Raw genomic sequence first — 49,724 nt, 5'->3', positions numbered from 1 at the left:
GGGGTGGAGCAGCCCGGTAGCTCGTCAGGCTCATAACCTGAAGGCCGCAGGTTCAAATCCTGCCCCCGCAACCAAAAGTCCCTGTGATCGCATCAAGCCCCCTCGTGGGGATTTTTGCGTTGTTGGCTGCCGGATTGATCAGCACGGCCCATGATATCTTCCAAGATCGCCTGCTCTTTGAGAAACTCGGACGACGCGGCAACTTTCGAACCGTGCAGCGACGGCTCGCACACTCTCGCCGCTCAAAATCGCGGCAACAACACGTTTACGAAGATCATTTGATATCGGTGCGGTCATTTGATACTAGCCTCCGTCCAGCCAGCGTGAGTGAATCACAACAAAGCTGATTTTGGAATCCAAGCCGATTCAGAAAAACGAGGAAACGCTCTAATTGGTGCGCTGATACTGGCATCGCGTTAGGCGATTAACGTCTTAAGTCTGCATATTTACAAAATCAAAGGGGGAGTTTTGGTAATTCATTACAGCGTGACGCCCTGATGACAGATTTTTGCGTCGCTGTTGGAGAGCTAAGCGATAACATTGAGTATCCGTACAGATTATTGTCCCCCCTGGCCGGACGCCTAGTGAAATCCAATTTACGGACGAGGCCTAAAAATATATAGAAAACATTCGCTTAGAGATTTTTTGCTGTTTTTATAGCTATCGCTATCATCGTATGTTTGAAGTTTGATTTAGTGATGATTTGCATCAATCGATAACGAATTTTCGCTAAATATTTGCCCTCCCTTGTGGTCCCATCAGATTTGCAAAGTTTCACCTTTGCCATAACCACTAAAAGGGGAATAAAAATGCTATTAAAATTATTGACCTGTACGATCATCGCGGTCTCGGTTTTCGCAAATACGGCGCCTGCGTCGGAAAACAAGCCTTTGAGTGTGGGTATGACGACTTGGGTCGGATACGGCCTTTTGCACCTTGCTGATCAGAAAGGCCTCTTCAAAAAGAACAATGTAGATGTGTCGCTCATGACGGTGCAGGACAAGCCTTCTACCGCGGCGGCGATCGCTACGGGCAGGCTCGACGGATGGTCCACAACGGTGGATACTTTCATTTTTTACAACGCCCAACAGCTCGGCATTAAGCAGGTATTGGCTGTAGATTTCTCAAAAGGTGGCGAAGGGATCGTTGCTGCAAACGGGATCAAATCCTTTGAGGATCTCAAGGGAAAGACATTGGGTGCTGAAGAAGGGTCGAGCACTTATTTCTTTCTCCTGAATCTGCTCGCTGACCACAAGATGTCTCCTAAAGACGTTAAGTTGCAGTCTATGCGCGCAGGTGATGCCGGGGCTGCCTTTGCAGCGGGGCGTCTTGATGCTGCTGCGACTTGGGATCCCTGGCTGTCAAAAGCTAAAGAGCGCGGCGGCCACGTGCTAGCCAGCTCCGCAGACAAACCGGGACTGATTGTGGATACTGTTGCCTTTCGGACGGATGTTATCGAAAAGCGACCAGACGACATCAAAAATTTCATAAAGGCTTACTTCGAAGCTTATGATTACTGGAAAGCGTCGCCCGATGACGCGAATGCCATCATGGCAAAGGCTTTGGGCATAAGCGATGAAGAATTCCGAGCATCTCTTTCCGGCCTTGAGTTCGTGTCACGAGAGGAAAACGAGAAATACATCGGATCTGTAAGTTCGCTTGGGATGATAAAAGACGTTACCCAGCGCGGCATCGAGTTCTACATGAAGGCAGGGTTGCTTAAAGCTTCTTTTGAGGCCAGCAACGTCGTTGACGCCAAACCCTTAGCTGCGGCATTAGAAAAGTGAGGCGTCTGATGGTTGTGGAAACGTTAAAAAATCAATTCAGGACCCAGAGCCGACAAACATCTAGGCTTTATGGCAACAATCATCGGCCAACGCGCCTCTTCGCAATCCGCAAGCCTCTTCCCAAGCCAACTTCCCTCCTTCTTTCCATATTGTTTTTCTGCATGCTCCTGGCGATTTGGGCGATTGTGTCGGCCTCGGGTCTCGTGAGTGATTTTTTCCTCCCTGGGCCGTATCAAGTGGGAGAAGCGGGGTGGGCGCTTTATGTCAATAAAGGGTTTCTTGGTGATATCGCGATAAGCATATATCGCGTACTCGTTGGTTTCAGCTTTGCAGCGATCATAGCTGTGCCGCTCGGATTGATGATGGGATCGGTTCAATTCTTCCGGTCTCTGCTTGAGCCCTGCATTGCATTTACCCGCTATATGCCCGCGACCGCTTTCATTCCCTTGCTCGTATTGTGGCTCGGGATCGATGATGGGCAGAAATTTTCCGTAATCTTCGTTGGCACTTTCTTCACTCTGACGTTGATGGTGATGGTCAGCACACTGGCAGTGCCCGTTGCATTGATCGAGGCTGCAATTATGCTCGGTGCGACACCGATGCAGATCATCGTCAAGGTGATACTTCAAAGCGCAAAGCCGGCGATTTTCAACGATTTACGGATCGTTCTCGGTTGGGCTTGGACTTACATCGTGATTGCTGAAATCGTCGCGGCATCAAGTGGTGTCGGTTACATCATTTTGAACGCGTCGCGCTTTATGGACACAGCAACGATTTTCGTGGGGATCATCTCGATTGGCGTCATCGGACTTGTGAGCGATATGATCTTTAATTTCGCGGGTCGATACCTGTTCCCTTACCTGCAACGTGGGCGGTCATGAGAAAAAGATGTCTAATATAATCAAAATTCACAATGTATCGAAGACCTTCGGTGAAGGAAATGCCACCGTTACCGCACTTGATAATGTCAGTCTTGATATTAAGAATGGAGAATTTGTGGTCTTCCTTGGCCCTTCCGGTTGCGGAAAATCCACGCTGCTGCGGATCATGGCGGGTCTGACGAACGCATCGAATGGCAGCATTGTTATCGAGGGTCGTCCTTTGGATGGGCGAGATCGGTCGGTTGGAATGGTTTTCCAGTCCTACACCTCATTCCCCTGGCTTAACGTCGAGGACAACATCGCGTTCGGTCTGGACTTGGCGGGATCAGATAAGGATACCCGCCGCGACAAGGTCGATCGTATGCTGCAACGTGTATCACTCTCGAAGTTCGCCAAGGTATATCCTTCGCAGCTTTCAGGTGGGATGCAGCAACGAGTAGCAATTGCCAGAGCATTGGCGATCGATCCGAGAATTTTGTTAATGGACGAGCCCTTCGGAGCGCTCGATGCTTTAACTCGCGTGGAAATGCAGACCTTTCTCCTCGATTTGAGGTCGCAGGACCGAAAGACGGTCGTATTCGTCACCCACGATATCGATGAAGCTATGTTGCTCGCTGATCGAATTGTCGTGTTCTCACCTCACCCCGGTCGCATTGCGGAGATCATAGATGTCGACATTTCACATCCGCGAACAATCGAGGATACTGAGCGTGAAGACTTTACGCGGCTCCGCCATAAGCTGCGACAATTGCTCTTCTCGATGACAAGAGCAGCGGCTTGATCGACGCTACACATTCACTAGTGCGTTTGCCATGACACGCGCCAGAGCCTTCGCTGCAAGGCTCGGCTGCTTTCGTGAGTACTTGATGCTCAGTGTCGTTAGGGGCAAGGCCGGTAGCATGCCCAAATGATCCAGAACGCGAACACCATTGGTCGCGTCTCCCTCTGTTACGACCGAAATCGCAAGACCTGCACGCACAACCGAAAGAACGCCTTCCAGGCTTGTGCATGAGAATTTGCATTTCCAGGGAATATGTTGAGCATCCAGAGCCGCCGCAGCAGCTTTGCGATAAGCGCATCCTCCATTGACGCCAGCAAAGGGTATGACGCCATCCGATGGAGGTGATCAGTTCGGACCTGCAATCCAGACGATCCGCTCCGTTCTCAGCACCTCACCTGTACTTCCCCCGACCTCCCGAACCAGAGCGAGATCCAGATTGCGGTCCTCCAGGTCACGGAGATGATTGGCACCGAGACCAGCGCGCATTTCCACACCGACACCTGGTTTGTCTGCCATGAACCCTCCGAGCGCGTCGGTGATAAGCCCAAAAAGATAATAATCGTCCGGAACCCCGATCACCACAGTTCCACTTAAAAGCTGAGGTTTAAAGCTCTGTTCCAGTTCATCAACGCATTGCAATACTCGAGCGGCGTGGTGGATCAATTCCCTACCGTCGGCTGTTAGTCGGCAATTCCGGGTGGTTCGTTCGAACAGCTGCTTGCCCAGATGGTCTTCCAGCCTGGCAATCTGATGACTCACTGTAGATTGGGTAATATTGAGCCGCGTGGCCGCCGCAGAGAAACTCTTGGTATCGGAAACAGTCAAAAAACAGCGTAGCAGTGATGTGTCCATAGAAGCTCAACTTATTTATTCAAGTTGCCGATTATTCTATGAGATATTATCGCTTCTTTGAATGAAATGTAACAGCCATTCTTGAGGAATAACGAGAGGATGGCCCATGCAGATAACAAATTTACGACAAGACTTCACTCCGCTCGGACACTTCGATCCAATTGCATTTCTTCAAGCAGTCGTCGCGATAGATAGCTGCGATCCCCCGGGCGGCGAGCTTGATGTCGCCATGCGTGTTCACGAACAGCTGTTATCACTTGGTGTCGAGTCTGAGTTGGAAGAGTTTCTTCCAGGACGGGCCAATGTTCTGGGACGTATTCGCGGGTCAGGGGAAAAGCCGAGTTTCGTTTTTTCCGCTCATATGGATACGGTACCTGTGGGTCATCTGCCATGGCAGCATGATCCTTTTTCTGCGGCTATTTCAGATGGGCGCCTATATGGACGTGGCTCGTCGGACATGAAAAGCGCATTGGCTGCGATGATCGCAGCGGCAGAACGTCTTTTAGAACGGAAGACCCAGCTTAAAGGCGATGTAATTTTTGCTTTCACAGCTGGCGAAAGCGCAAACCTTCTCGGAGCGCGGCGTTTCGTCGAGCGTGGCTTACAGCGCGAGATAGGCGCTTTTTTATGTGGTGAGCCAAGCAGCCTCGATGTCGTCATCGTGGAAAAGGCGGCCTTGTGGCTGAGAGCAACCGCGACCGGTCGCCTCGGGCATGTGTCCGGTGACGCTGGCATAAATGCGATCTCCAGTATCAACGAGTTCTTGTCTAGACTCGCTACATTGGAACTGGATTATACCGCACATCCGCTCCTCGACGCGCCGACCATTCGGGTAGGGCGTATCGAGGGTGGTTCCGCCGTAAACCTGACGCCTGACCATTGCTTTGCTGATTTCGACGTTCGTTTGCTGCCTAACATGGATCATCTTGATGTCATCAAGATTATAAACGGGCAGGCGCCAGAGAATGTCTGCATCAGTTTACTCGATTTCAAGCCCGCGGTGGAAAGCAGGCCGGACGACGCCTTCATTCGTCTATGCAGTGACGTTTGTACTTGTCATATGGGGCGGGTGCCTGCGCTGAAAGGCGTATCTTATTATAGCGACGCGACAGTTCTGCTGGAAGGCTTGGATGTGCCATTCGCAATTGTCGGGCCGGGTGAGCTTGGACTCAGTGGTCAACCCGACGAATCGGTTTCCATCGGTAACGTCCTGCTGGCCGCGAGCATCTATGCCGACGTTGCGGAGGCTTGGCTGTCATGCTGATGAGAACCTCATCTCGCCCGCGCATCGGCATAACGCCTGACATCAACGACGTCGCCGCGCCCGAAACCGAATATGAAGTCCGCCGGAACTATGCAGATGCGATATGGCGTTGCGGCGGGCTCCCACTCGTCCTCCCCTATGTCGATGAGGCTGCAGCCTATCTTGCGAGCATTGACGGTTTGCTTGTCACTGGCGGCATGTTCGACATTGATCCCGCGCTATATGGTCAGGTGCCGAAGCAGTCGTATTCGATGAAGCCCGAACGCACGGAATGCGAAAAGTCGCTCATAGATGGAGCGCTTGAGGCCGGGTTGCCAGTGCTTGGGGTTTGTAATGGAATGCAACTCCTGGCCGTCTGCCTTGGCGGGCAATTGGTGCAAGACATTTCACGGGAAATTCCCGCTGCGCTTGAGCATAAACCAGACCAACGTGCAGACATTGTTCAGCACGATATCACGATTGCACGGCAATCACGCTGTCTGCCTTCACTCAGACCTGGTCGTTATTCAGTTAATAGTGTCCACCACCAAGCGGTTCAACCTTCTCTGCGATATCATACTGTCGCCATTGCAGATGACGGTGTGATCGAAGCCATTGAGGCAACCGAGCATGATTTCGCGGTCGGGGTACAGTGGCATCCCGAATATGGAGCAGGGCCGGCCGATGGTCTGATCTTTAAGGAACTCATAAACGCCGCGCGGGCGTATTCGCTCGGCCGGTCGGGGGTGCTTCATGTTTGATACGCCCGAGAACCGCCTACTCGCTTTAGGTCTCAAATTGCCCGCCATTTTGAAGCCCGCCGGTAATCTACTGGGGTTTAAGATCGATAACGGACAGGTCTTCGTATCTGGGCAACTGCCGCTCGAGGATGGTCGACCCCGCTATTTAGGCAAAGTCGGCGCAACGATCTCGACTGAGGATGCTGTGGAGGCAGCCGCACTCGCTGCTCTGAATGTTGTCGCGCAATTGTCTTTGGCAACAGGGGGAGACTTATCGAAGGTGACAGATATCATCAAAGTGTCAGGCTTTGTGAACTGTACGCCCGATTTCATAGATGTATCTGCTGTCATCAACGGTGCATCGGACCTTCTTGTCTCCGTATTTGGTGATCGGGGACGACACGCCCGCTTCGCCATTGGCGTTACGTCTTTACCGCGGGGTGTGTCGGTGGAAATCGAAGCGATAGCCCGCCTGTCGAAAGCGGAGTGATCGCATGCGTGAGATATTCGTAATGGGGGCGGGGGTCGTCGGCATGACGTCCGCTTATGCTCTCGCGCAGCAAGGATACTCGGTTACGGTCATTGATGCAGGACATGGGCCTGCAGAGGGTGGGGCAAGCTTTGGCAATGGCGCTCAATTAAGCTATTCTTATACCGATGCACTTGCCTCTCCGTCTCTGGTGCGAAACCTTCCAAAATATCTGATGGGGCTTGATCCTGCATTCCGTTTACGCCCTGCTTTTTCACCGGGATTTTGGATTTGGGCCGCGGCCTTCCTCGCCAATGCGACTAGGGTCAAATTTGAAAAGAACACCATCGAGGTTTTAAAGCTTGCGCTTGAGAGCCGCAACGCGCTCACGAATATAAGTGGAGAGTTGGATTTCGCTCATCGCAACGCGGGTAAGCTCACCCTTTACTCCAGTCCGGAGGCGATCCGTGAAGCCGAGGCGCTCAGTCGGCTTAAAAATACTTTCGGTCTTGAGCAGGTAATCCTGTCTTCAGAAGAAGCATTAAAGCGAGAACCCGCGCTCGCGGGATATGGGCATTCTTTTGCCGGCGCATTGTGGTCCCCTTTTGACGAGGCGGGAGACTCCCGGCGCTTCTGCGAGCAACTGAAAATTATGCTGGAGCGTCAGTTTGGCGTGAGGTTCGAGTTCAATACCACAATTAAAGCTTTGATACAGCTGGATGGACGGCTCGTTGCGATACGCACCGACAAGGGTGATCGTGCATGTCGTCACGCTGTGCTCTCGCTTGGCATTTGGAGTAGGGACATCGCTAAGACAGCTGGCTTGGCGCTTCCAATATGGCCGATGCAGGGCTATTCGTTGACCGTTCCTGCCACTTCAGCGGCACCAGCTGCCAGCATCACCGACAGCGCTCGAAAAATGGTATTCTGCCGTATCGGAGATCAGGTGCGCATTGCAGGGCTTGCCGACATTGGCTCAAAAAAAGCACGGTTCAATCAATCGCGCTTTGATCAATTGTTTGACGCCGCAAAGACGGCATTTCCAGAGGCCGGTGATTATCGATCAAATGTCCATGCATGGACTGGCTTCAGACCGATAACGCCGAATAGCCGACCCATTATCGGACCCAGCAAAATCGAAGGATTGTTCTTAAACTGCGGGCACGGCTCCCTCGGCTGGACGCTTTCGATGGGAAGTGCATCTCGTCTAGCTTCACTCGTGAATAATGTATCTCGCTGACATCTGAGGGGATTCAGGGGAACTGTCAGTCTCTACCAATAAAGTCTACAATATAAGACGCAATGATTTCGCTAATCATTTCAATCTTCATCGGAACGAAAATTTGCTATCCCTCTGAAACTCGTTGGCTAATGTTCGCGGTGGATTAAGGTTGCGGACGGTTCAGCCCCCTTCAAGGCTATCTTGAGAGTGGCCCAGGGTAGTGGCCAGATTTGCCTTTACTCTGGGTGTCGAGGCAGCGACGCAAAGTCAAATTCACCACCCCCCTTCTGGGGACATCTGCGAAATCTGAGCGGCACAGCCAGAATGGATTACACTAAATCCGCATTGGCAATGGGGACGGCCCGGGGTTCACCGGGCCTCTATCTTCTTCTGTGCTGGGCCTCAGTGGCAACCGCCACTCTTCGTTTCTTCCTTCGTCGCACAGCAATTTGCCGTGCGATTGTCCTTGCTATGGCCTCTCCGCTCAGCAGGCAGGTCCATTGCGATGTTAGCGTCGAAGAAGCCGTTCGGCTTCAGCGTGAAACCCGCGTATTCGATTGGCATGATTGGGAAATCCTCCGGCTTGCAAACATGGGTGTGGCCGAAGGAATGCCAGAGCACGAGGTCGGCATTCTCGATGTTTCGGTTCTGCTGAACATAGTTTGGCAGGCCATCACCGCCAGCATGGACGTTGGGATAGTCGCCGGAAGCATATTTTTCGCTCGGATCGAAGGCCGTCACCCAGATGTGCTTCTTGGCAAAGCCGCCGCGCTGGGCAACAGTTGAGCCTTGCTGCGCCAGCATTAGTGGGCTCGGCATGACCACCATCTTGTACCCCGGCGCCTTGCCGACGGAATTCTTGACGTTGGGGTTCTGAACCTTCCAATAGCGACCGGTCTCGCCACTGGCTATGGCCGGTGAATCCAGCTCGCGCTTCAGCACCTTGGTCTTCGTGTCGAAGACATTGCCATAGGGGTTGTCGTCACCCCAGGGACGGGGCACGAATTCATGTTCGGTTACGGTATTGCCGCCGCCGTCGACATCCATGTGCAAGCGGGCATTGAAGAAGTGCTGGTGTGTCGGGCCGCCGAGATTGTCGTCGACCATACCGCCCCATTGATAGGTTTCGCCGGGGGCGACTGCCGACGTCTGGATGATGCCGGTGAGCTTGGCTTCGAGTTGGATCGTCCCATCCTGGTAGAGATACCAGTAGAAGCCGTAGTCGTAATTGCCGACCGTGGCGAAGAAGGAGATGACGAGGCGGCGCGAGCGGCGGACTTCGAAGATGCCATTGCGAAATTCGTAGTGCTTCCACAGAATGCCGAAATCCTCCTCATGCATGCAGATGGCGTTTTTCATCACCATCGGCTGGCCGAAATCATCGGCAGAGGGCACGTCGAAATAGTGGATGTGGCCGAGGCAGTCGCAGCCCAGTTCCAGGCAGTTGGCCAGGCGCCCGAGACCATATTCGCCGGCGTCGAAGGCGCTTTTCCAGAAATGGTTGGCGGTCGGATCGGCATAAGGCACGACCATTTCCGTCACCGAGGCACGGAAGACGATCGGGCGGATCTTGCCGCCATCCTTGATGCCGAGTTCATGTAGAACGAGCCCTTCGCGCGGGGTGAAGCCGACGCGGAAGGACCAGTTCTGCCAGTCGACCTTCCAGCCATCGACGGTGAAGCTCGGACCTTCCGGCTGGAGGATGTCGAGTGGCTTAAGGCCCTGGCGTTTTTCCGGAAAGGCTTCCTGGCCGTAATTGCGCTTCTTCTTCGGCACCGGAATGATGCGGCCGTCATCGACCAGATCAACCACCTCGTTCTTCACCAGGTCGACCACGGCGACTACGCCCTCGATCGGGTGAGAATAGCCGTTGTCTCTAACGTCCCCGCGCCAGTAGGAAACGGCGCGGACGATACGCTGGCCCTTTTCGAACTCCAGTCCGAAATAACCGGATGAGAAGGGGTCGATCTGGACGAGCGGGATATCCCCGTCGGTAATGCCGCGCTTCTTCACCGCTTCAATCCAGCGCGGGTCCGCCTTCACCGTCGCCTCGACGGTTTCGAATTCGCACAGCATGACCGGCGGCTGCCCGTAGGGCAGTTCGTCATGGGCCAGGCGTTTGTGGTCAACGACGTGTTTGACCGTCAGGTCAACGATGCTCTCAAATGCCGCCCCGCTGGAGATGTCGAGCGATAGGACGAAGGCGAGACGCGCCAGCGGCTTGCCAGTCCGGAAACCCGCCAGATCCGCCTTGGTCGGTTCTTCCAGGCGGATGATTGGGAAGCGGATGGTGTCGGAGAGTGGCTTTTCGTCTTTGAGGATGGCGACGGCTTCCGCGATTTCGGACAGGCTCAATGGGTCAAGCGGGTGGAACAGGGTGTCGGCGATGGCGTCCATGGAACGGTCCTTTGGCAATCTTGAGGGTTTTGGGGTGGCGCCGGAATCGGGCGCCAACCGTGTGATGTCAGCCGCGGCCGGCGCAAATCTCGCTCTCGATGACAGGCATGCCGTGGATGCAGAAGACACTGCAGAAAGCATGCGCCTCGGCGGCGAGCAGAATGGTCGCGGCGGTAAGGGCGGCAAGCGTTGCGACGAGCAGGCGGTCGGTCGGGCGAAGGGTGTCGAGCGCGGTCATTCGAAGGCCTTTCCCAGCGAGGCGTAGAGTTCCGGCTTTGCCTTCCTGATCCGCATGGCGAAGGCCGCACCGATGAGGCCGACGAGCACAACCAGATAGGGGAATGCTTTGACGATCAGGCTTTCGGAACCGGACAGCAGCGACAGGTTGACGATGACAAGTCCGAGTGCACCGATAAGACCGATCAGCCCAACTGCCGGGGCGATCAACGTGGTCCAGACGCCGTGGGTTGTCTTCACCTTGCGGAAAAACAGGATGATGGCGACGGAGACCAAGGCCTGCACGGCGAGGATGCCGATGACCGCGAGCGCCGACATCCAGGAGAAGACCACCGTATAGGGATCGGCACCAGCAAGGACGAAGAACAAGAGGATGACGGCGGCAGTCGCGCTCTGGACCATCCCGGCGACATAGGGCGAACCGTGCCTCGGATGCACCTTGCCGAGCAGCTTGAAGGCAAGGCCTTCACGGCCAAGCGCGAAGAAATAGCGATTGAGCGTGTTGTGGAAGGAAAGGATGCAGGCAAACAGGCTGGTGATGAGCAGAATATTCATCACCTGCGAAGCCCAGGGACCGAGAATGGTGTCGGTGGCGGCAAAATAAAAGCCTTCCAGACCGGCCGCCGCCGTAGCCTGTACGGTCGTGGGGCCGTAGAACTGGACGATTGCCCAGGTCGAGAAGGCATAAAAGACGGTGATCAAAAGCACGGCGAGGTAAGTGGCGCGAGGAATGGTCTTTTCCGGGTTTTCGGCTTCCTCACCAAAGATCGCTGTCGCCTCGAAGCCGATATAGGAGCCCACGACGAAGACCAGAGACACGCCGAGACCCGGCGCAAAAACGGTGGCTGGCGAAAACGAAGTGAAACCGAAACCTTCCGGACCACCGCCGGAGAGCACGATGCCGATATCGAGAAGCAGCAGGATGGCGATCTCAGCGATCATGCAAATGCCAAGGATGGCGCCGGAAAAGGCGATGTTGCGCTGGCCGCAGACATGCACGATCACGAGCGCTGCAAAGGACCAGACCCACCACGGCAACTCCAAGATCGGCGTCATGGCGCCCGACATGAAGACGCCGAACAGGCCGTAGACGGCAATCTGCACCGCGAAATAGGTGACGAGCGCCATCAGCGCACCGCCGACACCGGCTGGCTTGCCGATGCCATGGGTGATGTAGGTGTAGAAGGCGCCAGCACCACCGACATGGCGGCTCATGGCGGTGAAGCCGACCGAGAATAGCATGTAGAGAATGCCGGCCAGCACAAAGGCGCCGGGCACGCCAGCCCCGTTGCCGAAGGCGAAAGCGGCTGGAGTCGCGCCGACTACGGCGGTCAGCGGAGCGGCCGCGGCCACGACAAAAAAGACGATATGGGCAAGCCCGACGGAATTCTTCGCCAGGCGGTTGGTGGGACCATCCGCAACGGATTGTAATGTCATGGGAACCCCTCATTTGTTTGATTTTCATCAACAGGGTAGGCGCGACATCTTGGCCCCGAAATTGCAAGTCATGCCAATGAATCGATATTTTGCGCCAAGGAACGGGCTTCGGGAGCTGAAAATGGCATCTGCACCGCAATTGACCAGCCGAGTGCCTACAATTGCATCCATTCGGGCCTCCGTGCTCGCCTCGCTCGTCGAACAAATCGATCGCCGCAGCGGCAAGACCGACCTTTTGCTTGCATCACACGGCATTTTGCGTAGCCAGCTTGAAGACTCTTACGCGAAGATCCCGATGGCACGTTACGTCGCGATCTTCGAAGAAGCCGCCCTGATCACCGAAGAACCCTCACTCGGCGCCCGGCTCGGCACGCTGTTCAAGCCGAGCGACATCGGCCCGATCGGGGTGCTGTTTTCGATCTCCGGCACGATCCGGGTCGGCTTTGAGCGTCTGGCGAAATACGTCAACACCGTGCAGGGTGCAACGAGTTCCGGGGTCTTCGAGGAAGGCGGCAATTTGGTCTGGAGCTACCGACTGGAAGATGCCCGGATGTGGCCGAGGAGGCAGGACAGCGAGTTTTCTGTTGTCGCTTCCTGCCAACTCGTCCGCTCGTGCTTCGCCAGGAGCTGGAAGCCGCTAGAGGTGCATTTCGAACATCTTCCGCCCCGGGATATTTCCGTGCTGGAGCGTATCTTCCGCTGCCCGCTGAAATTCGGCGAATCCGCAAACCGCGTCATCGTGGCGGGTGGCGATGCCGCCCGCCTCTACCGGCAGGAGGATCCCGCACTTTCGGCAGTGCTCGAACGGCACGTGGCAGAACTGGTCGGCAAGACCGTGCCGTCGGATAGTATCAGCGAGCGGGTGCGGACGCTGATCGGCATATATCTCGGTCACAAGCCGATCACACTACCGGCGATTGCCGCCGAGCTCCGGATTTCAGTGCGCACTTTGCAGAGGCGGCTTGCCGAGGAGGAGACCTCACTTAGAGAACTGGTTCTGGAAACAAGGGCGGCCATTACCGGCACGCTGCTTGAGGCTGACGTGCAGAGGGCGCGGATCGCCGAGGTTCTGGGATATGCTGATTCAACCGTTTTGTGGCGGGCGCGCAAGTCCTGGGAGCGGCACCTTGGCCGAAAGAATGGCTAGGGCCATCGGGGGCACGGGTCGAAGGTTCGCATCTCTTGGAGAGCTTAACCACTCGGGCGATACGATCGCTCAACTGGTGCAGACAAGATCAATGACCTCCCTGATTACGGCTGCGGTGACCGCAACCTGGAGGGCCGTCCGCCGACCCTGCATTTGACAGCAACAGTCCGCGCCGCCAGATGTTATAGGTCAAGGCGTGCTGCTATGAAATCAATGAATACGCGCACACGAGCAGGGGTATTTGCGCCACCGACAAACACCGCGTGAATCAACTCCACATCGCCAGGATTGAACTCTTCCAGTATTGGCAAGAGCCTGCCGGCGGCGATGTCCTCAGTGACGCTGAAGGCACCGACCCGAGCGATGCCGACGCCAGCGGCAGCAAGCTGGCCAAGCGTCTCACCATTGTTCGCCTCGATGCTGCCTCTCACCGATAGTGTGATGTCGTGTCCGTCGCAGCGGAAAGGCCAGACCGGCTCAGCGCGGCGAAAGTTGAAGTTGAGGCAATTGTGCCGGTACAGATCATCAGGTGCCGTCGGCATGCCGTGGCGTGCAAGATACTGCGGCGCTGCGACGATTATTCGTCGATTTTCGCCTAGCTTGCGTGCGGTCAGCAGACTGTCGGCGAGCGGGCCAAACCGTATCGCAACATCCGCCTGCCCAGCCGCGACATCAACGACCGCGTCGGTCAGTGCGATATCGATGAGGATATGTGGGTAGAGCGCAGCGAATTCATCGAGAAGCGGCACGACGCATAGTCGCCCATGCGACAAGGCTGCGCTAATCCGCAGCCGCCCGCGGGGTGCGCCCTGATCGGCAATTTGCTGCTCGGCGTCGTCGAGATCGGCGAGGATGCGGCGTGCGGTTTGCAGATAGGCCTGGCCTTCAGCTGTCAGTATCAGGGCGCGGGTCGAGCGCAGCAACAGCCTGACACCAAGCCTGGCCTCTATCCGATCGATCGACCGCGCAACTGCCGACGGTGTCAGGCCGAGGGCACGTCCGGCAGCAGAAAAACTGCCCTCTCGCATCACCGCTACAAAAATCTCAAGTGCCCTTGCCCTATCACCACCCATGACCACCTTTGCGTCCAAATCAAAAATCCTTCGCGTTCGTAACGGCTACCGGGGCATTCTTCGACTGTTTATCTGTGAACTCATATAACAATCGGAGTGAAGAGACATGGAATATCGGCAACTGGGTTCATCAGGATTGCGCGTACCGGTGCTTAGCTTCGGCACCGGAACTTTCGGCGGCACTGGGCCGCTTTTTGGTGCTTGGGGCCAGAGCGACGAGACAGAAGCGCGGCGGCTAGTCGATATCTGCCTCGAGGCCGGCGTCACCCTATTCGACACCGCTGATGTCTATTCGAACGGCGCGTCAGAGGCGGTGCTGGGCGCGGCGATCAAGGGACGTCGCGACCAGGTGCTGATCTCGACCAAAACAGGTCTGCCGATGGGTGGCGGGCCACAGGACTGGGGCGCATCGCGCGCCCGGCTGATCCGCGCGGTCGAAGATGCGCTGCGGCGGCTCGGAACCGATCATATCGACCTGCTTCAACTCCACGCCTTCGATGCTTCCACACCGACCGAGGAGTTGATGGGCACGCTCGATATGCTCGTTGCCGCTGGCAAGGTTCGGTACACCGGTGTTTCCAATTATCCGGGCTGGCAGCTTATGAAAGCGCAAGCGCTCGCTGACCGCAATGGCTGGCCGCGTCTTGTCGCGCATCAGGTCTATTACTCACTGATCGGCCGCGCCTACGAGGCGGACCTGATGCCTTTGGCAGCAGATCAGGGCATTGGCGCGCTGGTGTGGAGCCCGCTTGGCTGGGGCCGACTGACGGGGAAAATCGGGCGCGACCGGCCGATTCCCGAGGGAAGCCGTCTTCATGAGACCGAGCAGTTCGCGCCACCGGTTGAGGCTGAGTATCTCTACCGCGTGATAGACGCACTGGAGGCAATCGCTGCCGAGACCGAACGAAGCGTGCCGCAGGTTGCGATCAACTGGCTGCTTCGTCGGCCGACCGTCGCTTCTGTCATCATCGGCGCGCGCAATGAAGCGCAGTTGCGTGACAATCTCGGCGCAGTCGGTTGGGCCTTGTCGGCTGACCAGATCGCCGTGCTCGATGCGGCCAGCACGGTGCTGCCCCCTTATCCCCATACCCCCTACCGCCAGCAGGAAGGGTTTGCCCGCCTGCATCCAGCGCTGGTTTGAGGAGTAGGTCGATGAAACTCAATTTTGGCCTTCTCGCGCTATCGGTCGGCGCATTCGGCATTGGCGTGACTGAATTCGCGCCCATGGGACTGCTCCCCGTCATCGCGGAAGACTTGGGCGTGTCTATCCCGACCGCCGGGCTGCTCATCAGCGCCTATGCCCTCGGTGTGGTGGTAGGAGCACCGCTGATGACATTAACGACAGCACGCGTGCCGAGGAGAACGCTCCTGATCGTGCTTGCTGGTATCTTTACGTTGGGCAACCTGCTGGCGGCGATCTCGAACAGTTACGGCATGCTGCTGGGCGCCCGCATCCTGACCTCGTTGAACCACGGTGCATTTTTCGGCGTTGGAGCGATCGTGGCAACCAGCCTCGTTCCAGCGGAACGGCGTGCCGGGGCGGTGGCGGCGATGTTCATGGGACTGACAATCGCCAATGTCGTCGGCGTACCGCTTGCGACCTGGGCCGGCGATTATTTTGGCTGGCGCGCATCGTTCTGGGGCATCGCAGCGCTGGGTGTGGCGACCATGGCGGCGCTTCGACTGACATTGCCCACGCTCCCGGCAAGGCCCGATGGCAATGCAATGGCGGAACTGCGCGTCATGAAGCGCAGGCAGGTCCTTAGCGCGTTGGGTCTAACCGTTGTGGGGGCGAGCGCGATGTTCACCGTCTTTACCTACATTACCCCAATCCTGCGCGACGTAACTCAAGCTTCGCTCGGCTTCGTTACCGCGATGCTGGTCACCTATGGCGTGGGGTTGACCGTAGGCAACTGGCTGGGCGGGCGTTATGCCGATCGCTCTGTTGATCGCACGCTGATCGTTACCCTGGCGTCACTGACCGTGATCCTCGCTGTGTTTGCGCTGTTAATGCCCTTCAAGATGCCGACCGCTGTTCTGATATTCCTATGGGGCGTCGCGAGCTTCGCGTTAGTGCCGCCGCTTCAGGTGCGGATCATGAACGCAGCTTCGGATGCGCCGAACCTCGCCTCGGCGATGAACATCGGCGCCTTCAACTTGGGCAATGCAATCGGTGCTGTGCTGGGCGGCGGGGTCATCGCGACTGGATTTGGCTATCCTGCCGTTGCCGTGGCGGGAGCGATGGCCGCTGCAATGGGTTTGTTTGCAATGCTTCTTACTTTGCGCGGGGACGCGGAAAGCAGTGGTCGCCAGTCTTGTGAAACGTCGGAGGTCACGGTGGACATTCATCAAGCGTAGAAGCTAAAAAACGGACTTCTCCAGTGATTTGGGCAATTTTAGCCATCTCTCAGAGCAATTTAAGCTGAGCCGTAGCAACAGGCCGTCACCCACGATGATCTTCAATTGCCAAAGATACCTGCGTAGAACGGCTGACGCTGATCCGGATTTACGAGGAGCTTCGGGTGCTAGGTTACGACGGCAGCTACGATACGATCCGGTCTACTCGCCTCCGCTCTTGACAGTGAGATCGCGGCACTTCAGCAGGCGCGCAACAGAGTGTCGGACGGTGATATCAGAGCATTTTCCACCTGCCTTCGAGACAGTAGAAAAGTCTTCGTCTTAGGCTGCGGCCATTTCGCGGCTTTGTCATCGCTGATCACGCTACGTCTCAACCGCTCAGGTTATGAGGCAGTCGATCTGGCTGGCAACACGCTGCATCTCGCCGAGATACTCTCGACGATGACCGAAAAGGACGCCGTTTGGTTACACGCCTTCCGAAGAGCGACAACGCTTCTGCAGGACGTGCGCGATGTCGCCGCTTAGCGAGGCGCAACCACACTTGCTGTGACAGACGTCGGAGGGACGCGCATTGATCCACCACCGGAACATCATATCCTGGTATCTAGGAGAAATCCCGGTGAATCGCAGTCGCTTGTCGTTCCGATGACCATCGCAAACGCAGTTATTCTGGACCTTGCATCCATTGATAACGGACGGTCGATCAGATCACTCAGCGAGTTCAAGCCTTTCAGAGCGTCAACGCGTTTCATCGGGAGTTGAAGGCCAGTAATACTGAGAAAATTTATCATCACGACTGCTTTGCGCCAACAGAAGACATTGCGGCAATGAAAGAATAGCTTTAACTCGCGATGTACAGAGTGAACCAGGAGGACGATTTTGAGAGACACTCTCGTTTATGTCGCTGGACCGTTCATCGTTCTGTTTATCATTTTTTTGGCAACGAGCCCCTTTGCTTTGATCTTTCACGCTATTATCGCTTTCACCAAGCGGAGGATCGGTGGTGTCGCAGCCACCGCCTTGTACGGCGCTGAAGTGATTGGGGTATATCTTTGGTTCAGATGGATTATCGACCCAATTAATGCAGGCTTCGATGCCGACCTTTATGATGGCCCTGTTGGCTTCGGGGCGGGGATGTTTGGGGGCTTCATCATGTTCTTTGCCGGAATGCTGGTGATACTTAACGGCATTGGCCTGTGTCGACTCCCGAAAGGCCCCGCAATGCCGATGAAATGGAAGTAATTGTCAGCTTTGGGTCAAAAGAAGCCATTTGGTCCTGATCTTTTCGTGCTATTGACGTCGACGTGCTGAGACTAGCACCGACCCTCGGTAACCGCATCCGGGGTCTACACCAGGAAAGATAAAGCGTTGGCCCGCAAGAATAGAGATGAGCTGGCTTCATGGGACGAGCCTAAGCCAGAGCCCGTGATCTGTCTAATGTGCGAGCGCGTCATTCCGGAAGATCAGAGGGACGAGCATCATCTCATTCCCAAAAGCAAGGGTGGAAAGAATACTGTGTGCCTGCACCGTATCTGCCACGACCAGATACATTCGATCTTCACCGATGCCCAACTCGCCAAGACGTTTTCCACAATCGAGGCCATCCTAGAACACCCTGCGGCACAGACATTCGTCACCTGGGTCAGGAACAAGCCTCCGGGGTTTTCGGATACTGCAAAGGAATCACGGAAGTCATTCCGTCGGGGCCGCTAACCGTAACAGGCGAGAGTTCCGGTTGGAAGCGAATGGCGCCGTTGCGGCAAAGCGCCCAATAAAGCGGACATTGACGTCTACACCAAGCGATTTTGATGTCGAGGCTCGCCGATGAAAGCGCCAGGTGTTGTCGCGGTCACCTGCCTGAACGCGCAGGAAAACGCAGCCGTGCTTGAGAAGCCTGCGTCGCTCGCCACGTCGGCGATTGCCTTGCCCAGCGCAAGCTGCTCCATGGCTTTTACGATCCGCGCGCGTTGTCTCCAGGCTTTGAGCGTCATTCCCGTCTCCATCGGAAACAGACGGCTTGCCGTACGAACCGAGGTTGCGGCTCGCGATGCCAACTCGTTCACGTCCAAGCGATTGCGATGATCGCCAAGAGCGATCTCAGCTACCCGCTTTGCGACAGGGTTACCGGGCATCGGAAGGTAGGTCGGCGCATCTGACACTGCGCTCAATTCAAGCAGTATCAGCCTCACCACAAGTTCTGCTTTAACCGACGACGCATCGTGTTCGACGGCTGCAGAAAGCAGGGAGTGCAGTAACGGTGTGACCTTGGATGCGAAGGCGCGATCCGGGAAATCTGAAGGGGCCCAGGCTGCGATGGCTGACGGTTGCCACTGCACCATCCAAAGCTCAGCATCCGTTATGATATCCAGGCGATGGGGAACACCTGCCGGAATCCATGCCGTAAGCTGAGGAGGCACAAGCCAGACACCTTCGTCAGTATGAAGCTGGATCATACCAGACGCAGCATAGGTGAGTTGCGCCTCATCATGACTATGTAACGGCAAGGCGGAACCGCGCGGTTTGCTCATGCGATGGATATTGAAAAGTGGGTGCATATGGAGTGGCCTGTCTGCGATGCGGATTGGCATCACATCGAGAAACTACACGTATATGAGAGAGCAGGTCAATATTCGGGAGACGTGACGATGAGAGCTGTTGTTATCCGGGAGTACGGGTCCAATGATGTGGTGGAGATCGCTGAGGTCGATCGGCCAGAGCCGGGGGTCGGCGAAGTCTTGGTGAAGGTTCACGCAGCAGGCGTGAACCCGATTGACTGGAAAATTCGTGGGGGCATGGGCCAGCGCATGGGGTTGACCCTGCCGATCCGCCTCGGAGGCGAACTTGTCGGCACGATCGAGAAGGTTGGTGCTGGCGTCGAGAACTTTCAATTGGGTGAGACCGTCTTCGGCATGGTTCAGACCGGTGCTTTTGCAGAATATGCGGTTGCCAAAGCAATCAATGTCGTGCGTACGCCTCATAATATCGACGTCATCCACGCAGCAGCCCTTCCACTGGCAGGCTCCACTGCGTGGCAGGCGCTTTTTGATGAAGCAGGACTTTCCGCCGGACAACGTCTTCTCATCACGAACAGTTCGGGCGGGGTCGGTTCTCTTGCCGTGCAGTTCGCCAAGGCAATAGGTGCGCATGTCACAGCGGTAGCTTCTGGACGTAACGAAGACTTCGTTCGTTCCCTCGGTGCTGACGAGTTCATCGACTACACGACCCGACCCTTTGAAGACGCCGCATACGAAATCGATGTCGTGCTCGACACGATGGGCGGAGAAACATTTCAGCGCGCTTTCAAAACGCTCAAGAAGGGCGGTTTCATGGTTACGGTCGTGGCCTTCCCCAACGACGAAGCCGAGCGCTATGGGGTCAGCGTAAAGCGATCTTTCACCGTTCCAAGCGCGCGTAACCTGGCCTCGATTGCGGAACTGGTCGAGGCTGGCAAAGTGGTAGCACATGTCGATACGGTTCTGCCGTTGGCAGAGATCAGGCAGGCGCTTACGCTATCTGAGGCTGGTCGCGCCCGTGGGAAGATCGTTCTCACAGCCACAGAATGATCTACGCCATTCTCCAGTTCGATTCTGTCTGCTGATGACCATACGGCACGATCGCGCCAGTAGCGACCAATATAGCGACCGCGGTTTAATAACCCGCGGTCGCGTTCAGTAACGTCCGAAGCATGCTGGACTATTTGGAGAGTCGCCGTGACGCACAGCTAGTCTCTGGCTACCCACATAAAAAACGTCTCCCGGTGGTCTGCCGCTCTGACCGCCTCAAGGTAACGCGGTTTCCAAACGTCACCAATGAACCTCTCCATCGTCGTCGGCAATTTCGGACGATCCTCGTGCTCACCATGAAACTTCACGATGCCATTGTTCAAAGCGTTAGCACTCAGGGTATCGTCCTGCCATTTCTCCGGCGTCCCGAACCGCGCCAGAAATTCAGCTTTCACATCTTCCCGGGTCGTCTCGATGTATCGGTACTCCACCGGCTTGCCGATTTCCTTGCCGATCATCGCGGCCAGTTCGTTCATCGAAACATCTTCCGAGCCGACTTCGAGATAGACGCGGTGTCGGCCCGTCGGATTGGTCAGTTCCTTCGCCGCCAGCCACGCGATGTCATCGGTCGCTACCCAGGGCATTTTTAATTCAGGTTTGCAGAACCAGGCAATTCGACCGTATTTGGCAACCGGCCCCGTCCAAGCAGCCACGTCTTCCATGAACCATGCGGCGCGCAGGTGGATCAAATCGATATTGCGCAGTTCGTTGAGCTTTTGGTCCAGATAGTGGAAGCACTCGAAATGACCCGTTTTCCCCTTCACGTCGGAGCCCATGGCCGTGAGGCTTACGGCCAGTTTGACGGAGGATTTTTCGAGCGCATCGACAAAGCGCTGGGCAACAGCGGGATAGTGTCCCTCGATGTTGTTCCAATCCGTTTTCACCATCAGGAACGCGGCATCCGCACCCTGGAAAAATTGGTCAAGGTCTCCCGTTCCCGTGTCAAAGCTTCCCAGAAATGGCTCTGCTCCGAGTTCGACCAGTGCATCAAGCGCTGGGCCGCCTCTCGATAAAGCTCTGACCTGATGCCCGGCGCCTAGCAGGATCCGGGTCAACTTGGCGCCAACGCGTCCCGTTGCGCCAACGACAGAAATTCGCATGATAGTCTCCCTTCAGCTATTGATGAGCCGATAGTAGACTGTTGCAGTCCGCACGAATTTAGAGATAATGCCAAATGATCTCAAAATCGGGCCAATCCGCACAACCGCGTTCCTGCTTCGACGACTTTGATCCTGACTGGTCAGATCGTCCTGCCGTCGCTGTCCGCCTCGACTTCAGCGACTATGAGGCTGAGGTGCCCCAACACCAGCACAAGGAAGGGCAGCTCATCTTGGCCCTCCACGGGGCCGTCACCTGCAGGACGGAGAATGGCATCTGGATTGTTCCGCCAGACTGTGGAGTCTGGATACCCGGCGGTATGCCACACAGCAACCAGGTCACGTCCAACGCACGCCTGTCCTATCTGTTTGTTCAACCCGAAGCGGCCAAGCTGCCACAGGAGTGCTGCACTCTGTCGGTTTCACCGATGCTCCGCGAGATGATCCTCCGACTAGCAGATGTGCCGGTCAGTTCTGCTCCGGACGATCATATCGACCGTATGGTGCGGGTCTTGTTGGATGAACTCGCACAAATGCCGATACAGGGGTTGGACTTGCCCGCATCCAGCCATCCCAAAATCGCCGCGATCACCGCTGCCATGATGGCAGAGCCGAGCGACCGTCGCACCCTGGTCGATTGGGCGGCACACGTCGCCATGAGTGAGCGATCCCTAAAGCGGCTGATGGTCCAGGAAACGGGACTGACGTTTGGCAGGTGGCGGCGGCAACTGCACTTGGTCATCGCGCTGCGCGAACTGGCCAGCGGCGCGACTGTTCAGAGCGTTTCGAGCGACCTTGGATATGAATCGCCTACCGCTTTTATCGTCATGTTTAAAAAGGCGTTGGGCAAAACACCAGCGCGCTACTTCGCGAGTTGAGTTGTCGGATAATCAACGCGCGATCAGGCCCCCGTAACCAAATCTTACCAAATCACCGAGAATGAAGAGAAAAAGCTGCCTCAAACGGGCAGCGTCCGCGCTCGGACGCGAAACATAATGCCGACCGTGTGGATTGTAGGCTGGCGATCCGAAATGCTCAGGCGCCATCCAACAACTCGACCTACCGAAGCTTCGCCTTCGAAGAAGCGCTCGAAAACAGAGCCTCGCACTTCATTCAGTCCTGCGCTGTAAAGCGCAACATAATACCCCTGTTCAACGCTAAAAGATGATTGTCATTATCTTGTTTTTTCGCAGGCCAGCGGATATACCGCGCCTGCAATTCTATGGCTCTTTGCCGATACAACAGAACTGGAAGTTTTCCGTGAGCGTTTTGAAGCCTTTTTTGACCATTTCTAGTATTATGGCTGTTCTCGGCCTGAGCGTCGCTCCTGCCTTGGCAGCGCCGACACAATATCCGCTGACGCTTGAAAACTGCGGCGCGACGGTTGTTTTTCCGAAGGCTCCTGAGCGTGCTGTTGGTCTTGGGCAGAACAGCGCGGAAATCATGTTGATGCTTGGTCTCGAAGACAAGATGGTTGGCACGGCTTTTTGGCCGAGCAAGGTTTTGCCTGAACTGGCGCAGGCCAATGCCAAGGTCAAGCTTCTGACTGTCGAGTTCCCGACTTTCGAATCCATTCTAGCGCAGAACCCGGATTTCGTGGCTGCGGCTTTGCCGACTTTGATTGGCCCGACGAGCAAGGTTGCCAAGCGCGAGGATTTCGAGAAAGTTGGCGTGCCGGCCTATCTTTCGCCCAGCACCTGCCTCAGCACTGATAAGGTCAAAAACGAATATGGCAGCCGTGACCAGCTGTGGAACATGGATTTGCTCTACAAGGAAATCGACGAGCTTTCGCAGATTTTCGATGTTGCAGATCGTGGTCAGGCACTGATTGCCGATTTCAAGAAGCGTGAAGCCGCGCTGCGCTCCAGCGTTTCCAAGGATGGCAAGACATTTTCCTATGTCTTCTGGTTCTCCAGCCAGTCGCCTAGCGCTGACGCCTATCTCGGTGGCAAAAACGCTGCCTCTGGCTTCATTGCCGATCTGCTCGGCGGCAAGAACGCCATCACCGCTGAAGCGGAATGGCCGACGCTGGGCTGGGAAGGCATCATCGCTGCCAATCCCGATGTCATCGTCGTGGCGAGCCTCGACCGTAACCGCTGGGAACTGGACAAGCCGGAAGCCAAGATCAAGTTCTTGAACACCGATCCGGCGGTCAGCCAGATGCCTGCCGTCAAGAACAAGGCCATCGTCGTGATGGATGGCCAGGCAATGAACCCCACTGTCCGCACCCTGTACGGTGCAGAGCAGGTTGCTGAACAGCTCAAGGCACTCGGCCTGTTGAAGTGATCGAGACGCGCCATCCTTTCCAACGGTTGGCCACTCTGGGCGGTCTCCTTTTGGCCTCCCTTGCGGCCATCGGCCTTGTGGTTGGTGTCAGTGTCGGAATCGGCGATCTGCCGATTCCGCTCGCGACTACCTTTACATCAGTGACCAACCGTCTGGGCTGGACGGCGGTGGAACTGAACCGCATCCACGAAACGGTCATCTGGGATTATCGTCTCAGCCGCGCGCTGGTCGCTGCCTTTTGCGGGGCAGGGCTGGCGATTTCTGGTGCGATCATGCAGTCGCTGCTGCGCAACCCGTTGGCTGAGCCTTATGTGCTCGGCATTTCGGCTGGCGCCTCATCCGGCGCGGTTGCGATCGTCATTCTCGGCATTGGCTCAGGGGCGGTTTCGCTTTCGGCTGGCGCGTTTGCCGGTGCCTTTGCTGCCTTTCTTTTCGTCGCACTGTTGTCCAATGGAACGAGGGGCGGGGCTGATCGCACCATTCTTGCCGGCGTTGCAGCCTCGCAGCTCTTCAATGCCGCAACGTCTTACATCGTTACCACCTCGGGCAACGCGCAGCAGGCGCGTGATGTGATGTTCTGGTTGCTCGGCAGTTTTGGCGGTGTGCGTTGGCCGGAATTCATGCTGGTTTCAGTCGTGGTCGGTTTTTGTCTGGTCGCCTGCCTCTGCTATGCGCGGGTGCTGGATGCGTTTGCTTTCGGTGATGAGGCTGCTTCCTCGCTTGGTGTCAATGTCGGTCGCGCGCGCATTCTTCTCTTTGCCCTGACAGCTATGATGACTGCTACCATCGTCAGCATGGTCGGCTCGATTGGTTTCGTCGGCCTCGTTGTGCCGCATGCGGCGCGTTTCGTCGTCGGGCCGCTCCATATCCGGCTGTTGCCAGCCTGCGCGGTGGTTGGGGCGATTTTCATGGTGCTTGCAGATATTGCCGCACGCATTCTCGTTCCGCAGCAGGTGCTGCCGATTGGTGTGGTCACGGCGCTTGTCGGTGTGCCCTTCTTCTCCGTCATTCTCTACCGGTTCCAGAAGTCATCATGAGCATTCGGGCGGATAACCTTACTTGGAAGATTGGCCGGAAGACCGTGCTCGACGGCGTGTCTTTTGCTGCTGAGCCGGGCAAAATGCTGGGATTACTGGGGCCGAATGGCTCTGGCAAGACCTCGCTTCTGCGGCTTATCGCCGGGTTGAAGCAGCCGCATTCGGGCAGCATCACGCTTGAAGGCCAAAACCTCACCGCAATCGGGCGACGGTCCATCGCCCAGCGTGTCGCCTTCATCGAGCAGCATGCGACGACGAACTCCAATCTGCGCGTTGTGGATGTTGTGAAGCTGGGTCGGTTTCCGCATCGCTCTATGTTTTCCGGCTGGACACGTGCCGATAGCGACGCGGTGGAAGAAGCGCTGGAGCGGGCCGGAATGGTGGCCAAGCGCGATGAGCGTTGGCAAAACCTCTCCGGCGGTGAAAAGCAGCGGGCGCATATTGCCCGCGCGCTTGCGCAGACGCCAAAAGAACTCATTCTGGACGAGCCGACCAACCATCTCGACATCCAGCATCAGATCAGCCTCATGCGCCTCGTTTGTAGTTTGCCGATCACAAGCATCATTGCGCTCCACGATCTCAACCATGCAGCAATGTTCTGCGACACGCTGATCGTCCTGCAGGAAGGCAAGATCGTCGCATCAGGCACACCGGAAGCGGTTCTGACGCAGGAACTGTTGAAAGACGTGTTCTGCGTCGACGCGCGGGTGGAAACATCGCCGCACCACGCCCGGCCGCATATTCATTATCTGGGTTGAGTGCTGCGAAGCATGGCAGCCGATGCGAGGCATTCCGTCGCGCATAGGAAATAAACCAGTCTGACGATGGCGCTGCCCGTGGTTTTTCGGCTAAGATCAATCAGCCAAACAGACTGGACAGCATTTTGGACTCCAAGATCAGCATATCCGACCGGCGGGAAAGCTTGCGGGATCAACAGATTTCGAGCGAGTTGGACGAAATCCACCAGCGAACCTTCGAGTATTTCTGGCTCGGCAGTCATCCTGCATCCGGCTTGGCCAGAGACCGTATGCGCTCCGATGGAACGTCCATCAACGAGATCGCTTCGATTTCGGGTACCGGCTTTGCCTTCATGGCCATTATCGTCGGTGTCGAGCGGCAGTGGATTACGCGGGATCAGGCGCTCCAGCGTGTTACGACCATGGTTCAGACGTTGAGCGGCGTCAAAAGGTTTCACGGAGCGTTTTCCCATTTTCTCCACGCGGAAACGCGTGAGGTCATCCCCTTTGGCCCGAAGGATGACGGCGGCGATCTGGTGGAAACCAGCTTTCTGTTGCAGGGGCTGATCTGCGCGCGAGAATATTTCTCGCGGCCCACCTTGGCAGAAACGCGGTTTCGCAGCCTCGCTCACGATATCATCACCAGTGTCGAATGGCGCTGGTACACTCGTAGAACCGATGGACCGCTGTGGTGGCACTGGAGCCCGAAATTCCGCTGGTGTTTCGACATTGCCGTCAGCGGATGGAACGAGGCGTTGGTCTGTTATGTGCTGGCTGCTGGCGCAGAAAACCATTTCATTGAACCTGCCAATTATCATCAGGGCTGGGCACGCTCCGGGGCGATGATCAACGGCAACACCTATCTTGGCACCTTCCTGCCGCTGGGAGAGCCCTATGGCGGGCCGTTGTTCCTGTCGCAATATTCCTTTTGCGGACTTGATCCACGCGGTCTGTCCGACCGCTACTGCAATTACGACGAACAGGTCAAAGCCCACACGCGCATCAATTACGATTATGGTCGCTCCAAATATCCGGATCAGGATTTCTGGGGCATGACGGCAAGCGATGGACCTAGCGGTTATGAGGTCCACTCTCCCACGCAGGATGATGGTGTGATCTCGCCCACCGCCGCTCTATCGAGTTTTCCGGTTCTACCGGAAGAGGCGACGAAAGCCGCACGCGCTTTTCTCAATTACAAGAATGGAGCGCTCGTCGGGCGATATGGCTTTGTCGATGCCTTCTCGCCCGCGACTGGCTGGGTTGCCGATACGCATCTGGCCATTGACCAGGGACCGGTGGTCGCGATGATGGAAAACCATCGCTCCGGCATTTTGTGGGCCCTGTTCATGAACGCGCCGGAGGTCCAGCGCGGCCTTGATCGGCTTGAATTCAAGCGAGACAGCCAGCAGGTCTGATGCCGCTTAATCCCGCGGCATGCCTTCCGGACGTGCCATGCGCCTTTGTGCACCGATACGGAAGGGCGCATTCATGGCGCCATAGCCATTATATTGCCCACGCCGCTCCACTATTTCGAAGAAGAAACCTTCGCCGAAGGTCTGGCTGTAAATCTGGAAATATTCGCCATTGTCATCGCGGTCATAGAGAATGCTGGAATCGCGCAGCGCATCCGAAAATTCTGGCTCGAGGCCGAAGCGCGCCTCCAGATCGTCATAATAGTTCCGCGAAATCGGCAGTGCCTGAAAGCCGCAGGCGTGCAGCTGTTTTGCCGTCGCAAAAATATCGTCGGTGGAAAATGCGATGTGCTGGATGCTGGTGCCGAAACCTTCCGCCAGAAACTTGCCGGCAAAGGTTTTGCGGTTGTCTGCACCGTTCATGGTCAGGCGGAAGTCCGGCTTTGGCAGGCTTTCGATGGCCTGGCTGCGCACGAGCCCGCCCGGCTCCACCACATCAACCATCGGCGTGCGACGCATCGAGAAGATCGAGGTGTAGAACAAAAGCCAGGTCAGCATCTCGTCATAGCGCGTGGTCTGGGCCAGATGGTCGATCCGTGTCAGTCCCGCATTGCCAGTGTTTTCCGGCGCCAGCGGCACGAATTCCTGCTCCCAGATGGAAGACAGGGCAGGGGAGTTGTCGAGGAAGTAGATGACACCGTTGCCGACACCCTGAATGGCCGGGATGGATGCCTCGCCACTTTTGCGAGGCTCAAAGAAGGTCGGGGCGCCCAGCGCTGCCGCGCGCTCCAAGGCTGCTGCCGCATCATCGACCTTGAGGCCGAAGGCATAGGCGTTGGTGCCGTGCACGGAATAAGAAGCACCGGCGAAACTGTCGCCCGTGCTATCCGTGTTGATGACAATGCGGATGTCGCCCTGCGTATAAAGCTCCACTTCGCGATTGCAGTGGCGGGCGGATTTGCTGAAGCCCAGCGTGGCAAGCAGTCTTTCGAGCCCGGCTTTTTCAGTAGCGCCCGTCGTGAACTCCACAAATTCGACGCTCGTCGTTTCCACAGGGTTGGGCATTTCCGGAACCGCGATTTTGATGTCAGGCTCCAGACGCTGCACCTTGTCCATGAGGTTGATCAGCGAGCGGTGGCCGTCTTCCGCCAGCAGGCGGGCGGAGCCGCCACGGAACTGGTCGTTGAAAATCTCCAGAGACAGCGGACCGGAATAGCCCGTAGCGGCAACCGCGCGCATGAAATCCACCACCGGCAGATCGCCTTCGCCCGGCATGTTACGGAAATGGCGGCTCCAGTAGAGCAAGTCCATGTCGAACAGAGGCGCATCGGCCAATTGCACGATGAAAATCTTATCGCCAGGAATGGAGCGGATCGAGTTCGGATCGATCTTGCGCGACAGCGTGTGGAAACTGTCGAGAATAATGCCGACATTGCTGTGATCGGCGCGACGCACCACTTCCCAGGCATCGCGATGGTCACTGATGTGGCGGCCCCAGGCGAGAGCTTCGTAACCAACGCGCAGGCCGTGTTTGGCGGCACGTTCGCCAAGTTCGTGGAAATCATTGGCGGCGCGATCAATGCCGCCAAGCGAAATTTGCGAAACATTCGAGCAGATCAGCATGAGATCAGTGCCGAGTTCACCCATGATATCGAACTTGCGCTCGGCCCGTTCGAATGCGCGCTGCCGGTGCTGATCCGGCATGCCTTCAAAATCCCGGAACGGCTGGAAGAGCGTTATTTCCAGCCCGTGATCGCGCACCATGGCACGAACCTCGCGGGGGGAGGCATCATAGGTCAGAAAATCATTCTCGAAGATTTCAACGCCCGAGAAGCCTGCCTTGGCAATGGCTGCCAGCTTTTCGGGAAACTCTCCGCTGATGGAAACTGTTGCGATGGAAGTCCGCATTGGCAGCTTTTGCTGCTCCGTGCCAGAGATGACCATATTGCCTTCCTTTCCGGTGTTATGTACTGATTGGTTAATAAAGACGGTTTCAGTTTGGGATGGGCTGACCGATTATGGGTGGACGATGACAAAAGCCGCGACTTCGAACCCGCCGGGCGCAACGCGCCAGGCAAAGCGCGACCCTGAAGGTGTTCGACGCGATATTCTCTCGGTTGCGATGGACGAGTTTTCGCAAAATGGCCTGTCCGGCGCGCGGATCGATGAGATCGCAGCGCGCACGCGCACATCCAAGCGCATGATTTATTACTATTATGGAGACAAGGAAGGCCTCTATCAACAGGTGCTTGAAGAAGCCTATGCCAAGGTGCGTGGTGGTGAAAGCGATCTGGAGCTGGACGGCATGGAGCCGCGCGCCGCGTTGGAAAAGCTCTGTCGTTTCACCTTCGATCACCATCGCCGGAATCCGGCTTTCATCCGCATGGTCATGATCGAGAACGTCCACCATGGCCGGCACATGCAGGCGTCCGAAACTATCCGCCAGCTGAACCGCCCGGCCATCGAGGCGCTGGAAAGCGTGCTTGCGCGCGGCCAGAAACAGGGACTGTTTCGCACGGGTATCGAAGCGCTGGAACTGCACTGGCAGATCAGTGCGCTGTCCTTCTTCAATGTCTCGAATGCCGCCAGCTTTTCGTTCATTTTCGGCAACAGCCTGTTTACGGAAGACGGGCAGGAAGCCTTGTCGAAGCATGTCGCGGACATGGTGTTGCGCTATGTGCTTCGGTTCGATCATGAGGGCGCTACCAAAACCGCCGGTTCGTGAAACGCGTCATGCGATAGCCTCGCGCTCGCACAGTTCCTTGAAATGCGCACTCATGCGGGCAGGGTCAGGTTCCTGGCCGGAAAACAGCCGGAACGCTCCGACGGCCTGAAACACCGCCATGCCGCCGCCCGGCAATGTCTCGCAACCCTTTTCGGCAGCTGCTGCGAGGAGTGCCGTGATCAGCGGCATATAGACGATATCGGCAACCCAATGACGGCTTTCAAGCAAGGCCGCAGGCACAGGCATGCCGGGATGCGCTGGCATGCCGACGGGTGTTGCATGGATCAGGCCATCCGCATGGGGAAGAGACAAAGCTGGGTCATCGACGGCAAACGCCCGGATGCCGTCGAAGCGCTCATTCAGCTTTTCCGCCAGTTGCTCAGCGCGCTTGATGTCCTGATCGAAAATATCGAGACGGCCGATCTCGAGCTTCAGGGCGGCATGGGCAACGGCCACGCCCGCACCGCCCGCACCGATCAACAGCGCTCGGTCGCGCTTGGCATTCGGAAGCCCGCGCTTGAAGCTCTCGTAAAAACCGTACCAGTCGGTATTGTGACCCGTGCGCTTTCCATCTTGAAAGACCACCGTGTTCACGGCACCCAGCATGCGCGCGTCATCAGACAGTTCGTGCAGATGGGAAATGACCTGCTGTTTAAATGGATGGGTGACATTGACGCCCGCAAACCCCCTGCCTTCAGCCTCGTCAAGAAGCTCTGGCAAAGCACTTTCCGGCACATGTCTGGTGTGTATGTCGATCAACTCATAAGAATAGTCGATACCATGTGCCGCGCCTTCCCTGATGTGCATGGCAGGCGTCTTGGAAAGCTGGATATCGGCACCAATCAGGCCGACCTTCAATGATGTTTTGTCTGTCATGGCTGGGCATTACTCATCGGACGGGAGTGACGAAAGGCATCGCAATTTTTGGAGAAAAAACGCCCATCAATGATGGGCGAGGATTTCACCGAGGAACGTGCGTGTTCGCTGATGTTTGGGGTCGCGGAAGAATTCTTCCGGTGGGGCTTCCTCGATGATCTCGCCGGATGCCATGAACACGACGCGGTCGGCAACCTGTCGGGCAAAGCCCATTTCATGCGTCACGCAGATCATGGTCATGCCGTCGCGGGCAAGGCCAATCATCGTATCTAGCACTTCCTTGACCATTTCCGGGTCAAGCGCCGAAGTCGGTTCGTCGAACAGCATGGCTTTCGGTTCCATGCACAGCGCACGCGCAATCGCGGCGCGCTGCTGCTGTCCACCGGAAAGCTGTGCCGGGTACTTGTCGGCCTGATCGAGAATGCGAACGCGCTCCAGATATTTGCGCGCGGTCTTCTCGGCGTCGGCCTTGGAAAGACCCTTGGCCCGCATGGGAGCCAAGGTGCAGTTTTCCAGAATGGTCTTGTGCGGAAACAGGTTGAAGTTCTGGAACACCATTCCGACTTCCCGGCGCACCGTATCGATGGCGCTGGCGGAATCGGTCAGCTTGGTTCCCTCGACGGTGATCGTACCCTTCTGGATTTCCTCCAGATGGTTGATGCAGCGGATCAGCGTCGACTTTCCCGAACCGGACGGCCCGCAAAGAACGATTTTCTCGCCTTTGCGAACCGAAAGGTTGACGTTTTTCAGCGCATGAAAGGCTCCATACCACTTCTCCACCCCTTCAAGAGCGATGAGCGGAACCTGCGCGGCGGTATCTTGCGGCATGGTAGCCTCCTGATTACTTTGCTGTGAACGAAATGTCTGGCAGGGATTCCGGGAACTTCGGAACCTCGCGCTTCATCCACTTGCTGTAGATCTTGGCCAGTTCGCCATCGCCCTTGATCTTGACGAGGAAGGCGTTGATCGTTTCGTTCCAGTCCTTTTCGCCCGGACGGGTGCCAGCGCCGTTGTAAAGCGTGGTCAGATCGAATTTGGTCTCATATTTGCCAGCGGCTGCGGCATTCAGACGATCGCCATAGAACTGGTTGCCACCGACAGCTTCGACCTGACCGGAGATCAGAGCCTGAATGTTTGCTGCATCATCGTCAAAGCGCAGAATATTGGCCTTGGTGCCTGCACCGGCAGTGATGGCGGTGTCCATAGCGCTGGACTTCGGTACGCCGACAGCAACGCCCGTAAGATCGTCGTAACCGGCAATCTTCTTGTCTTTTGGACCATAAACCGAAAGAACGTTACCGGCGTAGGGCTGAGAGAACTGAATGGTCTTGGCGCGTTCTGCGGTCATGCCCATGGTGGCAAACAGCACATCGACCTTGCCGGTCATCAGTGCCGGAATGCGGTTGGCGACGGCCAACGGGACGAACTCTGCCTTCACGCCGAGGTAATCAGCAAAAGCCTTGCCGATATCGGCATCGAGGCCATCCTGAACGCCTGAGGAATTGACGAAGCCCCAAGGGGAGTTGTCACCCTGAATACCGATGACGACTTTGCCCTTTGCCTTTGCTTCCGCCACCGTACCGGCGAATGCATCGACCGGTGCGACGAAGGGCAGGGCAGTGATTGCTGCGGCAAATGCGAGCAACGCGCGGCGGTTCATTTTCATGCTCTTGGATTTCATCTTTTGCTCCTCCTTACAAAGCTGATGAGAGTGATTTAGCGGGATGCGGTTTGCATCCGCTTTTCGACACCGGCGCCCCATAGCGAAAGCGGCCAGCAGATGAGAAAATAGATCAGGCCGACGATGGCAAAGACCGTCAGTGGCTTGAATGTTTGGTTGGAAACGATCTGCCCGGCGCGGGACAGTTCAACGAAGCCAACGATGGCGGCAAGCGACGTGCCCTTGATGAGCTGCACGAGGAAGCCGATGGTCGCAGGCAGGGAAATCTTGAAGGCCTGCGGCAGCACGACGTCTTTCATGCGGGAAACATAGTGTAGGCCAAGCGCCTTGGCGGCCTCCGTCTGACCTTTCGATACGGCCTGAATGCCGCCGCGCCAGATCTCGCCAAGAAAGGCGCTGGCATGCAGGGTGAAGGCAATCGCAACGGCAATCCAGGCATCGATGTTCAGGCCCACCAGACCCACACCGTAATAAACGACGAAGAGCTGCATCAGAAGCGGTGTGCCCTGAAAGACGGCAATGTAACCGGCAGTCACGCGCTGGCCGATTTTGCTTTCAGCCGTTCTGGCAAGCGCGACGCAGAGGCCGAATACGCCACCGCCGATAAAGCCGATGATCGTCAGCGCAATGGTCCATTTCAGACCCTGCATCAGGAAAAACAATTCGTTGGGACCGATGGATGTCATTGTTTTTACCTCACTTGACCGGATAGCTGAAGGAAAGGCGCGAAATCAGCGAGAAGATGCCCATCATCAGAGAGGAAATGACAAGATAAAGAAGCGTGATGGAGAAGTAGACCTCAAACGACCGGAAGGTTTCTGCTTCGATCCGCTGCGCAACCGAGGTCAACTCATAGGCTGCGATGGATGTGCAGACGGAGGTCGTCAGCGTCAGCATGATGAACTGGCTGGTCAGCGACGGATAGACCGCGCGCAGCGCAGGTTTCAAAATGATGTGGCGGAAGATTTGCGCGCGGCGCAGTCCCAGCGCAAGACCAGCCTCGACCTGACCTTTCGGCACCGCATCAACACCGCCGCGAATGATCTCGATGGCATAGGCGCCGCCATTCAAGGCCAGCGCAACGATGGCCGTCGTCGTTGGGTTGAGGCGCAGACCGATCTGCGGAAGTGCGAAGAAGATGAAGAAGATTTGCACGAGAAACGGCGTGTTGCGGATGACTTCCACAAAGGCGATGACCAGTGCACGAAGCGGCTTGAAACCAGAGCTGCGGGCAATGACGCCGAGAATGCCGATGATCGTTGCGAGGAACATGCCGACAATTGCAAGCCCGATGGTGGCGAGGCTGGCAAAAAACAGCTCGGGCAGGCGTTCGTACACCGCCGAGAAATCGAGCGTATAGGACATCTATCCTCCCCATTCCGACAACGCTTGTCTTGCGCTGCTCCATCCCGTTTCGTCTGCTTCCGATTGCCGGCGAATTCGCCTATCTCATACCGGTTGCACTGAAAATCTACGCCTCCCGCGCTTTGACTTTCAGCAATTACAATGTTTGTACCAGTTAGTTCATTTCTGTCAAGCGCGGTGAATACGCGATGTGGTGGATATCTGAAACCGCTTTTTTGCCACTGCTGAAAGCTGTTTTGCAGGCCGCTTGCGCATCAGAATTTGGCCTGCCGATTTGAAAAGCCTCGCGTCGGTGCAGTCGCTACCTTTATGTTTTCCTTATGTGTCCTGCCGATCTTCGCAATCGAACCCTGACCCGGTCCGGATTTAGGGTGTTCTCCTGAACCAACCGGAGAAACCGATGTCCGACCTTGTTTTCGTTCTTCTCGGAAGTGCGGTGCTGATCGCTTTTGCGCTGTATGCACGCGCGCTCAACAGGCTGTGAGGGTGATGTGATCGAGCCTTTATTTGCGCTGGCCGTTGCCGCTGCCCTTGTCGTCTACCTCGTCGTGACGCTGCTGCGTCCCGAACGCTTCTGATTGTCTGGAGAATCCCCATGACCATTCTCGGGTGGCTGCAGATCAGCCTCCTTTTCGTTGCCGTGCTCATCACCGCCAAACCTCTCGGCCTCTACATGGCAAAGGTTTTCGCAGGTGACCGCACTTTCCTTTCTCCATTGCTGAGCCCAGTCGAGAAGGGGATATATCTGGCGGCGGGCACCGGCCCCAACAAGGAGCAGAGCTGGCTTGCCTATACGCTTTCCATGCTTGCCTTCTCGCTCGCCAGTTTCCTCTTTCTCTATGCCATCCTACGGCTGCAAGCCTATCTGCCGCTTAACCCGCAGGGCTTTGCAAATGTGCCATCGGATTTGGCGTTCAACACCGCCGTCAGCTTCGTCACCAACACCAACTGGCAGAATTATGCCGGTGAAGCGACCATGAGCAATTTCAGCCAGATGGTCGGCCTGTCGGTACAGAACTTTCTGTCCGGTGCGGTGGGCATTGCGCTTGCGGTGGCTTTCACTCGTGCCTTCGCTCGCTCGCAGGCTACCACGCTCGGCAATTTCTGGGTCGATATGACCCGTGCGACGCTTTACGTTCTGCTGCCGCTCGCCGTCATCGTCGCACTCGTTTTCGTCTGGACCGGCGTTCCACAAACACTGGATGGCAGTGTCACCGCAACCACGCTGGAAGGCGCTCAGCAGGTTATCTCGCTGGGACCGGTTGCCAGCCAGGAGGCCATCAAGCAGCTGGGCACCAATGGCGGCGGTTTCTTCAATGCCAATGCCGCTCATCCCTTCGAAAATCCGACCGCCTTTGCCAACTACCTCAATATCTACGCCATGTTGGCCGTCTCCGCAGCGCTGGTTTACTGCTTCGGCCAGATGGTCGGCAATCGTCGGCAGGGCTGGGTTCTGCTCTCCGCCATGGCCTTCCTGCTGATCGCAGGCGTCATCACGATCTATTGGGCGGAATCATCCGGAAACACTATTTTGACCGCGCTCGGTGTCGATGCCGCGCAGGGCAATATGGAAGGCAAGGAGGTTCGTTTCGGCCAGGCCATGACGGCGCTTTATGCAGCGGTAACGACCGGCGTGTCCAATGGTGGCGTCAATGGCATGCTTGGTTCCTTTACCGGACTTGGCGGTCTGGTGCCCATGTTCCTCATCCAGCTGGGTGAAATTCTGCCCGGCGGTGTCGGCTCCGGTCTTTATGGTATGCTCGTTTTCTCGCTCCTGTCCGTCTTCGTCGCCGGGCTGATGGTCGGTCGCACGCCGGAATTTCTGGGCAAGAAGATCGAAGGGCGTGAAATGAAATGCGCCATGCTGGCGGTGCTGATCCTGCCCGTCGCGATCCTAGGTTTCTCCGCAATTTCGGCAGTGCTGCCGGCGGCGGTTGCCAGCATCGGCACGGCGGGTCCGCATGGGCTTTCGGAAATACTCTATGCCTATACGTCTTCCGCCGGCAACAATGGCTCGGCCTTCGGTGGCCTTTCGGGCAATACGACCTGGTACAATACGACGCTTGGGCTTGCCATGCTGCTTGGTCGTTTCGCTTACGTCATTCCGGTCATGGCCATTGCCGGTTCGCTTGCCGCCAAGGTCCGCGTTCCCGCCTCCAATGGAACATTCCCGACGGATGGGCCGCTGTTCGTTGGTCTGCTGATCGGCATCATCATCATTCTTGGCGGTCTGCAATATTTCCCGGCTCTGGCCCTTGGCCCCATCGTCGAACATTTCGCGATGCTTGCCGGTCAGACGTTCTAAAGGAAAAAATTCATGTCACAAAAGCCAGCAAAACCTGGTCTTTTCGATCTTTCCATCATCGGGCCCGCCGCACGGCAGGCCTTTGTGAAGATGGACCCGAGACAACTCATGCGCACGCCGGTCATCTTCGTGACCGAGGTAGTGGCGGCGATGGTCTCGATCCTGTTTCTGCGCGATCTCGTCACCGGCAATGGCACGGCTGTTTTCTCCGGCCAGATTGCCGCCTGGCTGTGGTTCACGGTTCTCTTCGCCACCTTTGCCGAAGCAGTCGCTGAAGGCAGAGGCCGCGCGCAGGCGGAAAGTCTGAAGCGCGGACGGTCTGATCTCACTGCCAGACGTATTGGTGCCAATGGCGAAGAGGAGGCGGTGCCCGCCACTGCGCTGAAGGTAGGGGACGTCGTCATCGTAGATGCCGGGGAGCTTATCCCCGGCGATGGTGAGGTGATCGAGGGTGTCGCTTCCGTCAACGAAAGCGCCATCACCGGTGAATCCGCGCCCGTTATCCGCGAATCCGGCGGCGACCGTTCTGCCGTCACCGGCGGCACGCAGGTTCTGTCCGACCAGCTCAAAATCCGCATCACCACGCCACAGGGCGCAAGCTTCGTGGATCGCATGATTGCGCTGATCGAAGGTGCAGAACGCCAGAAAACACCAAACGAAATCGCGCTGTCTATCCTGCTATCGGGCCTGACTCTGGTTTTCCTCATTGTCGTCGTTACCATCTGGGGCCTTGCGGGTTATTCGGGCACAGTCCTCACGGTCACCGTGCTGGCTGCGTTGCTCGTAACCCTCATTCCAACGACAATCGGCGGCCTGCTCTCGGCCATCGGTATTGCCGGTATGGATCGCCTCGTTCGCTTCAACGTCATCGCCACCTCAGGCCGGGCGGTCGAGGCGGCGGGCGATGTCGATACGCTGCTGCTGGACAAGACCGGCACCATTACCTTTGGCAACCGTATGGCATCCGATTTCATCCCGGCACCGGGCGTTACACCGCAGCAATTGGCAGAAGCGGCACTGCTCGCCAGCCTCTCCGATGAAACGCCGGAAGGCCGCTCCATCGCTGCGCTTGCAACGGGTGAGTTCGGCCTAGCAACACCGAAGGCGGTAGCCGATCAAACCATCGCTTTCAGCGCGCAGACGCGCCTATCGGGTATCGACATGGGCACTCATCGGCTGCGCAAAGGCGCAATCGATGCCGTGCTGAAATTTACCGGCATCTCGGACAAGGAAGCCCCGGCTGAGTTCATGCAGGCCGTGGACAGTGTCGCCAGGTCAGGCGGTACGCCGCTGGGCGTGGCCGATGGCAATCGCCTGCTTGGCGTCATTCACCTCAAGGATGTCGTTAAACCCGGCATCAAGGAACGTTTCGCGGCCCTGCGTGCCATGGGCATCCGCACCGTCATGGTCACAGGCGATAACCCGGTCACTGCCGCTGCAATCGCCTCGGAAGCCGGTGTCGATGACTTCCTGGCCGAAGCAACGCCCGAGGACAAACTGGCCTATATCCGCCGCGAGCAGCAAGGCGGTCGCCTGATCGCCATGTGCGGCGATGGCACCAATGACGCACCCGCGCTGGCTCAAGCCGATGTCGGCGTTGCCATGCAAAGCGGCACGCAGGCGGCACGCGAAGCCGCCAACATGGTCGATCTCGACTCCAGCCCCACCAAGCTCATCGAGATCGTTGAAATCGGCAAGCAGCTTCTGATGACGCGCGGCTCGCTGACGACCTTCTCCATCGCCAATGATGTCGCCAAATATTTCGCGATCATCCCGGCTTTGTTCGTCACGACCTATCCGGCACTGGCTGCCTTCAACATCATGGGGCTGTCCACGCCGCAATCGGCCATTCTGTCCGCCGTCATCTTCAATGCGCTCATCATCATTGCGCTCATTCCGCTTGCGTTGAAGGGCATTGCCTATCGGCCAACAAGCGCCGCGTCGCTTCTGCGTAGAAATCTCCTGATTTACGGCCTTGGCGGACTGCTGCTGCCTTTTGCCGGTATCAAGATTGTCGACCTCGCCGTTTCGGCCCTGCATCTGGTGTAATCATGTTCAAACTTCTCAGACCCGCTTTCGTTTTTCTCGTCCTTCTGACACTCGTCACCGGCATTGCCTATCCGCTCGCCGTCACCGGCATCGCCCAGACGGTCATGCCGGAACAGGCCAATGGCACGCTGATCAAGCGCGGCGAAACCATCATCGGCTCGTCCCTCATCGGCCAGAATTTCACTTCCGAGCGTTACTTCTGGCCTCGTCCGTCCGCCACATCGCCGGACCCTTACAACGCCTCCGCCTCGTCCGGCTCCAATCTCGGTACGACTTCTGCCAAGCTGCGCGACCGTGTGGAAGGTGATATCGGACGGTTGAATGCTGCTGGCATCACCGGCGCAGTTCCAGCCGATGCCGTCACCACATCCGGTTCAGGGCTCGACCCCCATGTTACCCCGGAATTTGCCGAAGCGCAGGTTGCGCGTGTGGCACTTGCGCGGCAGCTGCCGCGGGAGCAAATTCGTGCGCTGGTTCAAAGCCATACGCAAGACAGGGTGTTTGGAATTGTCGGCGAACCGCGCGTGAATGTGCTAGAGCTTAACCTTGCGCTGGATGCGCACAAGAGCTGATACGGATGCCGACAAACGAGCCCTACGAGACGAACCGTCCCGACCCTGACGCATTGCTTGCCCTGGCGGATAAAGACCGCCGGGGCAAGCTGACGATTTTTCTGGGCGCAGCCCCCGGTGTCGGCAAAACCTATGCGATGCTGAACCGCGCTCAGCGATTGCGTGCTGATGGCACGGAGATCGTCGTCGGGCTGGCAGAGACCCATGGCCGTAGCGAAACCTCGGCCCTTCTGGAAGGGCTGGAAATATTGCCCCGCCTCTCCGTGTCCTACCACGGCAAACAATTGGAGGAGTTCGATCTGGATGGCGCGCTGGCCCGAAAGCCTCGCATCATCATCGTGGACGAACTCGCGCATTCCAACCCGGAAGGCTTCCGGCACCCCAAGCGCTATCAGGATATCGATGAACTTATCGATGCCGGGATAGACGTATGGACGGCGCTCAACATCCAGCATCTGGAAAGCCTGTCCGATCTTGTCGCCCAGATCACCGGAGTCAATGTGCGCGAGAGAATTCCAGATACGGTGCTGAAAAGGGCCGATGAAGTCCTGCTTGTGGACTTGCCACCCGCAGAGTTGATCACCCGCCTTGAAGACGGCAAGGTCTATCTGCCCGCAAGCGCAAGGCGCGCCGCCGACCGTTTCTTCCGACTTGGAAATCTGACAGCGCTCCGAGAACTGGCGCTGCGGCGCACGGCAGACCGGGTGGACGATCAGATGATCGATTACCTGCGCCAGAACGCCATTGAAGGGCCATGGGCGACGGCGGAAAGGCTTCTCGTCTGCATCGGTGCCGATGATCTGTCCGAAAAAGTCGTCCGCGTTGCCAGCCGCCTCGCCTCGGGCCTCAACGCGCCATGGCTGGTCGTCAATATTTCCCATTCCGACCGGGAAACCCTTGATGACGAGGATTTGCGGCGCATAGACGATACCTTCCGGCTGGCGGAAAAGCTGGGCGCAGAAACGCGGCGTGTGACCGGCAGCGATTTCGTGACCGAAATCATGAAACTCGCCAAGCGCGAACACGCCACACAAATCGTTATCGGATCCCATTGCCGTCAATGGTGGCGAAACCCGCTGCGCACCAGCCTTGCCGACGCGCTGACCCGGGAAACGAGCGGCATTGGCCTCCATCTCGTCACCGCCGATGAAAAGACGTCGCATCGTGCCAGGCCAAAACCGGTCTGGCCGCGCCTCCCGACACTCGCCAAGCCCTTCGGTATTGCCTTTTTGTGCGTGCTGCCCGCCGCATTGATCGGCGCGCTGATCGACCGCATCGTCTATCTGCCGAATATTTCGCTGCTGTTTCTCATCGCCGTGCTCGGTGCCGCCACCTATGCCGGTTTCGCAGCCGCCTTGATGGCCGCGCTATTGTCTGCGCTCTCCTATAATTTCTTCTTCATTCCGCCGCTCTACACCTTCACCATTGCCTCGCCGCACGAGGTTTTCGCGCTCTTCATCTTCGTCGTAGCGGCAGTTCTTGCAGGTAGCCTCGGCTCGCGCATTCGTGAGCAGGCCAAGACTGCGCGGTCTCGTGCCGCCGCCATGCAGGCACTTTATGATTTCGCCCGTAAACTGTCCGGCACTGCCGATGTCGATGAAGTCCTGTGGGCCGCGGTTACGCAACTGCACGCGGGGATCAACCGCAACATCGTTCTGCTTCGGCCCAATGGCGATGCGCTGGAAACCGCAGCAGCATGGCCGCCGGATGCGGAACTGGGCATCGCCGAAATCGCTGCCGCCCGCTGGGCCAACACGAAGAAGGAACCAGCCGGTGCCGGCACCGGTACGTTGCCCAATTGCCGTTTCCAGTTCAGGCCGCTCACCAGCCCGCACGGCGTTGTCGGCGTTTGCGGTTACGAGGTCGGCGACGAGGCGCTGGATTCCAATGCCGAGCGCATGTTTTCCGCCATCATCGACCAGACGGCGACGGCCATCGACCGCGCGCGCCTCTCCTCGGAAAGTGCCGAACAGTCCTTGAGGCTGGAAAGCGAACGTTACCGGGATGCCCTGCTATCCTCCATCTCCCATGATCTGCGCACGCCGCTTGCAACGATTACTGGCGCGGTGACCAGCCTTCGCGAACTGGGGGAGCGGATGACGCCGGAAAGCCGCGACGATCTTTTGCAATCCATCGAGGAGGAGGGCGCACGGCTTAGCCGCTTCGTCGCCAACCTTCTGGATATGACGCGGATTTCAACCGGCACCCTGAAGGCCAAGCGGGACTGGGTGGATTTGGGTGATGTCGTGCGTTCGGCAACCGAGCGGGCGCGGAAATACTTTCCAGCCCAGACCTTCGAAACAGGTATCGCCACCGACCTGCCCTTGATGCGGGGAGACAGCGTTTTGCTGGAACAGGTTCTGTTCAATCTTCTGGACAACGCTGCGAAATATGGAGGCGGTGAGCCTGTCAATATTTATGTCCGCAGGGACGGAAAAGAGGTCGCGATTTCCGTGACCGATATGGGCAAGGGCATTCCCGCTGCCGATCTCGACCGCATTTTCGAGAAATTCTACCGACGTTCGAAAGCCGACGGGCGTTCGCCCGGCACCGGCCTTGGGCTTTCCATCGCCCGCGGTTTCGTGGAAGCGCTGGGCGGTCATATTTATGCCGAAAGCCCCGCCGTCAGGAAGAGAGGCACTCGCATTGTCATGCGTTTCCCGATAGAGGAAAAAGACCGGAATTCAGGATCGCCATGACACTTGCCCGCATCCTTGTCGTTGACGACGAGCCGCAAATCCTGCGGTTTCTTCGGCCTGCCCTGGCAGCGGCTGGTTACGAGGTCATCGAAGCGGGAACCGGCGCAGATGCCCTGAAAGCTGTTGCCACCGCCGCGCCTGAAGTCGTCATTCTCGATCTCGGCCTGCCGGATATGGACGGCAAGGATGTCATCAGCAGCCTGCGCGGCTGGTCGACCATTCCCATCATCATTCTTTCGGCACGCGACCGCGAAACCGAAAAAATTGCCGCACTCGATCTCGGTGCCGATGATTACATCGAAAAGCCCTTCAGCATCGGTGAACTGACCGCCCGTATCCGCACCGCCATGCGCCACGTCGGCAATGCCAGCAAGACGCTGTCACTCGTCAATGCCGACGGGCTGACGGTCGATATGGTCCAGCGTATTGTTTCACGGGATGGCAAGGCCATTCGGCTGACACCCAAGGAATATGATCTGCTAACGCTTCTGGCCCATCATGCAGGCCGTGTCGTCACCCATCGAACGCTCTTGACCTCTGTGTGGGGTCCCGCGCACGAGGAAGACATGCATTATCTGCGCGTCTTCATTGGCCAGCTTCGACAGAAGGTCGAGCGAGATCCGGCCCAACCCAAAATCGTCCAGACGGAGCCGGGTGTCGGTTACCGGCTGGTCAGCGATTAGTCTAGAGATCGCACGCCTCAAATTTCCTTGCGTGAAACCCACTCTGCCGCTGCTTCGATGGATTTGAACTCGATCATCGAGCGTGAGGAGATCGATGGCAGCCGGTCTTTCGCTATGGACGAGAGGTCACCGCCGGGCAGCAGTTCCAGCAGCGTCGTGCAGCCGATTTCCTTCAGGCTTTCCATGCAGCCCCGCCAATCGATGCGTGTTTCCAACTGTGCCGAAAGCCGTTGGATTGCCATGTCTCGCGAGCGGACGGACGCGCCGTCGATGCCAGCCAGAATAGGGGCGGTGGGGTTTCTAAACTCCGTCTCTTCTAACGCCTTTGCAAAAACCGAAACGGCGGTGTGCATCAGCGGTGTGTGCGAAGCGACCTTGACGGCCAGACGCGTAACGTGTGCGCCACGCCGTTCGGCATCAACCGTTGCCGCCGCAATATTCTCCACGGGACCAGCGACGACGAAGCGGTCGTCGCCGTTGCAGATGGCGATATGGACGGTATTGGCGGTGCAGATCGGTGCCAGCGTTGTCTCGCGCAGACCACGGATGGCGATCATGCCTGATGGTGCGGGGTAGGCTTCATCCATCAGCTTTGCCCTGAGACTTGCGAGCCGGATGAGGTCTTTCGCGCTGATCGACCCGGCGCAGCCATAGGCCGCCAGTTCACCGATGCTGTAGCCGGCGAAATATGATGGGTCGGGAATATTATGTTTGATGACACTGAAAGCGGCCAGTTCGACGGTGCAGATCACCGGCTGCGCGATTGCGTTCTCGTGAAGACGCCCCTCGCTCAAAACCGCATCGATTGTGGCTCCCATAACATCATGAAAGGCGTCGAACACGCTTGCGGCTTCCGGTTCGCCACGCAGACGGTCGATCATATCGGGTGCCTGCGCGCTCTGGCCGGGGCAGAGGATGCCGAGCGTCATGGCAGCGCTTCCAGATCATGCAGGAAGATCGTGCAGGACAAGAGATCGGCAGCACCGCCGGGCGAAATCCGGTGGGCGCAGAAGGCGCGGTGGAGATCGGTTGCTCGCGCCAGATGATCCCGCGCAAACACGCCACCTGATGACAGGAAATCACGCGCTTCTTTTTGCACATAATCGAGGCCATCCCGACCGGCACGATGGAGAATATTCGTGTCGTTGAGTACGGACATGATGGCAAAGAAGCTTTGCAGCGAAGCAGCTGTCCGGATGCCTCCCTGTTGCAATGTGTCCTGAAAGGCTGGCAGCGCCACCTCGCGAAGTACTGCGTAACCACCCGCCGCCTGCTGCCGCGCACCATCGCCGCCATGTCTGGCAAGCGCCCGTGAGCCGTTGGAATCGACAGGTTCGCTGGCTAGAATGTCAGCGCCCCACAGGTCGGCCACGGTCTGGCAAATGGTGTTGGCATCGAGCGGCAGATTGTTCGAGACGCGATATCCCGCCGCTGCCGACAGAAGGCCGAGATTGAAGATCGCGCCGCGATGCGTGTTGATCCCGCCCGTTGCCGCCATCATCCGCCTTTCGGCATCGATGCCTAGCTGTTGTAATCGCGCGAAATCGCTCTCACCTGCCGAAGCGACCTGCGGGAAGTAGCTTCTCAGCGAAAACAGGCTTCGCATAAACGTCGCCATGGTCATGTCATCATGCGCGCCATTGTCGATGGGGCTGACGAGACCGGGCTTGGGATAAAGCGCTAGTTCAGTATAAAGAGCGCGGATAGCCAGCCTGCCGATGGTGCGGCTGAGATCGCGTGGGGCATCGGGTTGCTCGAGAATGCTGGGCAGCATCATATTCATGCAGCCATCCCTTCAAGCTTCATGAGCTTGGCCAGCGACACCAGTTGCGGTCCACCATGCTGCTTCACCAGAACATGGCCCGGCTGCCCTGCATATTCCCGCAGATTGATACCCGCCCCATTGGCGAGAACCAGTTCGCCATCCAGACGCGGCATTTTTTCTACATCTAGGAGCGCGCGGATACCTGTGAGCGCATCGGTGTTTGCAGGCGCGGAGACCAGAAGGTCGAGGTCAGAGGTTGGGCGCAGATGGCTTTCGCCGGATAAATGCGACCACGCCAGCGACCCGAAGACCGACAAGGACAATCCTTGCAGCTCCGCCACCTTCAAAACTGCGTTGATCGTCGGCTGCCACTCGTCGGGCGCACTGCTTGCCGCAGCCTGAAGCGTCACCGGCGGCAAAATCTGCTTGATGGCGCCCAACTGAACTCGAAGCCCGTAGCGCTGCTTCTGCGGCGTCGAAAGTCCAAGACGGACCGTGGTCGCCTCATCGCCAGCAGTGGAGGAGGCCACGACCAGCGGACGCCCCTCGTCGATCCAGTCGAAAAGCACATCACCCCCAGCCATGCCGCAGGGGGAAATGTCCGCATGGTCTCGCCATGACGGTTTCAGGGTAACGAAGCGATGCCTGTCAGGCCGCGTCATGCCGCACCCGTTGAGAAACGGAGCGCGCTAGCGTGCGCCCTTTGCGCTGTTCGCCATAGTCGCGGCGGGTGTCGCTGATTGGGTCTTGCCGCTCTTGCAGCGCTTTCACCAAAGCAGCGGCGAGATCGCCATCCCAGGTTTCACGCACCGCACCCATGGCAACGTAATTGGCCACACCGGGCGCGAAGACCGCGCTATCTTTCGATAATTCCTCCAGCCGCTCCACGGGAATTTTGGTGACGCGTGACATGGCGGGCAGGTTCATGACCCGCACCTCGGCCTCCGGCAGCGCGTAACACGCATCCGCCAGAAGGCTGGAAGAGAGGAAACCGGCACTCACAGCTTCTCCATAGACGAGGCCGATGATCCGATGTCCACGCCTGCGCGCCACATCGATGCATTTTGCCAGATGCGCGATATAGCCGTTGAGCCCCAGCAACTCGTCGCGACGCGCCATCTTCTGCCCAGCAGTATCCACCAGAAGCAGTATCGGGCTTCCCGGACGCTCCTTCATGATGCGGATGACTTCAGCCGCTATGCGCATGGCCAAATCGATGCCGATATGCGCCTTTTCGCGCGTGCCGATGACCGATACGGATTCGGCACCTGATTTTGCCGTGCCTGCGAAGAAAAGGCCATCGGATGCGATGTCGTGTCCCTGTGGAAACAGCCGGTCGAACAATACTTCAGGCGTTATCATGCGCTTTTCCTCCCATCGACAGCCCTGTGGAACTCCTCGGTCGTCATCAGCGGAATCTGCTCCACATTGGCGATATTGAGCCCCGACCAGATGTCGGTGGCATCCTGCACGCCGCCGAAACGGCTCAAGCGCGCAGCAAGTTCGGCATGTTCCGCTTCGATGGCGTCAAGATCGAGAGGTTTCGCCGTGCCAAGAAGCGCAATCGAAGCCTTTCTGAACGCATCCATATCGTCAGAGACCAGCCCCGCGGTTTCGCCCAGAATATAACGATGTTTGCCGCCCACGGTGCGCCAGACCAGTGCCTTGTCGGATGCATCAAACTCTTCCACACCCATGGTCGTCTCGATGACCTCTGGCCCGGAAAGACCAAGGCGGCCTTCTTCCGACATGACGATGGACGAGCAAAGACGCGACGCGATGCCCATGCCGCCGAAGACGCCGTAGCGACCGCCATCTAGCACGATGACAGGAATGCCAGCAGCGCGTAGATTGAGAATCGCGCGCATGATTTCGGAGACGGCGATCAGCCCGGCATTGGCCTCATGCAGCCGCACGCCGCCGGATTCCAGCAGCAACAACACCGCGCTTGGTTTTTCATCCAGCCCGCGCTCCAGCAGGCCGGTGATCTTGGCGCCATGCACCTCGCCCACCGCGCCACCCATGAAGGCACCTTCCTGCGCCGCGACGAGGACGGGCTTGCCATCCAGCGTGCCCTTGCCCACCGCCACGCCATCGTCAAAGGCGGCGGGGGAGCCCAGAACGCGCAAATGCGGGCTTGTCACGCGGTCTTCCGGAGGCAGAAGTTCGATGAAACTGCCTGCGTCAAGCAGACCGTCGATGCGCTCGCGCGCTGTTGCCTCGTACCAGCTCCTGCTCATGATATCGCCTCGCTGCTTCTGCTCGAATAGACGTGGAGCGCCTGGTCCAAACGCAATGCCACAACCGCAGGTGTGGCACCCGCATCGTTGATCGAAACCTTTACGTCACCGATTTTCCAGCGGTCGAAGACATCGGAAAGCACCGCCTGCCAGATCGTGCCGAAGCCAACTGCCGCCGTTTCCACTTCCACTCGGCATTTGCCGGAAAGGTCGCAGGCTTCGACCAGAACTTCGAGATTTCCAGAGCCGAGAACGCCGGACAGAATGGGCTTGTTGCGTGCCGCGAGAACGGTGCCGCCCTCGAATTCATATTCCAGTTTTTCCATTGTGAAACCTCACCAGTTCCTGAACCGGGCAGGGGGGCGATAAAGGCCACCCGATGCGCGGACGAGATCTTTCATCGATTTGGCGGCCAGCAGATCGCGGGTCGCCAGCGACACATCGACACCCAGATCGGCAGGGCGTTTGATGATGCCACGATCCCGCAGATTTTCCACCATGCGCTTGTCACGACCAAGGCCGACCGCCGTGTAACCCGCCACGCCGCGAATGGCCTGTTCGCGTTCTTCCGGTGTGCGGCAGAGCAGCAGGTTGGCAATGCCTTCCTCGGTCAGAACATGGGTCACGTCGTCGCCATAGATCATCACCGGCGGCAGATCGAGACCCGCGGATTCCGCCAATTGCCAGGCATCCAGTTTTTCCACGAAGGCTGGCGCCATATGTTCGCGGAATGTCTCCACCATCTGCACGACAAGCTTGCGCCCGCGCGGCATGCTGCCGGTGGCCGCTTCTTCACCCGCCTTTAGCCACGCTTTGGAACCATGCCTGCGGCCCCGCGCGTCGGACCCCATATTGGGCGCACCGCCGAAACCGGCGATACGGCCAAGTGTGGCGGTGGAGCTGTTGCCGTCAAGATCGATCTGCAAGGTCGAGCCGATGAACATGTCGCAGGCATAAAGCCCTGCGGTCTGGCTCAGTGCCCGGTTGGAGCGCATGGAGCCGTCGCGACCCGTAAAGAACACGTCTGAGCGGGCACGGATGTAATCCTCCATGCCCAGTTCCGAGCCGAAGGAATGAACGCTTTGAACAAAGCCCGCCTCGATGGCCGGGATCAGTGCCGGGTGCGGGTTGAGCGCCCAGTGCGTGGCGATCTTGCCCTTTAGGCCCAGGCTTTCGGCATAGGTCGGCAGAATGAGTTCGATGGCTGCCGTGTCGAAACCGATGCCGTGGTTGAGGCGCGTTACGCCATATTCGGCATAGATGCCCTTGATGGCCATCATCGCCATCAATACCTGAATTTCAGAAATCTGTGCCGGATCGCGGGTGAAGAGCGGCTCGATGTAGTGCGGCTTCGGGCTCTGGACGACGAAATCCACCCAATCGGTCGGAATATCGACGCGTGGCAGAACGTCCACGATTTCGTTGACCTGCGCGATCACAATGCCCTGTCGGAACGCCGTCGATTCAACGATGACAGGCGTGTCTTCCGTATTTCCGCCGGTATAGAGATTGCCCGCCCGGTCTGCCGCCTGTGCACAGACGAGGCTCACACGCGGTGTCAGGTCTGTGAAATAACGGCCGAACAGTTCGAGATAGGTGTGGATCGCGCCGATTCGCAACTGTCCGGCGCTCAGCATGCGGGCTAGACGCGCCGCCTGCGGTCCAGAAAATGAGAAGTCCAGCTTGGATGCGACGCCCTTTTCGAAGACGTCGAGATGTTCCGGCAGCGCCAGCACGGATTGCACGATGTGTAGATCATGAACCACCTGCGGGTTCACATTGGCCAGCGCCTTTGCCAGAAAATCGGCCTGTTTCTGGTTGTTCCCTTCTATGCACAGCCGGTCGCCCGGCTCGATCACCGCTTCCAGCAGCGCAGTAATGGCGTCTGCCTTGACCACTTTGCCATTGGCGAGCGGTGATGCTCGCTCCAATCGGCTGGCGCGGTTTGTCGCAAGTTTATTCCACATGAATGCGCCTCCACTGCATTTATGCTTATATGTATTCCCAAGCTTAAATTATATCAACGTATAAATTCATTATTGCCTATTCGTAATTTTTGCGCATACATAAGCCATGGGTTGTGCGGGGACGCCGCATACGGATGGCAAACGGCATGAGGGTGCCGCTTCCACTTGAACCCTCTGGCTTTGGGAGGAGCTGTCATGTCATCAGAAGTGATTACAATTTTGGGCTTGGCCGTCATGTTCATCGTGGCCACCGCCTTGCCGATCAATATGGGCGCGCTGGGTTTTGCGCTCTCGTTCATCATCGGCACGCTCGTCGTGGGCATGAGCGTCAAACAGATTTTCGAAGGTTTTCCGGGTGACCTCTTCGTCACGCTCGTCGGCATCACCTATCTCTTCGCCATCGCGCAGAACAACGGCACGATTGACTGGCTGGTTCAGGCCTGCGTTCGCGCTGTGCGTGGCAAAATATCGGCCATTCCATGGGTCATGTTCTTCGTCTCGGCTTTGTTGACCGCCATCGGTGCCGTCAGCCCGGCGGCTGTGGCCATCATCGCGCCGATTGCGCTGCGCTTTTCGGCCAAATACGGTATCAATCCACTGCTCATGGGCATCATGGTCATCCATGGCGCGCAGGGTGGCGGCTTCTCGCCCATCAGCATTTACGGCGGCATCACCAATCAGGTCGTTGCGCGCGCCGGTTTGCCGGGCGATGAAACGGTTCTTTTCCTCGCCAGCCTCGGCTTCAACCTACTGATCGCCATCGGTGCCTTCCTTGTTCTTGGAAGAAAATCGAAGACGGCGGCTGTCGGCAACGGCGCGGGTAATGTGTTTATGCCCGGTGTGTCGGTGGATGTGCGCGGCAGTGGCGGTCATATGGCGGTCGATCCGCGCCAGCGTGAAACCGAATTGACCGAAGTCACCACCACCGGCAAGCTCGATCTCGAGCAGGCTTTGACACTGACCGGTCTGGCAGCACTCGCCATCCTGTCTCTTGCCTTCAGCCTCAATGTCGGTCTGGTCGCCATGTGCGTTGCCGTCGTGCTGGCGCTGGTTTGCCCGCGTGGCCAGAAGGGTGCCGTCGACAAGATTGCATGGTCCACGGTCCTGCTGATTGCCGGCGTCATCACTTATATCGGCGTGTTGGAGAAATCCGGTGCCATCACCTTCGTCGGTAACGGTGTGTCCGCCCTTGCCATGCCGCTCCTCGCAGCCCTGCTGCTGTGCTATATCGGTGGCATCGTCTCGGCCTTCGCCTCATCAGTTGGCGTCATGGGTGCCATGATCCCGCTTGCGGTGCCAATGTTGATGCAGGGTGAAATCAGCACGCCGGGCATGATTGCAGCGCTCGCTATCTCCGCCACCATCGTCGATGTCTCGCCCTTTTCAACAAACGGCGCACTTGTCGTCGCCAACGCCCAGAATGTGGATCAGACGAAGTTCTTCAAGACGCTGCTTTATTACAGCGCGCTGGTTGTTGCCGCGGGCCCACTTCTTGCATGGCTCGTCTTCGTGGCTCCGGGCTGGCTTTGATCCCAGCCTGAACCACCTGTTTGTCCGTCTTCGTTAACAGCAAAGCTGGAGGCCATATGTCCCAGAATATCTATCCGGTTTCCAAATCCACGAAAAAACGCACCCTTGTTGACAACGACAAATACCTGAAATGGTATGAGCAGAGCGTGGAAGACCCCGACAAGTTCTGGGGCAAGCATGGCAAGCGGATAGACTGGTTCAAGCCTTATACCAAGGTCAAGAACACCTCGTTCAAGGGCAAGGTGCCGATCAAGTGGTTCGAGGATGGCCTGACCAACGTCTCGTACAATTGCATCGACCGTCACCTGAAGACTCATGGCGAGCGCACGGCGATCATCTGGGAAGGCGACAATCCCTATATCGACAAGAAGATCACCTATAATCAGCTTTATGACGCGGTGTGTCGTCTGGCCAATGTGATGAAGAAGCACGGCGTCAAGAAGGGCGACCGGGTGACGATCTACATGCCGATGATCCCCGAGGCCACCTATGCGATGCTGGCCTGCGCCCG

Annotated in this window: 46 protein-coding genes and 2 pseudogenes; 27 read left to right on the top strand and 21 right to left on the bottom strand. The window is 57.4% G+C overall.

The features are described 5' to 3' along the window. Window positions 1–174: 174 nt before the first annotated feature. Window positions 175–297, bottom strand: a pseudogene (locus tag ABUK73_RS23415) (IS630 family transposase); the annotation flags it as partial. 512 nt (window positions 298–809) lie between these two features. On the opposite strand from ABUK73_RS23415, the gene ABUK73_RS22390 reads away from it, so the two are divergent. Genes ABUK73_RS22390 through ABUK73_RS22380 form a run of 3 tightly spaced genes read left to right on the top strand, consistent with a single transcriptional unit; the run spans window position 810 to window position 3,449 of the window. Next, window positions 810–1,787 (top strand): ABC transporter substrate-binding protein, encoded by a 978-nt coding sequence (locus ABUK73_RS22390; protein ID WP_353579183.1) that lies wholly within the window; start codon window positions 810–812, stop codon window positions 1,785–1,787. Window positions 1,788–1,795: 8 nt separating this feature from the next. Next, entirely contained in the window at window positions 1,796–2,668 is an 873-nt protein-coding gene (locus ABUK73_RS22385) for an ABC transporter permease (protein ID WP_353579182.1), read from the top strand. 7 nt (window positions 2,669–2,675) lie between these two features. Further along, the gene (locus tag ABUK73_RS22380) at window positions 2,676–3,449 is read left to right on the top strand and encodes an ABC transporter ATP-binding protein (protein WP_353579181.1); all 774 of its coding nucleotides are present in this window, start codon (window positions 2,676–2,678) and stop codon (window positions 3,447–3,449) included. Window positions 3,450–3,455: 6 nt separating this feature from the next. On the opposite strand, the pseudogene ABUK73_RS22375 reads toward ABUK73_RS22380, so the two are convergent. Beyond that, a pseudogene (locus tag ABUK73_RS22375) lies at window positions 3,456–4,301 on the bottom strand (LysR family transcriptional regulator). Window positions 4,302–4,407: 106 nt separating this feature from the next. Between ABUK73_RS22375 and ABUK73_RS22370 the strand changes: the two are divergent. Genes ABUK73_RS22370 through ABUK73_RS22355 form a run of 4 tightly spaced genes read left to right on the top strand, consistent with a single transcriptional unit; the run spans window position 4,408 to window position 7,993 of the window. Next, complete coding sequence (locus ABUK73_RS22370; protein ID WP_353579180.1) at window positions 4,408–5,565, top strand: M20 family metallopeptidase; 1,158 nt, start codon at window positions 4,408–4,410, stop codon at window positions 5,563–5,565. Further along, window positions 5,559–6,305: a gamma-glutamyl-gamma-aminobutyrate hydrolase family protein gene (locus tag ABUK73_RS22365; protein WP_353579179.1), complete on the top strand. Its 747-nt coding sequence runs from the start codon at window positions 5,559–5,561 to the stop codon at window positions 6,303–6,305. The genes ABUK73_RS22370 and ABUK73_RS22365 overlap by 7 nt, the downstream gene beginning before the upstream one ends. Next, on the top strand, window positions 6,298–6,774 hold the full coding sequence (locus ABUK73_RS22360) for a RidA family protein (protein ID WP_353579178.1): 477 nt from the start codon (window positions 6,298–6,300) through the stop codon (window positions 6,772–6,774). Before ABUK73_RS22365 ends, ABUK73_RS22360 begins: the two co-directional genes overlap by 8 nt. A 4-nt stretch (window positions 6,775–6,778) precedes the next feature. Further along, the gene (locus tag ABUK73_RS22355) at window positions 6,779–7,993 is read left to right on the top strand and encodes an FAD-dependent oxidoreductase (protein ID WP_353579177.1); all 1,215 of its coding nucleotides are present in this window, start codon (window positions 6,779–6,781) and stop codon (window positions 7,991–7,993) included. A gap of 384 nt (window positions 7,994–8,377) precedes the next feature. On the opposite strand, the gene ABUK73_RS22350 is transcribed toward ABUK73_RS22355, so the two are convergent. The 3 genes from ABUK73_RS22350 to ABUK73_RS22340 all read right to left on the bottom strand — a co-directional run bounded on the left by ABUK73_RS22350 (window position 8,378) and on the right by ABUK73_RS22340 (window position 12,046). Then, window positions 8,378–10,372, bottom strand: coding sequence for a primary-amine oxidase (locus tag ABUK73_RS22350; RefSeq protein WP_353579176.1), 1,995 nt, complete (start codon window positions 10,370–10,372; stop codon window positions 8,378–8,380). Between the two features lie 67 nt (window positions 10,373–10,439). Beyond that, window positions 10,440–10,610 carry a hypothetical protein gene (locus ABUK73_RS22345; RefSeq protein ID WP_353579175.1) on the bottom strand — a complete coding sequence of 57 codons (171 nt, stop codon included), beginning with the start codon at window positions 10,608–10,610 and terminating at the stop codon, window positions 10,440–10,442. After that, window positions 10,607–12,046, bottom strand: coding sequence for an APC family permease (locus ABUK73_RS22340; RefSeq protein WP_353579174.1), 1,440 nt, complete (start codon window positions 12,044–12,046; stop codon window positions 10,607–10,609). The genes ABUK73_RS22345 and ABUK73_RS22340 overlap by 4 nt, the downstream gene beginning before the upstream one ends. A gap of 121 nt (window positions 12,047–12,167) precedes the next feature. On the opposite strand from ABUK73_RS22340, the gene ABUK73_RS22335 reads away from it, so the two are divergent. Beyond that, window positions 12,168–13,193, top strand: coding sequence for an AraC family transcriptional regulator ligand-binding domain-containing protein (locus ABUK73_RS22335; RefSeq protein WP_353579173.1), 1,026 nt, complete (start codon window positions 12,168–12,170; stop codon window positions 13,191–13,193). 182 nt (window positions 13,194–13,375) lie between these two features. Here the strand turns inward: ABUK73_RS22335 and ABUK73_RS22330 are convergent, their stop codons facing one another. Next, window positions 13,376–14,266: a LysR family transcriptional regulator gene (locus ABUK73_RS22330; protein ID WP_353579187.1), complete on the bottom strand. Its 891-nt coding sequence runs from the start codon at window positions 14,264–14,266 to the stop codon at window positions 13,376–13,378. Window positions 14,267–14,372: 106 nt separating this feature from the next. Here ABUK73_RS22330 and ABUK73_RS22325 point away from each other — a divergent pair, with 106 nt between their 5' ends. The 4 genes from ABUK73_RS22325 to ABUK73_RS22310 all read left to right on the top strand — a co-directional run bounded on the left by ABUK73_RS22325 (window position 14,373) and on the right by ABUK73_RS22310 (window position 17,866). Further along, window positions 14,373–15,407, top strand: coding sequence for an aldo/keto reductase (locus ABUK73_RS22325; RefSeq protein WP_353579172.1), 1,035 nt, complete (start codon window positions 14,373–14,375; stop codon window positions 15,405–15,407). 11 nt (window positions 15,408–15,418) lie between these two features. After that, entirely contained in the window at window positions 15,419–16,624 is a 1,206-nt protein-coding gene (locus tag ABUK73_RS22320; RefSeq protein WP_353579171.1) for an MFS transporter, read from the top strand. Between the two features lie 258 nt (window positions 16,625–16,882). Then, entirely contained in the window at window positions 16,883–17,149 is a 267-nt protein-coding gene (locus ABUK73_RS22315) for a MurR/RpiR family transcriptional regulator (protein ID WP_353579170.1), read from the top strand. Between the two features lie 354 nt (window positions 17,150–17,503). Further along, window positions 17,504–17,866, top strand: coding sequence for a hypothetical protein (locus ABUK73_RS22310; protein WP_353579169.1), 363 nt, complete (start codon window positions 17,504–17,506; stop codon window positions 17,864–17,866). Between the two features lie 548 nt (window positions 17,867–18,414). On the opposite strand, the gene ABUK73_RS22300 is transcribed toward ABUK73_RS22310, so the two are convergent. Beyond that, complete coding sequence (locus ABUK73_RS22300; protein ID WP_353579168.1) at window positions 18,415–19,179, bottom strand: AraC family transcriptional regulator; 765 nt, start codon at window positions 19,177–19,179, stop codon at window positions 18,415–18,417. A 90-nt stretch (window positions 19,180–19,269) separates the two neighbouring features. Here ABUK73_RS22300 and ABUK73_RS22295 point away from each other — a divergent pair, with 90 nt between their 5' ends. Next, window positions 19,270–20,187 (top strand): NADP-dependent oxidoreductase, encoded by a 918-nt coding sequence (locus ABUK73_RS22295; RefSeq protein WP_353579167.1) that lies wholly within the window; start codon window positions 19,270–19,272, stop codon window positions 20,185–20,187. A 158-nt stretch (window positions 20,188–20,345) separates the two neighbouring features. On the opposite strand, the gene ABUK73_RS22290 is transcribed toward ABUK73_RS22295, so the two are convergent. Next, window positions 20,346–21,287 (bottom strand): NmrA family NAD(P)-binding protein, encoded by a 942-nt coding sequence (locus ABUK73_RS22290; protein ID WP_353579166.1) that lies wholly within the window; start codon window positions 21,285–21,287, stop codon window positions 20,346–20,348. 74 nt (window positions 21,288–21,361) lie between these two features. On the opposite strand from ABUK73_RS22290, the gene ABUK73_RS22285 reads away from it, so the two are divergent. The 5 genes from ABUK73_RS22285 to ABUK73_RS22265 all read left to right on the top strand — a co-directional run bounded on the left by ABUK73_RS22285 (window position 21,362) and on the right by ABUK73_RS22265 (window position 26,759). After that, window positions 21,362–22,162, top strand: coding sequence for an AraC family transcriptional regulator (locus tag ABUK73_RS22285; protein WP_353579165.1), 801 nt, complete (start codon window positions 21,362–21,364; stop codon window positions 22,160–22,162). Window positions 22,163–22,583: 421 nt separating this feature from the next. Beyond that, the gene (locus tag ABUK73_RS22280; protein ID WP_353579185.1) at window positions 22,584–23,570 is read left to right on the top strand and encodes an ABC transporter substrate-binding protein; all 987 of its coding nucleotides are present in this window, start codon (window positions 22,584–22,586) and stop codon (window positions 23,568–23,570) included. Continuing rightward, window positions 23,567–24,607 carry a FecCD family ABC transporter permease gene (locus ABUK73_RS22275; RefSeq protein ID WP_353579164.1) on the top strand — a complete coding sequence of 347 codons (1,041 nt, stop codon included), beginning with the start codon at window positions 23,567–23,569 and terminating at the stop codon, window positions 24,605–24,607. The genes ABUK73_RS22280 and ABUK73_RS22275 overlap by 4 nt, the downstream gene beginning before the upstream one ends. Next, window positions 24,604–25,365 carry an ABC transporter ATP-binding protein gene (locus ABUK73_RS22270; protein ID WP_353579163.1) on the top strand — a complete coding sequence of 254 codons (762 nt, stop codon included), beginning with the start codon at window positions 24,604–24,606 and terminating at the stop codon, window positions 25,363–25,365. Before ABUK73_RS22275 ends, ABUK73_RS22270 begins: the two co-directional genes overlap by 4 nt. Window positions 25,366–25,490: 125 nt before the next feature. Continuing rightward, window positions 25,491–26,759 carry a glucoamylase family protein gene (locus ABUK73_RS22265; protein WP_353579162.1) on the top strand — a complete coding sequence of 423 codons (1,269 nt, stop codon included), beginning with the start codon at window positions 25,491–25,493 and terminating at the stop codon, window positions 26,757–26,759. Window positions 26,760–26,765: 6 nt separating this feature from the next. On the opposite strand, the gene ABUK73_RS22260 is transcribed toward ABUK73_RS22265, so the two are convergent. After that, window positions 26,766–28,664 (bottom strand): bifunctional sugar phosphate isomerase/epimerase/4-hydroxyphenylpyruvate dioxygenase family protein, encoded by a 1,899-nt coding sequence (locus ABUK73_RS22260; RefSeq protein WP_353579184.1) that lies wholly within the window; start codon window positions 28,662–28,664, stop codon window positions 26,766–26,768. 121 nt (window positions 28,665–28,785) lie between these two features. Here ABUK73_RS22260 and ABUK73_RS22255 point away from each other — a divergent pair, with 121 nt between their 5' ends. Next, window positions 28,786–29,481 (top strand): TetR family transcriptional regulator, encoded by a 696-nt coding sequence (locus ABUK73_RS22255; RefSeq protein ID WP_353579161.1) that lies wholly within the window; start codon window positions 28,786–28,788, stop codon window positions 29,479–29,481. 6 nt (window positions 29,482–29,487) lie between these two features. Here ABUK73_RS22255 and ABUK73_RS22250 read toward each other — a convergent pair whose 3' ends face one another. From ABUK73_RS22250 to ABUK73_RS22230, 5 genes are all read right to left on the bottom strand, one after another. Further along, window positions 29,488–30,357, bottom strand: coding sequence for a shikimate dehydrogenase (locus ABUK73_RS22250; protein ID WP_353579160.1), 870 nt, complete (start codon window positions 30,355–30,357; stop codon window positions 29,488–29,490). Between the two features lie 66 nt (window positions 30,358–30,423). Further along, window positions 30,424–31,185 (bottom strand): amino acid ABC transporter ATP-binding protein, encoded by a 762-nt coding sequence (locus ABUK73_RS22245; protein ID WP_353579159.1) that lies wholly within the window; start codon window positions 31,183–31,185, stop codon window positions 30,424–30,426. A gap of 13 nt (window positions 31,186–31,198) precedes the next feature. Further along, complete coding sequence (locus ABUK73_RS22240; RefSeq protein WP_113089619.1) at window positions 31,199–32,038, bottom strand: transporter substrate-binding domain-containing protein; 840 nt, start codon at window positions 32,036–32,038, stop codon at window positions 31,199–31,201. A 35-nt stretch (window positions 32,039–32,073) separates the two neighbouring features. Beyond that, window positions 32,074–32,724, bottom strand: a complete 651-nt coding sequence (locus ABUK73_RS22235; RefSeq protein WP_113089620.1) for an amino acid ABC transporter permease — start codon at window positions 32,722–32,724, stop codon at window positions 32,074–32,076. 10 nt (window positions 32,725–32,734) lie between these two features. Further along, a complete protein-coding gene (locus ABUK73_RS22230) occupies window positions 32,735–33,403 on the bottom strand; it encodes an amino acid ABC transporter permease (protein ID WP_353579158.1) in 669 nt (222 codons plus the stop codon). Between the two features lie 458 nt (window positions 33,404–33,861). Between ABUK73_RS22230 and kdpF the strand changes: the two genes are divergently transcribed. From kdpF to ABUK73_RS22200, 6 genes are read left to right on the top strand one after another with little or no spacing between them, the layout of a single operon-like run. Next, the gene (kdpF, locus tag ABUK73_RS22225; RefSeq protein WP_113089622.1) at window positions 33,862–33,981 is read left to right on the top strand and encodes a K(+)-transporting ATPase subunit F; all 120 of its coding nucleotides are present in this window, start codon (window positions 33,862–33,864) and stop codon (window positions 33,979–33,981) included. 17 nt (window positions 33,982–33,998) lie between these two features. Next, window positions 33,999–35,708 carry a potassium-transporting ATPase subunit KdpA gene (gene kdpA / locus ABUK73_RS22220; protein WP_353579157.1) on the top strand — a complete coding sequence of 570 codons (1,710 nt, stop codon included), beginning with the start codon at window positions 33,999–34,001 and terminating at the stop codon, window positions 35,706–35,708. A gap of 12 nt (window positions 35,709–35,720) precedes the next feature. Then, window positions 35,721–37,757: a potassium-transporting ATPase subunit KdpB gene (gene kdpB, locus ABUK73_RS22215; protein WP_353579156.1), complete on the top strand. Its 2,037-nt coding sequence runs from the start codon at window positions 35,721–35,723 to the stop codon at window positions 37,755–37,757. Between the two features lie 2 nt (window positions 37,758–37,759). After that, the gene (gene kdpC, locus ABUK73_RS22210) at window positions 37,760–38,329 is read left to right on the top strand and encodes a potassium-transporting ATPase subunit KdpC (protein WP_353579155.1); all 570 of its coding nucleotides are present in this window, start codon (window positions 37,760–37,762) and stop codon (window positions 38,327–38,329) included. Window positions 38,330–38,334: 5 nt separating this feature from the next. Next, window positions 38,335–41,028 carry a sensor histidine kinase KdpD gene (locus tag ABUK73_RS22205; protein ID WP_353579154.1) on the top strand — a complete coding sequence of 898 codons (2,694 nt, stop codon included), beginning with the start codon at window positions 38,335–38,337 and terminating at the stop codon, window positions 41,026–41,028. Continuing rightward, window positions 41,025–41,711 carry a response regulator gene (locus tag ABUK73_RS22200; RefSeq protein WP_113089627.1) on the top strand — a complete coding sequence of 229 codons (687 nt, stop codon included), beginning with the start codon at window positions 41,025–41,027 and terminating at the stop codon, window positions 41,709–41,711. The genes ABUK73_RS22205 and ABUK73_RS22200 overlap by 4 nt, the downstream gene beginning before the upstream one ends. 17 nt (window positions 41,712–41,728) lie before the next feature. Here the strand turns inward: ABUK73_RS22200 and ABUK73_RS22195 are convergent, their stop codons facing one another. The 7 genes from ABUK73_RS22195 to mdcA are packed head-to-tail and all read right to left on the bottom strand — an operon-like array spanning window position 41,729 to window position 47,683. Beyond that, window positions 41,729–42,640: an ACP S-malonyltransferase gene (locus ABUK73_RS22195; protein WP_353579153.1), complete on the bottom strand. Its 912-nt coding sequence runs from the start codon at window positions 42,638–42,640 to the stop codon at window positions 41,729–41,731. Further along, a complete protein-coding gene (mdcB, locus tag ABUK73_RS22190) occupies window positions 42,637–43,494 on the bottom strand; it encodes a triphosphoribosyl-dephospho-CoA synthase MdcB (RefSeq protein WP_353579152.1) in 858 nt (285 codons plus the stop codon). The genes ABUK73_RS22195 and mdcB overlap by 4 nt, the downstream gene beginning before the upstream one ends. Further along, window positions 43,491–44,138 carry a malonate decarboxylase holo-[acyl-carrier-protein] synthase gene (mdcG, locus tag ABUK73_RS22185; RefSeq protein WP_353579151.1) on the bottom strand — a complete coding sequence of 216 codons (648 nt, stop codon included), beginning with the start codon at window positions 44,136–44,138 and terminating at the stop codon, window positions 43,491–43,493. Before mdcG ends, mdcB begins: the two co-directional genes overlap by 4 nt. Continuing rightward, entirely contained in the window at window positions 44,125–44,838 is a 714-nt protein-coding gene (gene mdcE, locus ABUK73_RS22180) for a biotin-independent malonate decarboxylase subunit gamma (protein ID WP_353579150.1), read from the bottom strand. Before mdcE ends, mdcG begins: the two co-directional genes overlap by 14 nt. After that, window positions 44,835–45,716 carry a biotin-independent malonate decarboxylase subunit beta gene (locus tag ABUK73_RS22175; RefSeq protein ID WP_353579149.1) on the bottom strand — a complete coding sequence of 294 codons (882 nt, stop codon included), beginning with the start codon at window positions 45,714–45,716 and terminating at the stop codon, window positions 44,835–44,837. The genes mdcE and ABUK73_RS22175 overlap by 4 nt, the downstream gene beginning before the upstream one ends. Beyond that, on the bottom strand, window positions 45,713–46,042 hold the full coding sequence (mdcC, locus tag ABUK73_RS22170) for a malonate decarboxylase acyl carrier protein (protein WP_353579148.1): 330 nt from the start codon (window positions 46,040–46,042) through the stop codon (window positions 45,713–45,715). Before mdcC ends, ABUK73_RS22175 begins: the two co-directional genes overlap by 4 nt. A gap of 9 nt (window positions 46,043–46,051) precedes the next feature. Beyond that, window positions 46,052–47,683 carry a malonate decarboxylase subunit alpha gene (gene mdcA, locus ABUK73_RS22165; protein WP_353579147.1) on the bottom strand — a complete coding sequence of 544 codons (1,632 nt, stop codon included), beginning with the start codon at window positions 47,681–47,683 and terminating at the stop codon, window positions 46,052–46,054. Window positions 47,684–47,878: 195 nt separating this feature from the next. Here mdcA and ABUK73_RS22160 point away from each other — a divergent pair, with 195 nt between their 5' ends. Next, the gene (locus tag ABUK73_RS22160) at window positions 47,879–49,213 is read left to right on the top strand and encodes an SLC13 family permease (RefSeq protein WP_353579146.1); all 1,335 of its coding nucleotides are present in this window, start codon (window positions 47,879–47,881) and stop codon (window positions 49,211–49,213) included. Window positions 49,214–49,269: 56 nt separating this feature from the next. After that, window positions 49,270–49,724 (top strand): acetyl-coenzyme A synthetase N-terminal domain-containing protein (locus tag ABUK73_RS22155; RefSeq protein ID WP_353579145.1); only part of this gene is annotated, 455 nt, incomplete at its 3' end.

This window comes from Agrobacterium vacciniicorymbosi, from assembly GCF_040427045.1.
In the GTDB taxonomy this organism is placed as follows: Bacteria; Pseudomonadota; Alphaproteobacteria; order Rhizobiales; family Rhizobiaceae; genus Agrobacterium.
Note: the sequence above shows the minus strand (reverse complement) of the source record. Positions and strands in the feature narration are given on the sequence as shown.

Coding starts and splice junctions, on each gene's coding strand:
- ABUK73_RS22300 (WP_353579168.1), bottom strand. CDS start 19,179: ATGCACCCACTTTTCAATATCCATCGCATGAGCAAACCGCGCGGTTCC.
- ABUK73_RS22350 (WP_353579176.1), bottom strand. CDS start 10,372: ATGGACGCCATCGCCGACACCCTGTTCCACCCGCTTGACCCATTGAGC.
- ABUK73_RS22160 (WP_353579146.1), top strand. CDS start 47,879: ATGTCATCAGAAGTGATTACAATTTTGGGCTTGGCCGTCATGTTCATC.
- ABUK73_RS22345 (WP_353579175.1), bottom strand. CDS start 10,610: ATGACCGCGCTCGACACCCTTCGCCCGACCGACCGCCTGCTCGTCGCA.
- ABUK73_RS22285 (WP_353579165.1), top strand. CDS start 21,362: ATGATCTCAAAATCGGGCCAATCCGCACAACCGCGTTCCTGCTTCGAC.
- mdcB (WP_353579152.1), bottom strand. CDS start 43,494: ATGAATATGATGCTGCCCAGCATTCTCGAGCAACCCGATGCCCCACGC.
- mdcA (WP_353579147.1), bottom strand. CDS start 47,683: ATGTGGAATAAACTTGCGACAAACCGCGCCAGCCGATTGGAGCGAGCA.
- ABUK73_RS22200 (WP_113089627.1), top strand. CDS start 41,025: ATGACACTTGCCCGCATCCTTGTCGTTGACGACGAGCCGCAAATCCTG.
- mdcE (WP_353579150.1), bottom strand. CDS start 44,838: ATGATAACGCCTGAAGTATTGTTCGACCGGCTGTTTCCACAGGGACAC.
- ABUK73_RS22325 (WP_353579172.1), top strand. CDS start 14,373: ATGGAATATCGGCAACTGGGTTCATCAGGATTGCGCGTACCGGTGCTT.
- ABUK73_RS22340 (WP_353579174.1), bottom strand. CDS start 12,046: ATGACATTACAATCCGTTGCGGATGGTCCCACCAACCGCCTGGCGAAG.
- ABUK73_RS22230 (WP_353579158.1), bottom strand. CDS start 33,403: ATGTCCTATACGCTCGATTTCTCGGCGGTGTACGAACGCCTGCCCGAG.
- ABUK73_RS22175 (WP_353579149.1), bottom strand. CDS start 45,716: ATGAGCAGGAGCTGGTACGAGGCAACAGCGCGCGAGCGCATCGACGGT.
- ABUK73_RS22270 (WP_353579163.1), top strand. CDS start 24,604: ATGAGCATTCGGGCGGATAACCTTACTTGGAAGATTGGCCGGAAGACC.
- ABUK73_RS22360 (WP_353579178.1), top strand. CDS start 6,298: ATGTTTGATACGCCCGAGAACCGCCTACTCGCTTTAGGTCTCAAATTG.
- ABUK73_RS22335 (WP_353579173.1), top strand. CDS start 12,168: ATGGCATCTGCACCGCAATTGACCAGCCGAGTGCCTACAATTGCATCC.
- ABUK73_RS22195 (WP_353579153.1), bottom strand. CDS start 42,640: ATGACGCTCGGCATCCTCTGCCCCGGCCAGAGCGCGCAGGCACCCGAT.
- ABUK73_RS22385 (WP_353579182.1), top strand. CDS start 1,796: ATGGTTGTGGAAACGTTAAAAAATCAATTCAGGACCCAGAGCCGACAA.
- ABUK73_RS22295 (WP_353579167.1), top strand. CDS start 19,270: ATGAGAGCTGTTGTTATCCGGGAGTACGGGTCCAATGATGTGGTGGAG.
- ABUK73_RS22205 (WP_353579154.1), top strand. CDS start 38,335: ATGCCGACAAACGAGCCCTACGAGACGAACCGTCCCGACCCTGACGCA.
- ABUK73_RS22245 (WP_353579159.1), bottom strand. CDS start 31,185: ATGCCGCAAGATACCGCCGCGCAGGTTCCGCTCATCGCTCTTGAAGGG.
- ABUK73_RS22320 (WP_353579171.1), top strand. CDS start 15,419: ATGAAACTCAATTTTGGCCTTCTCGCGCTATCGGTCGGCGCATTCGGC.
- ABUK73_RS22330 (WP_353579187.1), bottom strand. CDS start 14,266: ATGGGTGGTGATAGGGCAAGGGCACTTGAGATTTTTGTAGCGGTGATG.
- kdpA (WP_353579157.1), top strand. CDS start 33,999: ATGACCATTCTCGGGTGGCTGCAGATCAGCCTCCTTTTCGTTGCCGTG.
- ABUK73_RS22235 (WP_113089620.1), bottom strand. CDS start 32,724: ATGACATCCATCGGTCCCAACGAATTGTTTTTCCTGATGCAGGGTCTG.
- ABUK73_RS22280 (WP_353579185.1), top strand. CDS start 22,584: ATGGCTGTTCTCGGCCTGAGCGTCGCTCCTGCCTTGGCAGCGCCGACA.
- kdpF (WP_113089622.1), top strand. CDS start 33,862: ATGCACGCGCGCTCAACAGGCTGTGAGGGTGATGTGATCGAGCCTTTA.
- ABUK73_RS22370 (WP_353579180.1), top strand. CDS start 4,408: ATGCAGATAACAAATTTACGACAAGACTTCACTCCGCTCGGACACTTC.
- kdpC (WP_353579155.1), top strand. CDS start 37,760: ATGTTCAAACTTCTCAGACCCGCTTTCGTTTTTCTCGTCCTTCTGACA.
- kdpB (WP_353579156.1), top strand. CDS start 35,721: ATGTCACAAAAGCCAGCAAAACCTGGTCTTTTCGATCTTTCCATCATC.
- ABUK73_RS22355 (WP_353579177.1), top strand. CDS start 6,779: ATGCGTGAGATATTCGTAATGGGGGCGGGGGTCGTCGGCATGACGTCC.
- mdcC (WP_353579148.1), bottom strand. CDS start 46,042: ATGGAAAAACTGGAATATGAATTCGAGGGCGGCACCGTTCTCGCGGCA.
- ABUK73_RS22290 (WP_353579166.1), bottom strand. CDS start 21,287: ATGCGAATTTCTGTCGTTGGCGCAACGGGACGCGTTGGCGCCAAGTTG.
- ABUK73_RS22365 (WP_353579179.1), top strand. CDS start 5,559: ATGCTGATGAGAACCTCATCTCGCCCGCGCATCGGCATAACGCCTGAC.
- ABUK73_RS22380 (WP_353579181.1), top strand. CDS start 2,676: ATGTCTAATATAATCAAAATTCACAATGTATCGAAGACCTTCGGTGAA.
- ABUK73_RS22250 (WP_353579160.1), bottom strand. CDS start 30,357: ATGACAGACAAAACATCATTGAAGGTCGGCCTGATTGGTGCCGATATC.
- ABUK73_RS22390 (WP_353579183.1), top strand. CDS start 810: ATGCTATTAAAATTATTGACCTGTACGATCATCGCGGTCTCGGTTTTC.
- mdcG (WP_353579151.1), bottom strand. CDS start 44,138: ATGACGCGGCCTGACAGGCATCGCTTCGTTACCCTGAAACCGTCATGG.
- ABUK73_RS22240 (WP_113089619.1), bottom strand. CDS start 32,038: ATGAAATCCAAGAGCATGAAAATGAACCGCCGCGCGTTGCTCGCATTT.
- ABUK73_RS22260 (WP_353579184.1), bottom strand. CDS start 28,664: ATGCGGACTTCCATCGCAACAGTTTCCATCAGCGGAGAGTTTCCCGAA.
- ABUK73_RS22255 (WP_353579161.1), top strand. CDS start 28,786: ATGACAAAAGCCGCGACTTCGAACCCGCCGGGCGCAACGCGCCAGGCA.